This window comes from Kitasatospora sp. NPDC006697, from assembly GCF_042869935.1.
GTDB lineage: Bacteria > Actinomycetota > Actinomycetes > Streptomycetales > Streptomycetaceae > Kitasatospora.
On record NZ_JBIAGU010000001.1, the window covers coordinates 507,869 to 563,354 of the forward strand.

Here is a 55,486-nt window from a genome sequence, read left to right on the forward strand (position 1 = left end):
GCTCGTAAGAAGCTCCCGGGTCTGATCGGCCGTCAGTCCCTCCTCGCGCAGCCGGTCCAGGGTGTCCCGGTACTCGGCCACCTCGCGCGGGCGGTCCAGGTAGAGCGCGGTGGTGAACTGCTCCAGGTAGACCACCTCGGCCAGGTCCGGCTCCCGGAAGGAGAGCAGCGAGAAGGTCCCGCTCTCACCGCCCAGGCCCTGGTGGCCCAGCGGCACCACCTGGATCTCGACGCCGGGCCGGTCGGCCAGCTCCAGCAGGTGCCCCAGCTGCCCGCGCATCACCTCGGGCCCGCCGCACGGCCGGCGCAGCGCCCCCTCGTCGATCACCATCACCAGCCGCGGCGCCCGGTCGCCGCCCAGCATCAGCCGCTGCCGGCGCATCCGCACCTCGACCCGCCGCTCGACCTCGCTCTCCGGCGCGGCCTGGGCCCCGAGCCGGATCACCGCCCGGGCGTACTCCTCGGTCTGCAGCAGCCCGGGGACGAACTGCACCTCGTAGGAGGAGATGCTGCCGGCCGCCTCCTCGAACCCCAGGTAGGTCTGGAACCAGGCAGGCACCACATCGGCGTAGTCGTGCCACCAGGGCACCGCGTTGGCGGTGTGCACCATGCCGATCAGCTCGGTGCGCTGCTCCTGGTCGGTCACCCCGTAGAGGGTCAGCAGGTCGGCGACGTCGCGCTCCTTGAAGCTGACCCGGCCCAGCTCCATCCGCCCGATCTTGGACTCGGAGGCGCGGATCTCGTACCCGGCGTCCTCCCGGCTCACCCCGCGCGCCTCCCGCAGCCGGCGCAGCTGGGATCCGAGCAGCAGCCGGCGGACCGTCACTCCGCTACCGCTCTGCCCTGTGCTGTTCATCCGTGCTGTCCTCCCCTGACGCCCGCCACGCGCCGCAGTCTGCCATGAAGGACCGTCACAAGCACGGTGTGGAAGCTGTGAGTTCGCTTTGTGAGAAGTGGGCATGACGACGGCGCCTGCCCCCGGTCTTGGTCGGGGTGGGGGCAGGCGCCGTCCTGGAGCTCCGCTGAGCGACCGACTGCGCTGGCGGGGTCAGCGGTTGGGCCCGCGGGGCGGGCGTGTGCGGGAGGGTAGTGGCCGCGGGGGCCGGGGGTGCGGCCCGGCCGGAGCCGGGCCGCGGGGTGCGTGCGTCAGACCACCAGCGGGCGGTCCGTCGGGCGGATCGGGGCGGGCAGCGGGGTCTTGCCGCCCAGGTGGGCGTCGACCGCGGCGGCCGCGGAGCGGCCCTCGGCGATCGCCCAGACGATCAGCGACTGGCCGCGGCCGGCGTCGCCGCAGACGAAGACGCCGTCCACGTTGGTGGCGAACCTGCCGTCCCGGGCGACGTTGCCGCGGGCGTCCAGCTCGACGCCCAGCTGCTCGACCAGTCCGTTCTTCTGGTCGGTGCCGGTGAAGCCCATCGCCAGGGTGACCAGCTGGGCCGGGATGGCCCGCTCGGTGCCGGGCACCGGCTCGAACCGGCCGTCCTTGAACTCCACCTCGACCAGGTGGAGTTCCTGGACGTTGCCGTCCTCGTCGCCGGTGAAGCGGGTGGTGTTCACGGAGTAGATCCGCTCACCGCCCTCCTCGTGCGCGGAGGTGACCTTGTAGACCATCGGCATGGTCGGCCAGGGCTGGCCGGCCGGGCGGTCGTCGCCGGGGCGCGGCATGATCTCCAGCTGGGTGACCGAGGCGGCGCCCTGGCGCAGCGCGGTGCCCAGGCAGTCGGCGCCGGTGTCGCCGCCGCCGATCACGATGACGTGCTTGTCCTTGGCACTGATCGGGGAGTCGACGTAGTCGCCCTCCTGGACCTTGTTGGCCAGCGGCAGGTACTCCATCGCCTGGTGGATGCCCTTGAGCTCGCGCCCGGGCACCGGCAGGTCGCGGGCGGTGGTGGCGCCGGCGGCGATCACCACGGCGTCGAACCGGCTGCGCAGGTCCTGCCCGGTGATGTCCTCGCCCACCGAGACACCGGTGCGGAACCGGGTGCCCTCCGCGCGCATCTGCTCGATGCGGCGGTTGATGTGGCGCTTCTCCATCTTGAACTCGGGGATGCCGTAGCGCAGCAGGCCGCCGATCCGGTCGGCGCGCTCGTACACCACCACGGTGTGGCCGGCCCGGGTGAGCTGCTGGGCGGCGGCCAGGCCGGCCGGGCCGGAGCCGACCACGGCGACGGTCTTGCCGGACAGCCGCTCCGGGACCTGCGGGCGGACCCCGCCGTTGTCCCAGGCCTTGTCGATGATGGTGACCTCGACGTTCTTGATGGTCACCGCGTCCTGGTTGATCCCCAGCACGCAGGCCGACTCGCACGGCGCGGGGCACAGCCGCCCGGTGAACTCCGGGAAGTTGTTGGTCGCGTGCAGCCGCTCGATGGCGCCGGACCAGTCGTCCCGGAAGGCCAGGTCGTTCCACTCGGGGATCAGGTTCCCGAGCGGACAGCCGTTGTGGCAGAACGGGATGCCGCAGTCCATGCAGCGGCCGGCCTGCTTGGTGATGATCGGCAGGAGGCTCCGCTCGACGTAGACCTCGTTCCAGTCACGGAGCCGAACGTCCACCGGGCGGCGCTCCGCCAGCTGCTTGGGCGTGGTCAGGAAGCCCTTGGGGTCAGCCATGTGCCGCCTCCATCATCTTGCGAGTGGTCTCGGACTCGGAGAGCCCGTCGCGCTCAGCGGCATCCTTGGCGGCGAGCACTGCCTTGTAGTCGGTCGGCATGATCTTGGAGAACCGGGAGACCCCGGTGCCCCAGTCGGCCAGCAGCTCGGCGGCAACCGTCGAGCCGGTCTCCTCGTAGTGCTGCTGCACGGTGTCGCGCAGCCAGTCGCGGTCCTTGGCGTCGGGGGCCTCGATGCCCACCATGCCGCCGTTGACCGAGGCCGGACGCAGGTCCAGCACGTAGGCGATGCCGCCGGACATGCCCGCCGCCAGGTTGCGGCCGGTCTCGCCGAGGATCACCACCCGGCCGCCGGTCATGTACTCCAGGCCGTGGTCGCCCACGCCCTCCACCACCAGGGTGGCACCGGAGTTGCGCACCGCGAACCGCTCGCCGGCCTTGCCGCGCAGGTGGATGCGGCCCGAGGTGGCGCCGTAGCCGATGGTGTTGCCGGCGATCACGTGCGCCTGGGCGTCGGCGCCGATCGCGGCCGCGTCCCGGGCCGGGCGGACCACGATCACGCCGCCGGACAGACCCTTGCCGACGTAGTCGTTGGCGTCGCCCTCCAGCCGCAGGGTGATGCCCTTGGGCACGAAGGCGCCGAAGGACTGGCCGGCCGAGCCGGTCAGGGTGATGTCGATGGTGCCCTCGGGCAGGCCCTCGCCGCGGTACCGCTTGGTCACCTGGTTGCCGAGCATGGTGCCGACGGTGCGGTTGACGTTGCGGACCGGCAGCTGGATGCGGACGGCCTCGCCGCGCTCCAGGGCGTCCTCGGCCAGCTCGATCAGCTGGTTGTCGAGCGCCTTGTCCAGCGCGTGGTCCTGCACAGTGGTGCAGTGCAGGGCGGCGCCGGCCGGCAGCTCGGGCACGTGGAAGAGCGGGGTCAGGTCGAGCCCGGCCGCCTTCCAGTGGTCGATCGCCTCGGTGGCGTCGATGTGCTCGGCGTGGCCCACCGCCTCCTCGATCGAGCGGAAGCCCAGCTCGGCGAGGATCTCGCGGACCTCCTCGGCGATGAACTCGAAGAAGTTGACCACGAACTCCGGCTTGCCGGAGAACCGCTCGCGCAGCACCGGGTTCTGGGTGGCCACGCCGACCGGGCAGGTGTCCAGGTGGCAGACCCGCATCATGATGCAGCCGGAGACCACCAGCGGGGCGGTGGCGAAGCCGAACTCCTCGGCGCCGAGCAGCGCGGCGATCACCACGTCGCGGCCGGTCTTCAGCTGGCCGTCGGTCTGCACCACGATCCGGTCGCGCAGGCCGTTCAGCAGCAGGGTCTGCTGGGTCTCGGCCAGGCCGAGCTCCCAGGGACCGCCCGCGTGCTTCAGCGAGGTGAGCGGGGAGGCTCCGGTGCCGCCGTCGTGGCCGGAGACCAGCACCACGTCCGCGTGCGCCTTGGAGACGCCGGCCGCGACCGTGCCCACGCCGACCTCGGAGACCAGCTTCACGTGGATGCGGGCCAGCGGGTTGGCGTTCTTCAGGTCGTGGATCAGCTGCGCCAGGTCCTCGATCGAGTAGATGTCGTGGTGCGGCGGCGGCGAGATCAGGCCGACACCCGGGGTGGAGTGCCGGGTCCGGGCGACCCACGGGTAGACCTTGTGGCCGGGCAGCTGGCCGCCCTCGCCGGGCTTGGCGCCCTGGGCCATCTTGATCTGGATGTCGTCCGCGTTGACCAGGTACTCGGAGGTGACGCCGAACCGGCCGGAGGCGACCTGCTTGATCGCCGAGCGGCGGGCCGGGTCGTACAGGCGCTCGGGGTCCTCACCGCCCTCGCCGGTGTTGGACTTGCCGCCGAGCCGGTTCATCGCGATGGCCAGCGTCTCGTGCGCCTCCATCGAGATGGAGCCGTAGGACATCGCGCCGGTGGAGAACCGCTTGACGATCTCGGAGACCGGCTCGACCTCGTCGATGGAGATCGGGGTGCGGCCCTTGCCGTCCAGCTTGAACAGGCCGCGCAGCGTCATCAGGCGCTCGGACTGCTCGTTCACCCGGCCGGTGTACTGCTTGAAGATGTCGTAGCGGCGCGCGCGGGTGGAGTGCTGCAGCCGGAAGACGGTGTCCGGGTCGAACAGGTGCGGCTCGCCCTCGCGGCGCCACTGGTACTCGCCGCCGATCTCCAGCGCGCGGTGCGCGGCCGGGATGCCGGAGGCCGGGTAGGCCTTGGCGTGCCGGGCCGCGGTCTCCCGGGCGATCTCCTCCAGGCCGATGCCGCCCAGCTTGCTGGTGGTGCCGGCGAAGTAGGCGTCCACGGTCTCCTGGGAGAGGCCGATGACCTCGAAGACCTGGGCGCCGCGGTAGGAGGCGACGGTGGAGATGCCCATCTTGGACATCACCTTGAGGACGCCCTTGCCGAGCGCCTTGATCAGGTTCCTGATCGCCTTGTCGGCCTCGATGCCGGTGAGGAAGGTGCCCTGGGCGACCAGGTCCTCGACCGACTCCATGGCCAGGTAGGGGTTGACCGCGCTGGCGCCGTAGCCGATCAGCAGCGCGACGTGGTGCACCTCGCGGACGTCGCCGGCCTCGACCAGCAGCGAGACCTTGGTGCGCTGCTTGGTGCGGATCAGGTGGTGGTGCACCGCGGAGGTGAGCAGCAGCGAGGGGATCGGGGCGTTCTCGGCGTCCGAGTGGCGGTCCGAGAGCACGATGATCCGGGCACCGTCGGCGATCGCCGCGTCGGCCTCGGCCGCGATCTCCTTCAGCCGCTCGGCCAGCGCCGTGCCGCCGCCGGAGACCCGGTACAGGCCGGAGAGGGTGACCGCCTTCAGGCCGGGCTGGTCGCCGTCCGCGTTGATGTGGATCAGCTTGGCCAGCTCGTCGTTGTCGATCACCGGGAAGGTGATGCCGACCGAGCGGCAGTGCGCGGCGTCCGCGGCCAGCAGGTTGCCCTCCGGGCCGAGGTTGCTGAGCAGCGAGGTGACGAGCTCCTCGCGGATCGCGTCCAGCGGCGGGTTGGTGACCTGGGCGAACAGCTGCACGAAGTAGTCGAAGAGCAGCCGGGGCTTCTCGGAGAGCGCGGCGATCGGCGAGTCGGTGCCCATCGAGCCCAGCGCCTCGGCGCCGGTCTTGGCCATCGGCGCCAGGATGACCCGCAGCTCCTCCTCGGTGTACCCGAAGGTCTGCTGACGGCGGGTCACCGAGGCGTGGGTGTGGGCGATGTGCTCGCGCTCGGGCAGCTCGGCGAGCTCGATCTGGCCGGCGTCCACCCACTCCTGGTAGGGGTGCTCGGCGGCCAGGCCGGCCTTGATCTCCTCGTCCGGGACGATCCGGTTCTCGTCCAGGCAGACCAGGAACATCTTGCCGGGCTGCAGGCGGCCCTTCTGGACCACCTTCTCCTGCGGCAGGTCGAGCACGCCGACCTCGGAGGAGAGCACCACCAGGCCGTCCTCGGTGACCCAGTAGCGGGCCGGGCGCAGGCCGTTGCGGTCCAGCACGGCGCCGATCCGGGTGCCGTCGGTGAAGGTGACGCAGGCCGGGCCGTCCCAGGGCTCCATCAGGTTGGAGTGGTACTGGTAGAAGGCGCGCCGGGCCGGGTCCATGGTGGCGTGGTTCTCCCAGGCCTCCGGGATCATCATCAGCACCGAGTGCGGCAGCGAGCGGCCGCCCAGGTGGAGCAGCTCCAGCACCTCGTCGAAGGAGGCGGAGTCGGAGTGGTCCGGGGTGCAGACCGGGAAGATCCGGGACAGGTCGCCGGGGATCAGGTCGGTGGCGAGCTGCGACTCCCGCGCCGTCATCCAGTTCCGGTTGCCGCGGACGGTGTTGATCTCACCGTTGTGCGCGACGAAGCGGTACGGGTGGGCCAGCGGCCAGCTCGGGAAGGTGTTGGTGGAGAACCGGGAGTGCACCAGGCCGATCGCGGAGGCGAAGAGCCGGTCCGACAGGTCCGGGAAGAACGGCTCCAGCTGGCCGGTGGTGAGCATGCCCTTGTAGACGACGGTCCGGGCGGAGAGCGAGGGGAAGTACACCCCGGCCTCGCGCTCGGCGCGCTTGCGGACCACGAAGGCGACCCGGTCCAGCTCGATCCCGCTCTTGCCCGCGCCCGCCACGAAGAGCTGGCGGAACCGCGGCATCACCGAGCGGGCGGTGGCACCCAGCAGGTCGGGGGCGGTCGGCACCTCGCGCCAGCCGAGGACGGTCAGCTCCTCCTCGGCGGCGATCGCCTCGATGGCCGCGACGGCGGCGGCGTCGGCGGCGTCCTCGTCCGGCAGGAAGGCGATGCCGACCGCGTAGGAGCCGGCCTCGGGCAGCTCGAACGAGGTGTTGGCCCGCAGGAAGGCGTCCGGGACCTGGGTCAGGATGCCCGCACCGTCACCGGAGTCCGGCTCGGCGCCGGTGGCGCCCCGGTGCTCCAGGTTCCGCAGCACGGTGAGCGCCTGCTCGACGATGGTGTGGTCGGCCTTGCCGGTGAGCGTGGCGACGAAGCCGACGCCACAGGCGTCGTGCTCGTTCCGCGGGTCGTACAGGCCCTGGGCAGCAGGTCGCGCATCCGGAACGAGCGCGTACGGGGAGCGGCTGCTGCCCTGGGGCTCGTTTGCGGAGTGCATGGATGCAGACAGCATCGGCTCTCCCGTCGTCGTCATGAGCAAGTTGGAGGCTCCTCCCGGCCGGTGGCCCGGGGAGCGGTGCAACAGGGACGACGTTGGCCCTCTGCGAGTTCGTGCAGGTTACATGATGCCGCACATCCCGGGTAGTGGGATCTTTCGTCCACATGGCGGACTGCGGTGCAGGTCAGCGGCCGTTACCGATCAGTACGCGCGGGGATGGGGCTGCCCCCATCCTGCCCTGCCGTTCCCGCGCCGAAACAGTGCCGAAACCGGAGGTCGCCACTGACCCGCCATCCGTGCCTGCGATTTCACCCGTACGACACGGCCCGGAGCAGCGGACTTGTGGTCCAAAGCGCTCCGGGCCGTAAAATTGCATTGCTATACGCGGTCTGTAGTGATGTTCCACACATCCGCGGATCGGGCCTCAGCCGACGTGTCCGCCGATCAGCCAGCCCAGCAGATAGGTCACCCCAGCCGCGCCGGCGCCCAGCAGCAGCTGGCGCAGCCCGCTGTACCACCAGCTGCGGGCCGTCACCCGGGCCACCACCGCACCGCAGAGGAAGAGCCCGAGCACCGCCAGCACCAGCGCCGGCAGCAGCGAGGTGGCGCCCAGCAGGTAGGGCAGCAGCGGCAGCAGGGCGCCACTGGCGAAGCAGACGAACGAGGAGACGGCGGCCACCAGCGGGCTCGGCAGGTCGTTGGGGTCCACCCCCAGCTCCTCCCGGACGTGCACCTCCAGCGCCTGATCCGGGTCCCGGGTCAGCTGCCGGGCCACCTCGGCGGCCAGCTCCGGCTCCACCCCGCGGGCCACGTAGAGCTCGGCCAGCTCGGCCAGCTCGCCCTGCGGGTTGCGGCTGAGCTCGATCCGCTCGGCGGCTATCTCGGCCTGCACCAGCTCGCGCTGGGAGGCGACCGAGGTGTACTCCCCCGCCGCCATCGAGCAGGCGCCGGCGGCCAGGCCCGCCAGGCCGGTGAGGATCACCGTGCTGTTGGCGGCCGCGCCGCCGACCACGCCGGTCATCAGCGCGAAGTTGGAGACCAGGCCGTCCATCGCGCCGAAGACCGCGGGCCGCAGCCAGCCGCCGTTGACGTCGCGGTGGTGCCCGGCGGCGGGTACTCGGGGGGCGGCGGGCTCGCTCGCGGGCATGCTGACGACGGCGCTCATGGGGGACCTCCTGCTGCGGTGGGACGGTACGACCGTAGTTCGACGGTCCGACAGATTCCAGCAAGGAAGCCCTGGCTTACCTCGCTGACCTGCGGTTTCGTCCGGGGCCGTCTCACAGGTCAGACAACAGCGGCCCCGGAGCGGGTGCTCCGGGGCCGCTGCGGCCGACTCGGGGTCAGGGGGTGCCGTGGTGCTCGCGGTCCTCGGAGGGCTGCTCCCTGTCGACCGGGGCCGCCTCGGCGGGCTGCTCCACGGCGCCCGGCTCCGTGTGCGCCGCCGGGTCGATCGAGTCCGGCGCCTCCCGGCCCGGCCGGCGCCGGCCGACCACCACGAAGTAGGCCAGCGCACCGGCGAAGACCACCAGCGAGGTCCAGTCGTTCAGCCGCAGTCCGAGGAAGTGGTGCGCCTCGTCCACCCGCAGGTACTCGATCCAGGCCCGGCCCACCGTGTAGGCCATCGCGTAGAGCGCGAACGCCCGGCCGTGCCCCAGCCGCCACTTGCGGTCCGCCCAGATCACCAGCACCGCGACGCCCACGCACCAGAGCGACTCGTAGAGGAAGGTGGGCTGGAAGACCCCGGTGATCCGGGTGCCGTCCGGCTCCACCTTGTCGATCTTCAGGCCCCAGGGCATCGTGGTCGACCGCCCGTAGAGCTCCTGGTTGAACCAGTTGCCCCAGCGCCCGCAGGCCTGGGCCAGCGCGATCCCGGGCGCGATGGCGTCCGCGTAGGCCGGCAGCGGCACGCCCCGGCGGCGGCAGCCGATCCAGGCGCCGACCGCGCCCAGCGCGATCGCGCCCCAGATGCCGAGGCCGCCCTCCCAGATCTTGAAGGCGTTCCACGGGTTCTGCCCCGGGTCGAAGTAGAGCTGGTGGTCGGTGATGACGTGGTACAGCCGGCCGCCGACCAGGCCGAACGGCACCGCCCAGACGGCGATGTCGCCGACCGTGTGCTTGGCACCGCCCCGGGCGACCCACCGCTTGCTGCCGAGCCAGACGGCGACGGCGACACCGATGATGATGCAGAAGGCGTACGCGCGCAGCGGGATCGGTCCGAGGTGGATGACGCCCCGCGACGGGCTCGGGATGTAAGCGAGTTCCATGGCACCACCGACGCTACCGTGTCGTGACCTTGAAGCCCGAACCGCCGGGCATACCGGTTCGGACACGGCCCCCGCAGGAGTACGCGTCCGAACCGGCGGCCGTTCAGCCGGTCGGGCTCTGGTTGGGATCCTTCTCTGCGGCGGTGCTGGTCGGCGCCGGGCTGGCGGAGGCGCTGCCGGTGGTGCCAAGCGGCTTGTTCTGGATCGCCTCGTCCACCCACTTCACCAGGTTGTCCGGGGTGATCTCGTCGTTGCCGTTCTTCGGGTAGATCGGCTTGCCGTTGAGCAGCACGGTCGGGGTGGAGGTGTAGCCGGACTTGTCGAAGTCCTGCTCCACCGCCGAGACCCAGCTGCCGAAGTGGTTGGTGTTGACGCAGTTCTCGAAGGCCGGCGTGTCCAGCCCCGGCACCTGCTTGGCCAGCTCGACCAGCTTGGACTTGTCCTTCCAGGCGTCCACCGTCTCGTCCGGCTGGTTCTTGTAGAGCACGTCGTGGTAGGCGCGGAAGTAGCCCGCGTCCTGGGCGCAGGCCAGCGCGTTGGCGCCGTTCTTGGAGCCCTTGCCACTGTCGTGCCGGTCGATGAACGAGACGATGTGGTAGTTGCCGTACAGCTTGCCCTGGTCCTGCAGCTGGTCCACGGTCGGGGCGAACTCGCGCTCGAACTGGCCGCAGGCGGGGCAGCGCGGGTCCTCGTAGACGGTGAGGGTGGCCGGGGCGTTGGCCGGGCCGTCCGGGATCACCAGGTTCTTCGGACCGATCGCACCGGCCGGCGCGGCCGCGGGGGTGTCCGAGGCGGAGCGGCTGTTCTGCACCGCGATGCCGATGCCGACGCCGGCCAGGATCACCACCAGCACCGCGCCGATCGCCAGCAGCTTCTTGCGGCGGGCGTCCTTGGCCTCCTGCTCCACCCGCTCCTGCTGCATCCGCTCGCGGGCGGTGCGCTTGCCATCTCGGTTCTTCTCACTCACCTGAACATCAGCTTCCGGGTCTTTGGATGGGGCACGGCGGGCGGCCGGCTCACAGGTCCAGCCAGGCGTCCAGCGAGGCCTTGGAGCGCGGCCGGTAGACCAGCCAGCCGGCGAGCAGCAGGAACCCGCAGTCGCGGGCGATCTCCTGGCCGTACTGGGTCTGCGAGCTGTCCACCGCGCCGCCGCCGCCGAAGCAGCCGCAGTCGATCGAGATGCCCCGGGCCCAGGCCGAGCTGATCCCGGCGATGAAGGTGAGCAGCAGCACGATGGAGATCACCGCGGCGATCCGCGTCCCGAGGCCGACCAGCAGCAGCAGCGCGAGCGCCAGCTCCAGGAACGGCAGCCCGTAGCCGACCGGCTTGACCAGCCCCTCGGGCAGGATCCGGTAGGCCCGCACCGCCTGCGCGGCGACGGCCGGATCGGAGATCTTGGCCAGTCCGGCCCAGGCCCAGACCACGGCCAGCCCCAGCCGGACCACGGTGCTGATCCACTCCGCCGCGGGCCCGTCCACCAGCCGACGCATGCTGCCTACCCCCTCCACCACGACCTCCGCTGCCGGGCCGGAGGGCCCGCCGGAGCTACCTGATGAACCGTAGGGGATTGGTGCTGAATGCACCAAAGTGTCCCATTAGCCCGTTTGGGTGAACGGCGGGACTGACGGTGCGTCAGCGGTGGTGCGGCTGGCCGGAGTGCTGCTGCCGGTCCGCGCCCTGGTGGGCCGCCAGTTCGGCTCCGCGGCGAGCCAGTGCGTGCCCCACCGCGTGCTCGCTGCCGTAGGCCGCGGCCAGCGCGAGGGCGGCCGCGACGGCCCGGAGCAGTACCGCGCGGTGGACCCGAGCCACGGCCTCGCCTCCAGGGGTTGGGATGCACGAACGGGGGACGGTGACCATTCCCCGGTCCGCCCCCGGTCCAACGCCTCACCCGGGTTGATGACACGTCAGGGGCGTCGAAATCACCCGCACGGGCGAGCGCACGACGACGGCCCGCCGCCCCCTCGGATACGGGGGCGACGGGCCGTCAGGTCGGTCGGTGTGTCAGGCGCGGGTGCGCACGCCCCGGGCCAGCTCCCCGGCCAGCGCGCGGACGGCGGCCAGTCCGGCCTCCTCGTCCTGCCCGGCGTCCAGCAGCCGCTGGACGAAGGCCGAGCCGACGATCACACCGTCGGCGAAGCCGGCCACCTGGGCCGCCTGCTCGCCGGTGGAGACCCCCAGGCCGACGCAGACCGGCAGGTCCGTGGTGGCCCGGGTGCGGGCCACCAGGTCCTCGGCCAGCTCGCCGACCTGGGCCCGGGAGCCGGTCACGCCCATCACCGCGGCCGCGTAGACAAAGCCGCTGCCGGCCGCGGTCACCTGGGCCAGCCGGGCGTCCTTGCTGGACGGGGCGACCACGAAGACGGTGTCCAGGCCGTGCTCGGCGGCGGCCGCCCGCCACTCGGCGGACTCCTCCACCGGCAGGTCGGGCAGGATCACCCCGACGCCGCCGGCGGCGGCCAGGTCGGCCGCGAACCGGGCGGTGCCGTACTGGTCCACCGGGTTCCAGTAGGTCATCACCAGCACCGCGGCGGCCGGGTGGGCGGCGGCCACCTCCTGCACGGTGCGCAGCACGTCCTTGATCCGGACGCCGCCGCGCAGCGCGATGTCGTCGGCGGTCTGGATGGTCGGGCCGTCCAGCACCGGGTCGGAGTGCGGCAGGCCGATCTCGACCACGTCGCAGCCGCCCTCGATCAGCGCGTTGATCGCCCGGATGCCGCCGTCCACGGTCGGGAAGCCGGCCGGCAGGTAGCCGATCAGCGCGCCCCGGCCCTCCGCCTTCGCGTCGGCCAGACGGCCCGTCAGCTTGCTGGTGCCGAGCTTCGAGGTCATCGGGTCTCCCCCTGGGCGGCGTCGTCGTAGAGGCCGAAGTACTTGGCGGCGGTGTGCATGTCCTTGTCGCCGCGGCCGGAGAGGCTGACCAGGATGGTCGCGTCCGGGCCGAGCTCGCGGCCCAGCTCCAGCGCGCCGGCCAGCGCGTGGGCGCTCTCGATCGCCGGGATGATGCCCTCGGTGCGCGACAGCAGGCGCAGCGCCTGCATCGCCGCGTCGTCGGTGACCGCCCGGTACTCGGCCCGGCCGGTGTCCTTCAGCCAGGCGTGCTCGGGGCCGATGCCGGGGTAGTCCAGGCCGGCCGAGATCGAGTGGCTCTCGACGGTCTGGCCGTCCTCGTCCTGCAGCACGTAGGTGCGCATGCCGTGCAGCACGCCGGGGGTGCCCTTGGTCAGGGTGGCGCCGTGCCGCTCGGTCTCCAGGCCCTCGCCGGCCGGCTCGAAGCCGATCAGCCGCACGCCCGCGTCCGGGATGAACTCGTGGAAGATGCCCATCGCGTTGGAGCCGCCCCCGACGCAGGCGGCCACGGCGTCGGGCAGCCGGCCGGTGCGCTCCAGCACCTGGGCCCGGGCCTCCACGCCGATCACCCGGTGGAAGTCGCGGACCATGGCCGGGAACGGGTGCGGGCCGGCCACCGTGCCGAACAGGTAGTGGGTGGAGTCGACGTTGGCCACCCAGTCGCGGAAGGCCTCGTTGATCGCGTCCTTGAGGGTGCGGCTGCCGGACTTGACGGCCACCACCTCGGCGCCGAGCATCCGCATCCGGGCGACGTTGAGCGCCTGGCGCTCGGTGTCCACCTCACCCATGTAGATGGTGCAGTCGAAGCCGAAGAGCGCGCAGGCGGTGGCGGTGGCCACACCGTGCTGGCCGGCGCCGGTCTCGGCGATGATCCGGGTCTTGCCCATCCGGCGGGTGAGCAGCGCCTGGCCCAGCACGTTGTTGATCTTGTGCGAGCCGGTGTGGTTGAGGTCCTCGCGCTTGAGCAGCACCCGGGCGCCGCCGGCCTCGGCGGAGAACCGGTGCACGTCGGTGAGCGGGCTGGGGCGGCCGGTGTAGTCCTTGAGAAGCAGGTCGAGCTCGGCGATGAAGGCCGGGTCCTCCTTGGCCTTCTCGTACTCCTCGGCGACCTGCTCGACCGCGGCGATCAGCGCCTCGGGGATGAAGCGGCCGCCGTAGGCACCGAAGTAGCCCCGGGCATCGGGCACCTGAAGGCCCGTCAGATCCTCTGACATGATGAAGTGATCCTTGGATGGTGGTCGGACGAACGAGTCAGCTGTGGTGACGGTCCGTCCGGCGCCATCGGCGCCCGGGCACCTGGCCCGGCTCGCACCCGATCACGTAGCGCACCCGCCGCCCCAGCACCCGGCGGGCGGGCGCGCGGCAGCCGCGCGGGCGGCAGCCGGGGGCGAGGCGGGCGGCGAGGGACACGGGCGGATCAGCCCTTGTTCCGCAGGGCCGGGTGGGCGCCGGCGGCGACCAGGTCGGCGACGGCGGTGCGCGGGTCCTTGCCGGTCACCAGCGACTCGCCGACCAGCACCGCGTCGGCGCCCTCGTTGGCGTAGGCGATCAGGTCGTGCGGGCCGCGCACGCCCGACTCGGCGACCTTCACCACGTGGTCCGGGATCGCGTGCACCACGTTGGCGAAGGTGTCCCGGTGGACCTCGAGGGTCTTCAGGTTGCGGGCGTTGACGCCGATCACCCGGGCACCGGCGTCCAGCGCGCGGGCGATCTCCTCCTCGTCGTGCACCTCGACCAGCGGGGTCAGGCCGATCGACCCGGCCCGCTCGATCAGCGAGACCAGGGCCGGCTGGTCCAGCGCGGCGACGATCAGCAGCGCCAGGTCGGCGCCGTGCGCCCGGGCCTCCCAGAGCTGGTAGGCGGTGACGATGAAGTCCTTGCGGAGCAGCGGGGTGTCCACCGCGGCCCGGACCGCGTCCAGGTCGGCCAGCGAGCCGCCGAACCGGCGCTGCTCGGTGAGCACGCTGATCGCGGCGGCACCGCCGGCGGCGTAGTCCGCGGCCAGCGCGGCCGGATCGGCGATGGCGGCCAGCGCGCCCTTGGACGGGCTGGAGCGCTTGACCTCGCAGATCACCCGCACGCCCTCGCCGCGCAGCGCGGCCACGCCGTCCTTTGCGTCCGGGGCCTGCGCGGCCAGCTCCTTGAGCCGGTCCAGCGGGACCCGGGCCTGCCGCTCGGCGAGATCCTCCCGGACACCGGCGACGATGTCGTCGAGCACGCTCATGCGACTGCCTCTCCCTTCGCTGGCTCGCCTGGTCAGTCCACGCGAATCCACTGGCCGACCGGGTACGGCACATCGGTGCCACCCCCCGTCGGCAGTGTCGATGGTATCGGCACCGGGCGGCTCGGATCGCATCCGCCCGTCGCGCGTCTCGCCCTGCGGACCGGCTCAGCCGCAGGTCGCGGCGGTGCGACCGCCCGTTGGGCTAGGCGGCAGGGGGTGCGAAGTGCGCACCGGCGGGCAGGTTGCGCAGGACGGTGAAGGCCAGCAGCACCAGCAGCAGGGCGGCCAGCCGGGCACGGCCGAAGGCGACGGTGGGCTTGGGGCCCCCGGTCAGTTCGGCGAAGGCCCAGCGGATCCAGAGCACGCCGAGGATGCCGAAGAGCACCACGGCGAGCAGGTTGTCGTGCACGGCGGTGGTCAGCTCGCCGCGGGTCAGCGCGTGCACGCAGCGCAGGCCGCCGCAGCCCGGGCACCACCAGCCGGTGGCCTGGAGGAACGGGCAGGTCGGGTAGTGGCCCGCCGCGTTGGGGTCCACGGAGGCGATGTACGCGGTGGGCAGCGCGACGGCGGCCGCCGCGGCGAACGGGCGGGCGAGGCGGCGCAGGACCGGACGGGCGGCCGGGGTGCTGGGGGCGGTCACGGTGCTGATTCTGCCCCTGCCGCCGCCGGGCACGCGCACGGCACGCGGACCGCGGGGGTGCGCGGCGGCGCCGCGCGCCCGACCCGGAAACGCGCGCGGACCGGGGCGCGCGGCCGTTCGTCGGCGGGCGCCCCGGTCCGGGGAGGTGCTGCGGGCGGCGTCAGTGGGCGCCGGCGGTGACCGCCTCGGTGCTGCCGGCGGCGGCGGCGGTGACGCCGGAGGCGCGCAGCTCGCGGAACTCGGCGAGGACCTTCTCGACCTGCGGGTCCGGCTGCTTGCCCATGCCCGCCGCCTTCATCGCCAGGCCGACCGCACCGGCGGCGGCGGCGACCACGAGGCCGCCGACCACGATGATCGCGTTGGCCATGATCATGCCGACGCCGGCGATGCAGAAGCCGACGAAGGAGATGGTCACGCCGGTCCAGGCAGCGGTGGTGTGTCCGTGGGCTTGCCGAGACATCTGGGGTACTCCTTGGTTCCGCGGGTCTGTCACCCACCATTGTTGCGGACCCGGTTCCGGGCTCCAAAGCCGGGTCCGGGTGAGGACGGTCACGGTTGACCCCACGACCTCCGGGGAAGCGTCACCCCGCCGTCGGATCCTCGCCCCGGTCGAGCGCCTTCCAGAGGTCGGCCGGGGTGTTGCCGGTCGCCGCCGCGGGCCGGCGCTTGGTGGTCGGGGCGTCGTAGCGGGCGCCCATGCTCGGCCAGCCGGCGCCGCGCAGCAGGGTGAGCAGGCCGGCCGCGGCCAGCAGCAGGCCGCCCAGCAGGGCCACCCAGGGCCAGGCGGTGTGGCCGACCTGCTCGGCCGCCACCCCGGTCAGCCCGAGCTTCTTGGCCGCGCCCGCGTCCACCGTGGCGCTGTCCCCCGCGCCCAGGCCCGCCGCGGCCGCCGTGCCCAGGCCGGCCAGCAGCACCAGCACGCCGAGCACCCGCCGGCCCGCCCCGCGCACCGCGAAGACCGCGACCGCCGAGGCCAGCCCGACCAGCGCCAGCGCGCCGGGCGCGCCGGTGATGTCGCTGCCGCTGGCGGTCACGTCCAGCCCGGACACCGTGCCGGAGGCCCAGGTGCGGCCGACCGCCCAGAGCACCAGGACGGCGCCCAGCACGGTCAGCAGCAGCATCACCGCCAGGCTGCGCCGGTCGGCGGTGGTGCGGGAGGGCGGGGCGGGCTCGGTGCGGGGAGCAGGTACGGCTGTCACCGTCCCAGTGTCCCCCGCCGTCCCGCTCAGACCCGCGCGGGGGTGCCCAGGGTGTTGGCGGCGGCCACCGCACGGAGCACCGCGGCGGCCTTGTTGCGGCACTCGGTGTCCTCGCCGACCGGGTCGGAGTCGGCCACCACGCCCGCGCCCGCCTGCACGTACGCCGTCGAGTCGCGCAGCACCGCGGTGCGGATCGCGATCGCCGTGTCGGCGTCCCCGGCGAAGTCCAGGTAGCCGACGCAGCCGCCGTACAGGCCGCGCCGGGTGGGCTCCAGCTCCTCGATGATCCGCATCGCCCGCGGCTTGGGCGCCCCGGAGAGGGTGCCGGCCGGGAAGCAGGCGGTCAGCACGTCGAAGGCGGTCCGCCCCTCGGCCACCTCGCCGGTGACGGTGGAGACGATGTGCATCACGTGGCTGTAGCGCTCGACCTCCATGAACTCGACCACCTCGACGCTGCCCGGGGTGCAGACCCGGCCCAGGTCGTTGCGGCCCAGGTCGACCAGCATCAGGTGCTCGGCCCGCTCCTTGGGGTCGGCCAGCAGCTCGGCCGCCAGCTCGGCGTCCTCCTGCGGGGTGGCGCCGCGGTGCCGGGTGCCGGCGATCGGGTGCAGCATCGCCTGGCGGCCCGTCACCTTGACCAGCGCCTCGGGGCTGGAGCCGACCACGTCGAAGCCGCCCTCGGCGCCGCCGTCCGGGCCGGGGAACCGGAAGAGGTACATGTACGGGCTGGGGTTGGTGGTGCGCAGCACCCGGTAGACGTCCAGCGCGGAGGCCGGGCAGGGCGCCTCGAACCGCTGCGAGGGCACCACCTGGAAGGCCTCGCCGGCCCGGATCCGCTCCTTCACCACCTCCACGGCGGCCTGGTAGGGCGCGCCGCCGAACGGCGAGCGGGCCTCCACCGCCGGTGCGGCGGGCACCAGGGCCAGGCCCGGGTCGACCGGGCGGGCCAGCGCCGCCTCCATCGCGTCCAGCCGGGCCAGCGCGTCGGCGTAGGCCTCGTCCACGCCGCTGGCCAGGTCGTTGTGGTTGACCGCGTTGGCGATCAGCAGCACGGTGCCGTCCACGTGGTCCAGCACCGCGAGGTCGGTGGCGAGCAGCATGGTCAGCTCGGGCAGGCCGAGGTCGTCCGGGTTGAGGTCGGGCAGCTTCTCCAGCCGGCGGACGATGTCGTAGCCGAGGTAGCCGACCAGGCCGCCGGTGAGCGGCGGCAGGCCGTCGTCGGCCGGCCGCGGGGTGTGCAGCGCGGCGAGCGCGGCGCGCAGCACCTCCAGCGGGTCGCCGGTCTGCGGGATGCCGACCGGCGGACTGCCCAGCCAGCGGGCGCCGCCCTGCGGGTCCACGGTGAGGGCGGCCGCGCTGCGCACGCCGACGAAGGAGTAGCGCGACCAGCTGCGGCCCTGCTCGGCCGACTCCAGCAGGAAGGTGCCGGGGCGCTCGCCGGCCAGGCTGCGGTAGAGGCCGACCGGCGTGAGCCCGTCCGCCAGGAGTCGGCGGGTGACCGGGATGACCCGGGTGTCGGCCGCGAGCGTGCGGAAGGCGTCGAGATCCATGGGGGGCACCGATCCTCGTGGCGTGCGTTGTGCTGACGGTGGTTCAGGGGGCGAGCAGGACGTCCTCGTCGAAGCAGGTCCGGGCGCCGGTGTGGCAGGCCGCGCCGACCTGGTCGACCTTGACCAGCAGGGTGTCGCCGTCGCAGTCCAGTGCGACCGACTTGACGTGCTGGAAGTGGCCGGAGGTGTCGCCCTTGACCCAGTACTCCCGGCGGCTGCGGCTCCAGTAGGTGCAGCGGCCGGTGGTGAGGGTGCGGTGCAGCGCCTCGTCGTCCATCCAGCCGAGCATCAGCACCTCGCCGGTGTCGTACTGCTGCGCGATGGCCGGCAGCAGACCGTCCGGGGTGCGCTTGAGGCGGGCGGCGACGGCCTGGTCGAGGGGGGTGCTGCCGGGTGCGGCGGGCGATGCGGAGGACATGCGAACCATTCTGGCAGCACCGGCGGGGCCGCTGCGGCGGGTGGCCATCTGCCGGAAACGGCTCCGGTGCGCCGCCGGCTGCGGGATTCTGGTGCGCATGACCCAGTCCGCGCGTCCCACCGGCCGGTTGCTGCTGCTGGCCGTCCTGCTGATCGCCCTCGCCGGGGTGGCGGTGGCGCTGTTCTGGCCGCACGCCAAGGCGAAGCCTGCCGCCGCGCCGCCGCCCCCGTCCTCCTCGCCGCCGGCCTCCCCCACGCCCTCGCCCAGCCCCTCCCCGAGCAAGCAGGTGCCGTACCCGTGGTTCCCGGTGGGCACCTGCGTGGACCACCCGCAGCTGAGCCCGGTGATCACCACCGCGCAGGCCCGGCCCTGCGACGGGCCGCACGACGGCGAGGTGATCGGCAACCCGCTGCTGCCGGACGGGCTGACCAAGGACAGCGAGATCGCCGCCGCGCTGCGCAAGGCCTGCCAGCCGTTCGCGGACACCGCGCAGACCGCGCAGGGCGGCGGCACCTGGTACAGCTTCCCGATGGGCCCGGCACTGAAGTACTACGCGCAGGGCTCCCGGGACGTCAGCTGCCTGCTCACCGGCTCGGTGCGCGAGGGCGGCACCAAGCTGTCGGCGCCGCTGAAGAAGTGACGGGCCGCCGATCGTCAGCGGACCGGGTGGCCGGCCTCCCGCAGCGCGTCCTTGACCTGGCCGATCCGCAGGTCGCCGAAGTGGAAGACCGAGGCGGCCAGCACCGCGTCCGCCCCGGCCGCCACCGCCGGGGCGAAGTCGGCGAGCTTGCCGGCGCCGCCGGAGGCGATCACCGGCACCGCGACCTCGGCCCGCACGGCCCGGATCATCGCCAGGTCGTAGCCGTCCTTGGTGCCGTCCGCGTCCATCGAGTTGAGCAGGATCTCGCCCGCGCCCAGCTCGGCGGCCCGGACCGCCCACTCGACCGCGTCCAGGCCGGTGCCGCGCCGGCCGCCGTGGGTGGTGACCTCCCAGCCGGAGGCGGTCACCGTGCCGGGCTCGGTCCGCCGGGCGTCCACCGAGAGCACCAGCACCTGGCGGCCGAACCGCTCGGCGATCTCCCGCAGCAGCTCCGGGCGGGCGATCGCCGCGGTGTTGACGCCCACCTTGTCGGCGCCGGCCCGCAGCAGCTTGTCCACGTCCTCGGCGGTGCGCACGCCGCCGCCCACGGTGAGCGGGATGAAGACCTGCTCGGCGGTGCGGCGGACCACGTCGTAGGTGGTGGCGCGGTCGCCGGAGGAGGCGGTGATGTCCAGGAAGGTCAGCTCGTCGGCGCCCTCGGCGTCGTACCGCTTGGCCAGCTCGACCGGGTCCCCGGCGTCGCGCAGGTTCTGGAAGTTGACGCCCTTGACGACCCGTCCGGCGTCCACGTCCAGGCAGGGGATGACTCGGACCGCGAGGGTCATGGTGCGTTGCCTTCCAGGGAGGTGGCGAGTCCGGCGCGATAGGCGTCGAGCTCGATTTCGACCAGCGAGCGGGGGTCGGCGAGACCGGCCACCACCAGCACGGTGACGGCCGGGCGGACCTCGCCGAACAGCTCGCGGTGGGCCAGGGCCACCGCGTCGGCGTCCCGGGCGTGGGTCAGGTACATCCGGGTGCGGACCACCTGGTCCGCTGTCAGACCGTACGCGGCGAGGGCGTCCAGGCCGGCCGCGAAGGCGGCCCTGGCCTGCTCGTACGGATCGCCCCAGGCGTCGTCGCCGCCGGCCGAGCCGGCCGAGCAGCCCGCCACGTACAGGTGGTCGCCGGCGGCCACCGCCCGGGCGGAGCCGAACTGCTCGTCCTGCGGGGAGTTTCCGATCAGCCTGCCGCGCACGATCCGACGGTCCGTCACGATGACACAGCCTCCAAGGCCTCGGCGAGGGTGAACTTGCTCTCGTAGAGGGCCTTCCCGACGATCGAGCCCTCCACGCCCTCGGGTACCAGGGTGGCGATCGCCCGCAGGTCGTCGAGTGAGGACACGCCGCCGGAGGCCACCACGGGCTTGTCGGTGGCGGCGCAGACCCGGCGCAGCAGCTCCAGGTTGGGACCGGTCAGGGTGCCGTCCCGGTTGACGTCGGTGACCACGTAGCGGGCGCAGCCCTCGGCGTCGAGCCGGGCCAGCACCTCGAACAGGTCCGGGCCCTCGGTGGTCCAGCCGCGGCCGCGCAGCTGGGTGCCGATCACGTCCAGGCCGACGGCGATCCTGTCGCCGTGCTCGGCGATCGCCTTGGCCACCCACTCGGGGGACTCCAGCGCGGCGGTGCCCAGGTTGACCCGGGTGCAGCCGGTGGCCAGCGCGCGGGCCAGCGACTCGTCGTCGCGGATGCCGCCGGAGAGCTCGACCTTGATGTCCAGGGTGCCGGCGATCTCGCGGGTCAGCCCGCGGTTGTCGCCGGTGCCGAAGGCCGCGTCCAGGTCGACCAGGTGCAGCCACTCGGCACCGGCCTCCTGCCAGGCCAGGGCGGCGGCCAGCGGCTCGCCGAAGGAGGTCTCGGTGCCGGAGGCGCCCTTGACCAGGCGGACCGCCTGGCCGTTGCGGATGTCGACGGCGGGCAGCAGTTCGAGGCGGCTCATGGGTGTCTGTTCTTCCAGCGTCAGAGGGTGTCGACCCAGTTGGTCAGCAGGGCGGCGCCGGCGTCGCCGGACTTCTCGGGGTGGAACTGGGTGGCCCAGAGCGGGCCGTTCTCCACCGCCGCGACGAACGGCTCGCCGTGGGTGGCCCAGGTCACCAGTGGCGGATTGATCTTCGCGTTGGTGACCTGCAGCTCCCAGTGGCGGACCGCGTAGGAGTGCACGAAGTAGAACCGGGTCTGCGGGTCCAGGCCGGCGAAGAGCCGGCTGCCCTGCGGGGCGTCGACCGTGTTCCAGCCCATGTGCGGCACGATCGGGGCGCGCAGCCGGTCGACCGTGCCCGGCCACTCGTCGCAGCCGGTGGTCTCCACGCCGTGCTCGACGCCGCGGGCGAAGAGGATCTGCATGCCGACGCAGATGCCCAGCACCGGGCGGCCGCCGGCCAGCCGCCGGCCGATGATCTGCTCGCCGCGGACCGCCTTCAGCCCGCGCATGCAGGCCTCGTAGGCGCCGACGCCGGGGACCAGCAGCCCGTCGGCGTCCATCGCGGTCTGGAAGTCGGAGGTCACGGTGACGGTGGCGCCGGTGCGCTCCATCGCGCGCTGCGCCGAGCGCAGGTTGCCGGAGCCGTAGTCGAGCACCACAACGTTCTTGCCCATCAGGGGGATCCCGTCTCTGTTCTAGAGCCGCAGCAGGCCGGCCGAGAGGGCCATGACCGACCCGATGGCGAGCACGGCGATGACGCCCTTGGCGACCTTCTGCTTCCAGAGGGAGTACACCCCGCCGGCCAGGAAGAGGCCGACGGCGATCAGCGCGATGGCGGCGTTGCTCACAGTGCCCCCTTGGTGGAGGGCAGGATGCCGGCCGCGCGCGGGTCGCGCTCCGAGGCGTAGCGCAGCGCCCGGGCCAGCGCCTTGAACTGGCACTCCACGATGTGATGGGCGTTGCGGCCGTAGGGCACGTGTACGTGCAGGGCGACCTGCGCCTGGGCCACGAAGGACTCCAGGATGTGCCGGGTCATGGTGGTGTCGTAGGCGCCGATCATCGGCGCCATGCCCTCCGGCTCGGTGTGCACCAGGTAGGGGCGGCCGGACAGGTCGACGGTCACCTGGGCCAGCGACTCGTCCAGCGGGACGGTGCAGTTGCCAAACCGGTAGATGCCCACCTTGTCGCCGAGCGCCTGCTTGAAGGCGGCGCCCAGCGCGAGGGCGGTGTCCTCGATGGTGTGGTGGGTGTCGATGTGCAGGTCGCCCTCGGTCTTCACGGTGAGGTCGAACAGACCGTGCCGGCCGAGCTGGTCCAGCATGTGGTCGTAGAACCCGACCCCGGTGGAGATCTCGGTCCGACCGGTGCCGTCGAGGTCGATCTCGACCAGGACCGTGGTCTCCTTGGTTGCGCGTTCGACGCGCCCGATACGGGTCATGCGGGGGACAGCTCCTTGATCACGGTGGCGACGGCCTGCAGGAAGGCCTCGTTCTCCTCGGGGGTGCCGGCGGTGACCCGCAGGTGCCCGGGGACCCCGTTGTTGCGGACCAGCACCCCGAGGTCGAGGAGCGCCTGCCAGACGGCCTGCGGGTCCTCGAAGACACCGAACTGGACGAAGTTGGCGTCGGAGGCGGTGACCTCGAGGCCGAGCGCGGTGAGCCGCTCGACCACCTCGTCGCGCCCGGCCTTGAGCCGCTGCACGTACCCGAGCAGGGTGTCGGTGTGCTCCAGGCAGGCCAGCGCGGTGGCCTGGGTGACGGCCGACAGGTGGTAGGGCAGCCGGACCAGCTGCACCGCGTCGACCACGGCCGGGTCGGCGGCCAGGTAGCCCAGGCGCAGGCCGGCCGCGCCGAAGGCCTTGGACATGGTGCGGGTGACCACCAGCAGCGGGCGGCCCTCGATCAGCGGCAGCAGCGAGTCCTGGTGGGAGAACTCCACGTAGGCCTCGTCCACGATGACCATGGTGGGCTTGACGGCCTGGGCGGCGTCGTAGAGCCGCAGGACGGTCTCGCGGGCCACGGCGGTGCCGGTCGGGTTGTTCGGCGAGCAGATGAAGAGCACGTCCGGGCGGTGCTCGGCGAGCGCGGCCCCGGCGGCTGCCTCGTCGATGGTGAAGTCCGCCGTGCGCGGGCCGGCCACCCAGCCGGTGCCGGTGCCGCGGGCGATCAGCTCGTGCATCTGGTAGCTGGGCTCGAAGCCCAGCGCGCGCCGGCCCGGGCCGCCGAAGGTCTGCAGCAGCTGCTGGATGATCTCGTTGGAGCCGTTGGCCGCCCAGACCTGGCGGACCGTCAGCTCGGCCCCGGTGGTCTCGGTGAGGTAGCGGGCCAGCCCGGTGCGCAGTTCGACCGCGTCCCGGTCCGGGTAGCGGTTGAGGCCGCGGGCGGCCTCGGCGACCCGCTCGGCGATCCGGGCGACCAGCTCCTCGGGCAGCTGGTAGGGGTTCTCGTTGGTGTTGAGCTGGACCGGGACGTCCAGCTGCGGGGCGCCGTAGGGCGACTGTCCGCGCAGCTCCTCGCGGATCGGCAGGTCGTCGATGTTCATCAGCTGCTGGGCACCGTCCAGTCGAAGCGGGCGCGGATCGCGTCACCGTGACCGGGCAGGTCCTCGGCGTTCGCCAGGTTGACCACGTGCTCGGCGACCTCGGCGAGCGCGTCCTTGCTGTAGTCGACCACGTGGATCCCGCGCAGGAAGGACTGCACGGACAGGCCGGAGGAGTGGCAGGCGCAGCCGGCGGTGGGCAGCACGTGGTTGGAGCCGGCCGCGTAGTCGCCCAGCGAGACCGGGGCGAACCGGCCGACGAAGATCGCGCCGGCGTTGCGCACCTTGGCGGCGACGGCGGCCGCGTCCCGGGTCTGCACCTCCAGGTGCTCGGCGGCGTAGGCGTTCGCCACCTCGAGGCCCTGCTCGACGCCGTCGACCAGCACGATCGCGGACTGCCTGCCGCCCAGCGCGGTGGTGACGCGCTCGCGGTGCCTGGTTTCGGCCACCTGCTTCACCAGCTCGGCCTCGACCGCGTCGGCCAGCGCGAGCGAGTCGGTGACCAGCACGGAGGCGGCCATCGGGTCGTGCTCGGCCTGGCTGATCAGGTCGGCGGCGACCTCGGCGGGCTCGGCGCTGTCGTCGGCCAGCACCATGATCTCGGTCGGGCCGGCCTCGGCGTCGATGCCGATCCGGCCCTTGAGCAGGCGCTTGGCGGCGGCCACGAAGATGTTGCCGGGGCCGGTCACCAGGTTGACCGGGGCGCACTCCTCGGTGCCGTAGGCGAACATCGCGACCGCCTGGGCGCCGCCCACCGAGTAGACCTCGGTGACGTCCAGCAGGGCGCAGGCCGCCAGCACCACCGGGTGCACCTTGCCGCCGAACGCCTTCTGCGGCGGGGAGGTCACCGCGATGCCCTCGACGCCGGCCTCCTGGGCCGGGATGACGTTCATCACCACGGAGGACGGGTAGACCGCCAGGCCGCCCGGCACGTAGAGGCCGACCCGGTCCATCGGGACCCAGCGCTCCGTGACCGAACCGCCCGGCACGACCTGCACGGTGTGGTCCGTGCGGCGCTGCGCGCGGTGCACGATCCGGACCCGGCGGATGGTCTCCTCCAGCGCGGCCCGGACCTTCGGGTCCAGGGTCTCCAGCGCGGCGGTGATCTCCTGCTGCGGGACCCGGGTGGACTCCAGCTTCACCCCGTCGAACCGCTCGGTGATCTCGATCAGCGCCGCGACCCCGCGATGGCGTACGTCCTCGCAGATCGGACGCACCTTCTCCAGGGCGTCCTCCACGTCGAACTCGGCACGGGGCAGCAGGTCCCGCGGGTCGCCGGTGGCGTCGCGCAGGTCGATTCGAGAGATCACAGGCCCAAGTGTAAGGAGTGGCCGGAACTGCTGGTCCCGCATTTCAGTCCGTGATACGAACGCTGAGACATTCGAACAGGCGGGGGTGGGGTTGGTGACGGGCCCGGCGACAGCGCAGGTGGCGGCGGCTCCGGAGGGCTGGAGCGAGGTGGAGGTCCGGCTCTGGGAGGCCTACCGCGCCGGGAACGTGTGCGACCTCACCTTCGGCGAGTTGCTGATCGACAACCCGGCGCTGGGCGCCCTCTGGGGGCCGGAGCGGACGGTCCGCGCGGAGGTCCTGGCGCACCTGCTGCTCTCCGGACCACAGGCGCTGCCCGGGCGGGTGCGGGCGGTCAAGCTGGTCGGCGCGAAGATCACCGGGCGGCTCTGGCTGGCCGGCGGGCGCTGGGACGCCTTCGTGGAGCTGCACGACTGCTGGTTCGACACCGGCGCGGTGCTCTCCGAGGCGCACGCCGGCACCGTCCGGCTGGACGGCTGCCGGCTGCCCCGCCTGGACGCCTCCCGGCTGGACACCACCGGCGACCTGGTGCTGGCCCGCTGCACCGTGCCGTACGGCGTGCGGCTGACCGACGCCCAGATCGGCACCGACCTGATCGCCAACTACCTGGTGGTGGGCGGCGACAAGTTCGGCCGGGCGCTCTCGGCGGACGGCCTGACGGTGCACCAGGACTTCGAGGCGGACCGGCTGACCTCCGACGGCGAGGTCAGCCTGCGCACCGCCAGGGTCGGCGGGCGGCTCTCGCTGCGCGGGGCGCAACTGCACGGGCGGCCGGGCAAGGCCAACTGCCTCAACGCGGCCCGGCTCACCGTCGGGTCCACCTGCTACCTGACCGGGTGGCGGGACCCGCTGAGCTCGGCGGACGGCAAGGTGGGGCAGGGCGGCGAGGGGCTGCTGTCGCCGGAGCTCGGTCCGCTGGGCGAGGCGGCGGCGCTGGCGCAGGAGAACAACGTGCCGGACATGCGCTACCTGCGGGGGAACGCCGTGCCGGGGCCGTACCACAGCGGGGTGATCCCGGCGCAGCGCGCGGCCGGGGCCGCCATGGCCGCCGACGACCCGGACATGTACGGGGAGGGCTGGGGCGAGGACCCGGTCGCGGGGGCACCGCACGTGATCCCGTTCCGGGCCTTCGGCGGGGTGCGGCTGGACGACGCCCGGTTCGAGAGCGCCTGCCTGGTCAACGCGGCCGAGTTCCACCTCGGCGACACCCAGGAGCTGTCGCTGCGCCGGATCCAGACCCCCGAGCTCCGGTTCACCAGCGCCTTCCGCCCGACCGGGACGGTGGCGCTCTCCCGGGCCCGGATCGGCAACCTGGTCGACGCCCCGGGCGCCTGGCCCCGCAACCACCGGATCCGCCTGACCGGCTTCGCCTACGAGGCGCTGCGCCCGCCGGAGGGGACCCCGTACACGGTGGAGAAGCGGATCGAGTGGCTGGACAACGGGCTGGACTCCTTCCACCCGGAGCCCTACGAGCAGTTGGCCGCCGCGCTGCGCCGCGACGGGCTGGACGACGACGCGCGGCACGTGCTGTACGTCAAGCAGCAGCGCCGGGCGCGCACCCTGCCGCTGCCGGGGCGGCTGTGGTCCCGGCTGCAGGACGTGACGGTGGGCTACGGCTACCGGCCGGGGCGGGCGGCGCTCTGGCTGCTGGCGGCCTGGGCGGTGGGCGCGCTGTGGTTCTGGGGGCACCAGCCGGCGCCGGTGAAGGCGGACGAGCACCCGCACTGGAACGCGGCGCTGTACTCGGCGAGCCTGGTGCTGCCGATCGTCAACCTGGGCCAGGACGGCTGGGCGCCGAGCGGGTTCAGCCAGTGGCTGAGCGCGGCGCTGGTGCTGAGCGGGTGGGTGCTGGCGTCGACGGTGGTGACGGGGGCGACCCGGGTGCTGCAGCGCGGGTGAGGCTGGGGCTAGGGTGTCAGGTCATGATCAACGACGACCGCATCGGCCCGCCCCTGTTCGCCCCGGAACGCGAGATGCTGCGCGCGTACCTGGACTTCCACCGTGCGACGCTGGCGATGAAATGCCGGGGTCTGACGGACGATCAGCTGCGCGAGCGGTCGATGCCGCCGTCGACGCTGACGCTGCTGAGCCTGGTGCGGCATATGGCGGAGGTCGAACGGACCTGGTTCCGCCGGGTGTTCGAGGACCAGCAGGCTCCGATGGTGTGGTCGGAGACGATGTTCGACTTCCAGGCCGCGTACGACGCGAGCGGGTCCAGCCGGGCGGAGGCGTTCGCCGCGTGGGAGGCGGAGGTCGCGCACTCGCGGCAGGTGGAGGCGGCGCTGGAGTCGCTGGACGCGCGAGGGGTGCAGCCGCGGTGGGAGGAGGAGGTGTCGCTGCGGATGGTGATGCTGCACGTGCTGCTGGAGTACGGGCGGCACAACGGGCATGCGGACTTCCTGCGGGAGGGCGTGGACGGGGTGGTCGGGGCGTGATCCCGCGCCCCCGGCCTGTTGGCACTGGGGCTGACCCTGCAGGACGTCCGCGGGATCACGCGGCAGCCGCGGGCGCGCCCTGACCTAGCGTCCACCCGCCGTCGGGCCGCCCCAGCCGCGCATACCGCCCCGCGGCCTCCGGCACCCGCTCGCCGAGGCGCCACGGCCGCTTCGACGGCACCAGGTCGACCCGCACCGCTTCCGCCGTCACCTCCCCCACGGCGCCCACCCAGTGCGGGTTCTCCGCGAGCAGCGCCGCCGCCAAGGACGGCTCCGGCTCCGGCACCCGCACCGGCTCCGCACCCGTCTCCGCGAGCAGCGCCGCGCCCGCCGCCAATGCCAGCAACCGCGCGAGCAGCAGCGACGGGAGCGCCGCGTTGCGGGTCTCCAGCCAGAGGTAGCAGTCATCGTGCCCGGAGAAGTACCACTGTGACAGCGGGAGTTGCGGCAGTAGGGGCTCGTCGGAGCTCGCCGTTCCCACCGCCAGGGCGAGCTGGTCGAGCTCCTCGGCCCCGGGCGGCGCCGGCAGGTCGACGAGTCCCAGCTCGTACGGCGCCCAGTCGTCACCGAGGAAGCCGCCCAACTCCCGTTTCCGCAGCACCAGGAACTCCTCCCCCAGCCCGCTCGCACCCGCCGCCCACTCCCCCCGCGGGTGCACCACGGGCTCGACTCCCTGGGCGGCCGCGATCCGGGCGAGCGGCAGCTGCCGGTACTTCTCGTCGAGAAAGCTGTTGGTCGCCAAGTCGACCACCACGACCGTGTCGTTGGCGGTCGCGCCGGTGAGCAGGTCGGCCACCTCCACCGCCCGTACCGCCGCAGCCCTCAGCTGCCAACACCCCGCTGCCTCCTGGGCGCTGAAGCTCAGCGGGAACGGATCCCGCGCCATGCCGACGCAGTTGACCCCGAACGCCCCGTACTGCCCGACCTCGATCACCGTTCCCCCTCGCCGCGTCGGACCGAGCGTATTCCGCCGGCCGCCGCCGCTTCGCCCTGCCCCGCGACGCCGCGATCAGTCGGCCTTCACCCTCAGCTACCAATGGCCACCCCAGCGTGCCCCTTTGACAATAGGCAGGTAAATGCCTGCATAATTGATCCGTGAGCCTGGACGACACTTCGGCGATGCCGGCGATGGACGCGGTCTTCAAAGCACTGGCCGACCCCACCCGTCGCCTCCTCCTGGACCGGCTGCGCGAGCAGAACGGCCAGACCCTGCGCGAGTTGTGCGAGCGGCTGGCGATGGCGCGGCAGTCCGCCACGCAGCACCTCGACGTGCTGCAGCGGGCCAACCTGGTGACCGTGGTGCGCAGTGGGCGCGAGCGCCTGCACTACCTCAACCCGGTGCCGATCCAGGAGATCGAGGAGCGCTGGCTCTCGGAGTTCGACCGGCCGCGGCTGCACATGCTCAGCGCCATCAAGCACCAGGCAGAGGAGTACGCCATGACCAGCACCGCATCGGCCCCCGTGCCGACTTACGTCTATGTCACCTACATCCGCGCCACCGCCGAGCAGGTCTGGCGGGCGCTGACCGACGCCGATCTGACGGCGCGCTACTGGGGGCACGCCAACATCTCGGACTGGCAGCCCGGTTCGGGCTGGGAGCACCGCCGGGCGGACGGCTCCGGCGCGGTCGACGTGGTGGGCACGGTGCTGGAGGCCGAGCCGCCGGCCCGGCTGGTGATCACCTTCGAGGACCGGCCCGACGCCCAGCCGCCGCGCGAGCCCTCGGTGGTGACCTTCCTGGTCGAGCCGCACGAGGAGATCGTCCGGCTCACCGTGACCCATGAGAACCTGCCCGACATGGAGATGCACGGCGGCATCTCGCAGGGCTGGCCGGCCGTGCTGGCCAACCTCAAGTCGCTGCTGGAGACCGGCGACGTGCTCCCCCAGGCGCCCTGGGAGATGTCGGCCGGCACGCACTCCTGACCGGTCCGACCGGGTTCAGGCCTTGTCGAGGTAGGCCAGCACCGCCAGCACCCGGCGGTTGCCGTGGTCGTCCTCGCCCAGGCCCAGCTTGGCGAAGAGCGAGGTGGTGTACTTGCTGATCGCGCTGTCGCTGAGGAAGAGCCGCTCGCCGATCGCGTGGTTGGAGAGGCCCTGGGCCATCAGCTCCAGCACCGAGTGCTCGCGCTCGGTCAGCTTCTCCAGGCGGCGCGGGGCGGACCCGGTGCCGAACAGCTTGGCGATCACGGCCGGGTCGAGGGCGGTGCCGCCGGCCGCGACCCGCTCCAGCGAGTCGAGGAACTGGTCGCCGTCGAAGACGCTCTCCTTGAGGAAGTAGCCGATCCCGCCGGCGCCGTCCGCCAACAGCTCGCGGGCGTACAGCTGTTCCACGTGCTGGGAGAGGATCAGCACCGGCAGGCCCGGGACTCGGCGACGGGCTTCGAGCGCGGCGCGCAGGCCCTCGTCGGACTGGGTGGGCGGCATCCGGACATCCACGATGGCGACGTCGGGGCGGTGCCGCAGCAGCCCGTCCAGGGTCTGCGCGCCGGTGGCGGCGGTGGCCACCACCTCGTGCCCGTAGGCCTCGACCAGGCGGGACAGGCCCTCGCGCAGCAGGTAGAGGTCCTCGGCGATCAGGATTCGCATGGCACCACCATGGTCGTGACGGTCGGGCCGCCGGTCGGGCTGTCGATCTCCAAGCTGCCGTCGAAGGCGGCGAGTCGGCGGCGCAGGCCGGCCAGCCCGCCGCCCTCCCGCGGTGCGGCGCCGCCGCGGCCGTCGTCCGTGACGCGGACGGTGACGGCGGCGGAGCCCCGCTCGATCTCGATGGTCACGCGCTGCGCGCGGGCGTGCTTGGCCGTGTTGGCGAGCAGTTCGGCGGTGCCGAAGTAGAGCGCGGCCTCGATCGGCGGGTCGAGCCGGGGCTGCGGATCGGCGGTGACGGTTGCCTGGAGCGGGCTGTCCAGCGCCAACGCCCTTACAGCGTCCACCAGTCCGCGCTCGCTGAGGACCGGCGGGTGGATGCCGCGGACCAGCTCGCGCAGGTCGCTCAGCGAGCCGGCCGCGCTCGCGCGGGCCTCGCGCAGCAGGGCCTTGGCGCGCTCCGGGTCGGTCTCCAACAGCTTCTCCGCCGTCATCAGGGACAGGCCCAGGCCGACCAGGCGGGCCTGGGCGCCGTCGTGCAGGTCGCGCTCGATCCGGCGCAGTTCGGCAGCCTGAACAACCGTCAGATCGGCTCGCTGGTCCAGCAGTTCGGAGACCAGGGCGGCGGCCGGCGCGGCGAGCAGGCGGGTGGCGACGGGTGCGGCGGTCCGCCAGGCGAACGGCGCCGCGGCGAGCCCGGCGACCAGGCCGAACCCGCCGACGAGCGGCGGCAGCAGCCCGGCGACCGCGCAGCCGGCCGCCGCCAGGCCGGCGTAGGGGACGGCGGCCGGCAGCGCGATCGCGAAGGCGGCGAGGGCGGTGAAGCGCAGGTCGCGCCAGTTGGCCGGGTCGGTCCAGCGCAGCCGGAACTCCTGCTCCTCGCGGGCCTCCTTGGCGGTGCGGGCGTAGGAGTGGCCGTTCCACCAGTAGCCGGTGTCCATCCGCACCACGGGCGCGGGCTCGCGGTAGCCGGCGGGCAGTTCGGTGCCGGTCCAGCGGGCGACCAGGGCGCGGACGGCGCCGCAGACCGGGCGGGCCAGGCCGAGGGTGGCGACGAAGGCCAGCGGCAGCAGCGGGACCGCCGCCCAGGGGCTGCCCCACAGGTACCCGAGCAGCGCCGCGACCGCCCAGACCGCCGGCACCGCGCCGGCGACGGCCAGCAGCGCGCCGGCCCGGGCCAGCCCGGTGGCCGTGCCGCTCATCGTCCTTCGCATGGTCATCGCTCCGATCATCCCCCACCACCTCGTCCGTCCTGCTCCGTGCGGCCACTCTGCGGGCTCGGCGGTGCGCCTCCCAAGGGCTTCGCGGCAGGGGTGGGTCTGGACCCACCGAGGTGTAGGTCCAGACGCATAGGGCGGCGCGCGGCCGCTCCGTAGCGTGGAGCCCGGGATGACAGCCCGTCACCACGCCTGCGAAGGAGCACGACCATGAGTACGACCATGACCACCACGCCGTCGCCGGAGCCCGCCTTCGGCACCGTCAAGCGCCTGCTCATCGCCTACGGCGCGCTCAGCGCCGCCGTCCTGCTGGCGGTCGCCGTCCGGGCCGCCGCGGGGCTGTCGGCGACCTCGTTCATGTGGAGCCGGTCCGGCGCGATCCTCGGCAGCGCCGTCCTGCTCTACGTACTGGCGGTCCGGGCGGAGCGCGGCTCCCGCTCGGCCTACCAGCGGGTGCGCGCCATCGCGGTGATCGCGCCGATCGCGATCGTCGGGGTCGACCTGCTCCCGGGCCTCTGCCCGGCCTGGTTCGCGATAGCGCAGGCCATCGGCGCGCTGCCCCTGGTCGCGGTGGCCCGTGCCGTCAACCGGGCGCGGCCGACGGCCTTGTCTGAATAGGATCGTCAGCCTGCCCACAGACTCAGGGGGAGCACGTGGCCATCGAGATCGACCTTCCGCTCACGCCTGCCCCGGCGGCGGACGCCGCAGCCGCCGACTTCGCCGCGGAGCTGACCGACGTCGGCAACGAGCGGTTCCTGAGGGCAGTCCTGCAGCAGCCCGCCCGCTACCACCACCTCAGCTCCGGCTGTCTGATCGACTGGCCGGACGACGCGGACGTGGTGGAGCCCGACATCACCGCCGACAGCCTGCTGCTGCGCGCCGTCCACCTGGCCTTCATGGCGCACCTGCCGCTGAGTCTCGCCCCCGACCTGCTCTGGTACGCCGTGGTGCACGAGGTGGCCGTGCACATCCGCCTCAACTCCGGGACGTACGCCGCGATGTTCACCGACACCCCCGGCTACCGGCAGACCGTCGTGATCCGCGACGACGCCGCCGGGCTGGACTGGGAGCGCTCGATCGGCCTGGTGCAGGCACCCCTGCGGGAGCGGATCGGCGCCGAGACGGCCGAGCTGTTCCTGCCCGCCTTCTCCACCACCGGCCCCACCGATGCGGCCGCCGTCCTGGTGGCCCTGATGGACGTGGTCAGCCCCTACTACGCCTTCCGCTGGCGGTCCATGTGCGGCATCCCCCGGATCCGGCTGGAGGGCACGGCCGAGGACTGGCAGCTGCTGGCCGACCGGGTGCGCGGGCTGGCCGGCCGGTTCGCGGGGCTGCGGGCCTGGTTCGACGGGCTGCTCCCGGTGGTCGACACCATCGCCGCCACCGCGGCGGGTCGGGAAGTCGACGAGGAGTTCTGGCGCTCCCTCTACAAGTACGAGTCGCGCTCCGGGGGCGCCTCGATCACCGGCTGGATCAGCGCCTTCTTCGCCCACCGCTACACCGGCGACGGCCCGGTGCCCAAGGAGGCCTCCGGCCCGGGGCGGACGGCGAACGACGAGGTCCCGAGCCATGTCTCCCAAGTCCCGTTCCACTGGGAGACGCCGGCCGGCACCCTGGGGATGGCCTTCCTGGCCGGCGTCCTGTCGATCGAGCGCGAGGAGGAGGGCGGCTGGATCCGTCCCCGGCTCGGCACCGCCGTGGCCGAGCCGGCGCCCCCGCCCGCCCTGCCCGGCCGGCTGCCCGACCCGTGGACGCCGGCCGTCCTGCACCAGCTCTTCCCGGGTGCCGAGATCGAACCGCTCGACAGCGTCGGCGCCGTGCTCTACCGCCGGGAGCTGCTGGAGGTCGACAATGCGTTCCTCTTCAACGACGTCGCCGTGGTCCGCGCCCTCGACGGCGACTGGTACGTCGGCGACCTCGTCTCCGACCGCGACAACATCGTCTGCTGGGGCAACTTCGGCCCCGACCTGCCCACGGCCCTGGCGGCGATCTGACCATGGGCGCCTGGGCCGACGACTGGACCGAACCCGAGTACCTGTCCCTCCTCCACCGCGAACGCCGCGCCTACGCCTGGGTGTTGCGCCACTACGGCGCGCTCCCGCCCGAAGCCGCCGAGGCCGCGGCCCTCGTCTGCTACCCCTACGAGCCCCCGGACACCGACTACCGCGGCCTGGTCTTCCACGACGAGGCCTGGCACTGGGCCATGCTCCGCATCCACGGCGACCGCTACATGCTCGACCACCCCGACCTGCTGACCCCACCGGAGGAGTACCTGGCACTCGAGTGACGCTCCCGGCCCGACGCCCCGTCACCCGTGCCAGAGCACGTGCACCGCGAACACCCCAGCCGGCTCCGGCTCGGCGACCGGGGCGTCCTGGCGCGTCGGGTCCAGCACCTGCGGCCCGTCCGGTCCGGGGACCGAGCGCAGCAGCCGGCCGACCGTCTCCCGGCCCCGGGCGTCGGCGCGGCGGAGCCAGACCGTTGCCGGGGTGTCGGGCATGGTGGCCAGCGCGGCGCGCGCCTGGGGCCAGTCGGCGAAGGCCGCCGTGTGCACCAGCGGGCCGAGGGCGGCGAGCCAGGCGACCGGGCCGGGGAAGGGGAGGTCGTCCGGGTCGCCCGAGGTGCCCGCGAGCCAGGAGTCCAGGTAGCTCCAGGGCCTGCCGGTCGGCAGGGCGAACGGCGCCGTCGTGTCCTTGGGCACCACCACCGCGGCCTCCAGCATGCCCTCGCGCCAGTCGCCGCCGGCCAGGTACCGCACGGAGTTGCAGGCGAAGAGCCAGCCGCGGCCGAGGTCGTCCGCCTCGGAGGGTCCGATCAGCGCCGCCTGGTCGCCGTGGTGGTGGGCCAGCCAGGCCTCCGCCTTCGCCACCGCCGCGGGGAGCGCGGGCGCGTGCCGGGTCCAGGGCGCGCGGGCGGAGCGGAACCGGGCGACGGTGAGCGAGTGCACCCCGTCGTGCTCCAGCCGGGCCATACCGCCCGCCTGCGGATCCAGCACCACCGGCCGGTCCTCCTCCAGCAGTGCGAGAAGCAGGTGCCCGGTGATCTCCTGGCCGCCCGCCCGGCGCCGCACCCAGACCACCGCCCGGCTGTCCGGCCCGCCCTGCCGCAGGTGCTCCAGTGCCGACGCCCAGTCCCCGAACCGGCTCACCTCCGCGCCCGGCAGGTACCGCCGGACCAGCCGCCCCCACCAGCCGGGCGCCTCGTGCGGCGGCCGCCACGGGAAGGCGCTGGCGAGCGCGCCGTCCAGCCGGGCGTTGGCGGCCACCACCCAGCCGTGCGCATTGGTCCGGTGCACCCACTGCGGAGGCGTCGGCGCGGGCCGCTCGGCCAGCGCGGCCAGATCGCCCCACGGGTCGGCGGTCGCCGGGTGGAACGGCTCCGCCCCGCTCTTCGGCACCACCACCGAGGCGTTGAGCATCGGCGTCCGCGGGTAGCCGGGCTGCGGCACCGCGCGGCAGGCGAAGAGCCAGCCGTGCCCGGTCTCGGCGGCCGGGACCGCCGAGACCAGCTCCACCACGCTGCCGTACAGCTCGCGGATCCAGGCGGCGGCCCGCGCCGTCCCGTACTCGGCGGCACCGCCCGCCCGCTCCCGCTCCTCGGACAGCATCGCGTCCACTCCCCTTGTGCTGCTGACGGCCGGTCAGCTCACAGTATCGGGAGCCGCCCGGGCGCAGGGTCACCAGGGCGCTACCGATCAGGTTCCCCCGCAGCCCGCCCGCACCGGACGAGCGCGCTCGACGGCCGGCGAAGGCGGCTACGCTTTGGGCCGTGACAGAACGGCTGCCGATCTTCCCGCTCAACGCGGTGCTCTACCCCGGGCTGGTGCTGCCGCTCCATGTGTTCGAGGAGCGCTACCAACGGCTCGTCGCCGACCTGCTGGCCCAACCCGAGGACCAGCCGCGACGGTTCGGAGTACTGGCGATCAAGGACGGGCGCGAGGTGGCACCGGTCACCGAGAGCGACGGGCCGGCCGGCCCGCTGGATGGCCTCGGCACGGCCACCGGGGATCCGCTGGAGGCACTCTTCCACGTCGGCTGCGTGGCCGACGTGGCCTCGGTGACCCCGCAGGCGGACGGCCGCTACGAGCTGCTGGTCACCGGCACCACCCGGTTCCGGCTGCGCTCGGTGGAGACCGGCGGACCGTACCTGGTCGGCGAAGTGGAGACCCTGGAGGAGCTGGAGGGCAGCGGCCCCGGTGCCCTCGCGGGCGGGGTCGAGCGGGCCTTCCGCACCTACCAGAAGCGGCTGGCCGGCGCCCGGCAGGCCAGCCTGGCCGGCGAGCAGGAGCTGCCGGACGACCCCCAGGTGCTCTCCTACCTGGTGGCCGCCGCGGCGGTGCTCGAGGTGCCGGTCAAGCAGCGGCTGCTCGCCTGTCCCGACACCGCCTCCCGGCTGAGCGCCGAACTGGAGCTGCTGCGCCGGGAGACCGCACTGCTGAACTGGCTGCCCTCGGTGCCCGCCGTGGAGCTGACCCGGCAGCAGTTCAGCCCCAACTGAGGCCCGCGCGGACGCCGCCGGCCGGAGGGAGCCCCGATGGCGAAGAAGAACGGCGCGGCGGGCGGCAAGGGCACGCCCGCCACGGTCGCGCTGGAGAAGGCGGGCGTGGCCTTCACCGTGCACGCCTACCAGCACGATCCGGCCGCGCCCTCCTACGGCGGGGAGGCCGCCGAGGCGCTGGGGGTGGCGCCCGAGCGGGTGTTCAAGACCCTGGTCGCGGAGGTCGACGGGGTGCTGACGGTCGGCGTGGTGCCGGTCGCCGGGCAGCTAGACCTGAAGGCGCTGGCCTGCGCGGTCGGCGGCAAGCGGGCGGCGATGGCCGACCCGGCGGCGGCCGAGCGCAGCAGCGGCTACGTGCGCGGCGGGATCTCCCCGCTGGGCCAGCGCAAGGCGCTGCGCACGGTGGTGGACGAGGGCGCGCTGGCCTTCGACACCGTCTACGTCTCGGCCGGGCGGCGCGGCCTGGAGGTGGAGCTGGCCCCGGCGGACCTGGTCCGGCTCACCGGGGCGGTCAGCGCGCCGATCGGCCGCTGACCGCGCAGGCCGCGCGCACGGGCCCGGCAACCCGCGCTCACGGAGTCGGCCGCTGCGAGCCCTTCGACGCCTCGTCCCCGGACGGGGCACCGGACGAGGCACCGGGCGGCGCATCCGACGGGGCGTCATCCGACGGCGCGGGAGCGGCAGCAGGCCCGGCAGCCGATGCGGGCGCGGCCGGGCCCGGCTCGACGGGCGGCGCCCACGGGTCCACCGGCACACCGGGCGCTCCGGGCTCCCCCGGAGCCACCGGCGGGGCCCACGGGTTCCCGTCCGCCCCCGCCGGCACCCACTTCGTGCCGTCCCAGACCGCCGCCGACGGCTGCTCCCGCTTGCCGAAGGTCGCGGTCAGCGCCAGCAGCACCACCATCGCGGTGATCGGCCAGGCCAGCAGCGCCCCGTGCGCGGGCAGCGTCAGGTTCTCGTAGAAGGTGTGCCCGTCGCCGATCTGCTTGGCGTGCTTGACGATGTCCGAGCTCGGCCCGACCGCCTCGCCCAGCAGGCTGCCCACCAGCGAGCCGAGCACCCCGCCCAGCCCGAGCGCCACCGCCACCCCGATGCCGCCGCCGCGCCGCCGGGTGGCGAGGAAGGCGCCGACCGACGTGACGATCCCGAACGCGATCCCGACCAGCACGAAGGTGCCGACCGCCCCGGCCGACTGCTCGCCCTCCGGGTCCACGTAGAGCACCTGGTTGCCGTGCACCACCAGCGGCACCTCGGGCGCCAGCCAGTACCAGATCGCGCCCATCAGCAGGCCGAGCAGCACGCAGGCCAGCCCGATCGGGCCGGCCACCATCAGCTCGCGGAGCAGCCGGGAGCGCCAGCCGGGCTTCGTGGGGGCCGAGGGCAGCGGCTCGGAGTCCGCGAAGGTGTTCGGTACGGTCACCGGGCCATCGTTTCACGGCTTCCTGTGGAACCCGGCGAGCGGGTGGTGACGCGCCGGACCGCGGCCCCGGCCACCGCCGCCCCGGCCCCGCCTACCGGGTGGCGGCCCGCCGGTAGGCCAGCGTCGCCAGGGTCAGCGAGAGCAGCCCGACCCCGGCGCAGATCCCCAGGTCGCCGATGACGGCCGCCCAGTCGGGCCGGGCCGCGAAGGTGTCCGCGAAGGCGTCCACCCCGTAGGTGGAGGGCAGCAGCGCCCGCAGCAGCCGCACAGCCTGCGGCAGGTGCGAGGCGGGCAGCACCCCGAGCAGCAGCGCCGCCGACATGCCGAGCTGCCCGAGCATGGTGGCGATCTCCTGTTTGGGCGCCAGCAGCCCGAGCGCCGCCCCGAGCCCGGAGAGCGCCGCCCCGGCCAGCGGCACCACCGCGAGCAGCACCCACAGGTGGGCCACCGGCAGCCCGAACAGCGCGGCGCCGAAGCCGGCCGTGACCAGCGCCCCGGGCAGCGTGAAGGAGGCGTAGGCGCCGGCCGCGCCGAGCACCACCGAGGCGGCCGGCACCGGCAGGGTGGCGTAGTGGTCCAGCCCGCCGGTGGCGCGCAGCCGCCCGAAGTACTGGGCCAGCAGGTTGAGCGCGACGAACGCGACCACCAGCACGCTGGAGCCGGCCACCACGGCCCGCGAGGAGGGGTTGTCGCCGCCGTCCACCACGCCGCGCATCATCACCAGGATGCCGATGGACTGGAAGCTGGCGACGAACATCAGCGGGATCCGCGCCACCCTGGCCCGGGCCAGCTGGGCCCGGTAGACGGCGGCCAGGCCGGAGAGCAGCCCGGCCGCGGGGGCCAGCGGCGCGGCGGTGGCGGGAGCGGTGGTCGCGGGCGGAGGGGTCAGCAGAGTCACTTCGCCAGTCCTTGGTGGCGGCCGCCGAGCCGGAGGTAGACGTCCTCCAGGCTCGGGGTGGCCAGGGTGAAGTCGTCCAGGGCCGCGAAGGCCGGCCCGGTGGTGACGGCGGCGACCAGTTCCCTGGCCTCCTCGGGGCTGGTCCGCACGGTCCAGCGGCGCCCGCCGCGCTCGGCCCGGTCGGCCAGCCGGGCCACGGCGGGCACGGTGAGCGGCGGCTCGTCGCGCCAGACCAGGTCGAGCCGGACGTCGCCGTCGACCAGCGCCTTCAGGCCGCCGGGCGTGTCGCAGGCGATCACCCGGCCCTCGTCCAGCACCGCGACCCGGTCCAGCACGGTCTCGGCCTCGATCACGTTGTGGGTGACCAGCAGCACGGTGGTGCCGCGCTCGGCCCGGCGGCGGTCCACGGCGGCCCAGACGGCCCGCCGGGCGACCGGGTCCATGCCGGTGGTGGGCTCGTCCAGCACCAGCAGCGGCCGCTCCCCGACCAGGGCGGCGGCGAAGCAGGCGAGCCGGCGCTGGCCGCCGGAGAGCTTGGTCAGCGGACGCCTGGCCAGCGGCTCCAGGCCCAGCTCGGCCAGCACCGCGGCGCTCTCGGCCCGGGCGGCGGACCGGCTCAGGCCGCGCAGCCGCCCGGTGGTCTCGGCGGCCAGCGCCACGGTCAGCTCGTCCAGCGCGCTGGACTCCTGCCCGAGGTAGCCGAGCAGCCGGGCGGCCCGCTCGGGGTGGCGCACGATGTCGTGGCCGAGGATGTGCACGCTTCCGGCGTCCGGTCGCAGCAGGCCGGTGAGCTGGCGGACCAGGGTGGACTTGCCGGCCCCGTTCGGCCCGAGCAGGCCGAAGATCTCGCCCTGGCGGATCTCCAGGTCGACCCCGTCGGTGGCGCGGACCTCGCCGTGGTTCTTGGTGAGGCCGCGGACGGAGCAGCAGGGCAGGGGGGCGTCGCTCACGTCCGAAGACTCTACGCGCCGATTCCACCCGGAGCGGACCAGGGTCACCCGGCCGCACTCATCGGGGACGCACGGTCAGTCGTCCACCACGATCCGGTCCCCGCCCGGCACCCGGACCGCCAGTTCCTTCCAGAACCCGGCCCGGATCGCGTACCGGTCGTGCTCGTCGATCTGGTCGTCCTTGTGCGCGAGCAGGCCGAACCGGGCGGCGTAGCGCAGCAGCTCGCCATCGATCCGGTGCGGCACCCGCGGGTAGTCGGACCAGAGCACGGTGAGCCGCGGCGGGTCGCCGAGCCGGTCGGTCCAGCGGCGGGCGAAGACCTGGCCGACCTCGTGCGGGTCGCCGCCGATCGCGGTGATGTCCTCCTCGCGGTCGGCCCAGCGCTGCTCGGCGGTGGTCAGCTGGGCCAGGGTGGGCAGCGAGTCGCCGGCGGTGGGCTGCTCGCCCGGCGGGCGGTCCACGTAGCCGCGGTCGGAGGACCAGCGCAGCACCGGCCCGTTGGCCGCCGCGGCGGCGGCCGGCTGGGCGGGCGGGGTGCTGGCGGCCCGGCCGGCCAGGTCCTTCGGGGTGGGCACGATCTTGGCCGGGGCGGCGGGCAGCGCGGGCTCGGCCGGCGGTTCGGGGGCCTCAGCGGCGGCCGGGCGCGGGGCGGCGGGCGGCGCGGCGAGGATCTTGGCGATCTCCGGCGGCGGACCGGCCGGCGGGAAGACCTGGACGGGTTCGCGCAGGCTGACCGACTTGTTGATCCACTCGCGGTCCAGCACCCGGCGCTCGTCGGCCTCGCCGACCAGGTCCTCGGACTGGTTGAAGTCGCCGTCGGCGGCCTGCAGCGCCCAGAGGTGGACGGCCACGCCGTGCTCCTTGGCGCTCATCATGCCGGGCAGCAGGTCGCCGTCGCCGGTGACCAGCACCACGTCGGCGCAGGCCCGGTTGCGGGCGAGTTCGGAGAGCTCGGCGTGCATCGCGGCGTCGACGCCCTTCTGCACCCAGCGGCCCTCGGCCCGGGTGAGCGCGCCGAGCCGGACGGTGACCCGGGGCAGCACCCGCAGCCGGCGGTGCTCGGGCAGCGGGCGGCGTTCGGGGGCCGCGTCGAACCAGTAGATCCGCAGCAGCGGCAGGCCGGTCTCCTCCTCGGCGCGGTCGCGCAGCGAGGCGATCAGCGCGGTGTGGTCCACCGTCACCCGGGACCTGGAGGGCTCCCCGGCCAGCAGGCTCGCGGCCGCGCCCAGCAGGTACCCGGCGTCCACGAGGACTACGCAGCGGTCCACATCCGCACCTTTCTCCCGGTCGGCCCCCTCGGAAGTGCTGCTGACGCCGCCTGGACGCAGTCTGCCCGAGCGAGGCCGCCACAGGTACCGGGTCGGACCATTGCGGTCTCCTTTACCCCCCGAAGGGGGTGTGAATCACCCGGCTGCCCGGGCTGCGTCGTAGGCGGTGCGGGCGTCGTGGATGGTGGTGCGGTGCCGTTCGGCCCAGGCGGTGAGCTGCGCCAGGTACGCGTTCAGCTCGGTGCCGACCTCGGTCAGCGCGTACTCGACCTTGGGCGGGGCGGTCGGGTAGACGGTGCGGGAGACCAGGCCGTCGCGCTCCAGGTTGCGCAGCGTCAGGGTGAGCATCCGCCGGCTGATGCCGGTGATCCTGCGCTCCAGTTCGGTGAAGCGGATCGGTCCCGCCGCGGCGGAGACGATCACCATGATGCTCCACTTGCTGCCCACCCGGTCCAGCACCTCGGTGACGGCGCAGGCGCCGCGCTGCACCGTGTCCCCCGTCCGGAGCGGTCCCGGTACACAGGTGTTCCCCTGTGACAGAAAAGTGCCTTCTTCCATGGGATCTGATGGTCACACAGGATGGTCCACGTAACAAGTGATGCACCTTCGGAGGTCAGACCATGTTTTTCAGGACCATCGCAGCCTCTGGGACCACGCAGGCCGATCGGCGCCGCTGGTACGCGTTACTGGTGCTCTGCGCCGGCACTCTGATGATCATTCTGGACGGCACGATCGTGACGGTGGCCCAGCCCGCCATCCAGCACGACCTGGGCTTCAGCGACACCGGGCTGTCCTGGGTGATGAACGGCTATCAGATCCCGTTCGCCGGACTGCTGCTGCTCGCCGGACGGCTCGGCGACCTGCTCGGCCGCAAGCGGGTCTACCTGGCCGGGCTGGTGCTCTTCACCGCCGCCTCCGCGCTCTGCGGGCTGGCCGACTCGGCGGGGACCCTGGTCGCGGCCCGTTTCCTGCAGGGAGCGGGCGGGGCGATGGTCTCCGCGGTGGCGCTCGGCATGATCGTCACGCTCTTCCCCGACCCGGCCGAACGGGGCCGCGCGATCGGCGCGTTCAGCTTCGTCGGGGCGGCCGGCGCCTCGCTGGGCATGGTGCTCGGCGGGGTGCTCACCCAACTGCTGGACTGGCACTGGATCTTCCTGGTCAACCTGCCGATCGCGGCGGCGGCCGGCCTGCCCGCCGTGCGGCTGCTGGACCACGAGCCGGGCCAGGGCCTGCGGCAGGGCGCCGACGCGCTGGGCGCGGTGCTGGTGACGGCCGGCCTGATGATCGGCGTCTACGCCATCGTCTCCACCGGCGACCACGGCTGGACCTCGGCGCACACCCTGGGCTTCGGCGCGGCCGCGCTGGTGCTGCTGGCCGGCTTCCTGCTCCGGCAGTCCCGGGCCGCCCGGCCGCTGCTGCCGCTGCGGCTGTTCCGCTCCCGGGCGGTCTCGGGGGCCAACCTGGTGCAGCTGCTGATGATCGCGGCGATGTTCGGCTTCCAGGTGCTGATCGCGCTGCACCTGCAGCAGGTGCTCGGCTGGTCGCCGGCCCGCACCGGGTTCGGGATGCTGCCGACCGGCCTGCTGATCGCCGTGGTGGCGCTCGGCCTGTCGGCCCGGCTGACCCGGGCCTTCGGGGCGCGCCGGGTGCTGCTGACCGGGATCGCGCTGCTGGTGCTCTCGCTCGGCTACCTGGCCCGGATGCCGCTGCACGCCGGCTACGCGGTGGACGTGCTGCCCGCGCTGGTGCTGATCGCGGGCGGCGGGCTGGCGATGCCGGCGCTGGCCTCGCTGGCGATGCGGGACGCCACACCGGCCGACTCGGGGGTGGCCTCCGGGCTCTTCAACACCTCGCAGACGGTGGCCTCGGCGCTGGGCGTCGCGGTGCTCGGCACCCTGGCGGCCGGCCGGGCCGCGCAGCAGCGGGCGGCCGGGCACCCGGCCGCGGCGGCGCTGGCCGCCGGTCACCGGCTGGCCTTCGCGGTGGCCGCCGGCCTGCTGCTGCTCGCCTTCGCCGCGGCGGCGGTGCTGCTGCGGGAGCGGCGGGCGGGGCTGCCGGACACGGCGCTGGCGGCCTGAGAGCCGGCGGCCCGGAACGGGTGGGGACCGGCTGCGGAGCCGGTCCCCACCCGGTCCTACTTCCCGTTCAGCTCGGCGGCGACCAGTTCGGCCAGTTGCACCGTGTTCAGCGCGGCGCCCTTGCGCAGGTTGTCGTTGGAGATGAAGAGCGAGAGGCCGTGCTCCACGGTCTCGTCCCGGCGGATCCGGCCCACGTAGCTCGGGTCCTGGCCGGCCGCCTGCAGCGGGGTCGGGATGTCGCTGAGCTCGACGCCGGCCGCGCCGTCCAGCAGCTCCACCGCGCGCTCCGGGCTGAGCGGGGCGGCGAACCGGGCGTGCACCTGCAGCGAGTGGCCGGTGAAGACCGGCACCCGGACGCAGGTGCCGGCCACCTTCAGCTCCGGGATCTCCAGGATCTTGCGGCTCTCGAACCGGAGCTTCTGCTCCTCGTCGGTCTCGTTCAGCCCGTCGTCCACCAGCGAGCCGGCCAGCGGGACCACGTTGAAGGCGATCGGGCGCTGGTAGACCTTGGGCTCGGGGAACTCCACGGCCGCGCCGTCCAGCGCGAGCCCGGCGGCGCCGTCCACCACCTTGGCGGTCTGCTCCTGCAGCTCGGCCACGCCGGCCACGCCGCTGCCGGAGACGGCCTGGTAGGTGGCGACCACCAGGGCGGTCAGGCCAGCCTCGGCGTGCAGCGGGCGCAGCACCGGCATGGCGGCCATGGTGGTGCAGTTGGGGTTGGCGATGATGCCCTTGGGGCGGTCCGCGACGGCGTGCGGGTTGACCTCGGCGACCACCAGCGGCACCTCGGGGTCGCGGCGCCAGGCCGAGGAGTTGTCGATCACCACGGCGCCCGCGGCGGCGACCTTGGGGGCCAGCGCCTTGGAGGTGGCACCGCCCGCCGAGAAGATCACGATGTCCAGACCGGCGTAGTCCGCGGTGGCCGCGTCCTCGACCACCACCTCGCCGCCCTGCCACGGCAGCGTCTTGCCGGCCGACCGCGCCGAGGCGAACAGCCGCAGCTGCGTTACCGGGAACGACCGCTGGGCCAGGATCTCCCGGACCACGTTGCCCACCTGGCCGGTGGCGCCGACGATACCGATCTTCATGCTTCCTCCTCGTCCTACCTGCTCTGACCCATCTTGCCTGGTCACCACCTCCCACCCCCGTGGCTTTTCACCTGCTGGACAGTCTCAGTCCAGTTCCGCGGCCAGCGCGGCCGCCCGGGCCACCGCCTCCGGGGCCGCCGGGAGCAGCGGCAGCCGCACCGCCGGGCTCGGGATCAGGCCCTGCGCGTGCAGCACGCCCTTGATCACGGTCGGGTTGGGCTCGGCGAACGCGGCGGCGGCCAGCCCGGCCAGCCGGTGGCCCAGCGCCCGGGCCCGCTCGACCTCGCCGGCCCGCCAGGCCGCCACCAGCTCCACCCAGCGCGCGGTGACCAGGTGCGCCGAGGCCAGGATGCCGCCGGCCGCGCCGAGCGCCAGCAGCGGCGGCAGCACCGCGTCGTCGCCGCCGAGCACGGCGAAGCCGGGCAGTCCGGCGCCGACCAGCTCCACGGCCTGCGGGTCCACCGCGCCGGTGGCCAGCTTGATGCCCGCCACGCCGGGTAGCGTGGCCAGCTCGCGCAGGGTGGCGGTGGTCAGCAGCTGACCGGTGCGGTAGGGGATGTGGTAGATCACCAGCGGCACGGGGCTGTGCGCGGCCAGCTCGCGGAAGTGCGCCAGCACGCCCGCGTCGGAGGGGCGGAGGAACGGCGGCACCAGGGTGAGCGCGGCGGTCACGCCGGGCTGCCCCTTGAGCGCCCGCAGCGCCTCGACGGTCTGCCGGGTGGCGCTGCCGCCGGCGCCGACGATCAGCTCGGCGCCGCGCTCGCGGCAGACCCGGGAGCAGATCTCCAGCACGGCGGCCCGCTCCGCCTCGTCCAGCGCGCCGGGCTCGCCGGTGGTGCCGAGCGCGGCCAGTCCGGCCGCCCCGCCGTCGAGGATCCGGTGGGCCAGCGACTCCAGGGCGTCGGCGGCCAGCTCGCCGCTCTCGGTGAACGGCGTGATCAGCGGGACGTAGATGCCGCGCAGGGCAAGTGTGGTCTCCATGGTCCGACCATCGCCCAGACCGATCGTGCAGGTCCAGTTCGCTTTTCCGATGCAAACCGTAAGCTGGCCTGATGCTCGACGTCCGACGCCTGCGCCTGCTGCGCGAACTCGCCCACCGCGGCACCATCGCCGCCGTCGCCGAGGCGCTGGCCTTCAGCCCCTCGGCGGTCTCCCAGCAGCTCACCGCGCTGGAGAAGGAGGCCGGGGTGGTGCTGCTGGAGCGCACCGGCCGCCGGGTGCAGCTCACCCCGGCCGCCTGGCGGCTGGTCGGGCACGCGGAGGCCGTGCTGGCCCGGCTGGAGGCGGCCGAGGCGGAGCTGGCCGGCGCGCGGCGCGGCCCGGCCGGTCCGCTGCGGATCGGCACCTTCCCGTCCGCGGCCCGGGTGGTGATCCCGCCCGCGCTGGCCGCACTGGCCACCGCCCACCCGGAGCTGGAACCGATGGTCGCCGAGGTGGACCCGGCCGGGGTGGCCGACCTGCTGCGCTCGGGCGAGCTGGACATCGCCCTGGTGCACGACTACGACTTCGTCCCGCCCGCCGCCGAGCCCGGCATCGACCGCGAACCGCTCTTCGCCGAGGCCATGCACCTGGCCGCGCCCGCCCCGGGCAGCGGCGCCCTGGCCGACTACCGCGAGCAGCCGTGGATCCTGGCCACCCATGGCACCCTCTGCCACACGATGACGGTCCGGGCCTGCCAGGCCGCCGGCTTCACCCCCCGGATCCGCCACCGGGCCGACGACTTCGACACCGTGCTGGCCCTCGTCGCCGCCGACCAAGGGGTCGCGCTGGTCCCGGACTTGGCGCTGCTGGCGCCGCCGTCCGGCGTCCACCTGCACCGGCTGCCGATGCAGCGGCGCACGGCGATCGCCGTCCGCCAGGGCGCCGGGGACCATCCGGCCACCATCGCATTCACTCTGGCTGTTCGTCACACCTTGCCGGTAAATCTTCGCTATTCACGTAACGGTTGATGTCAAAGCCTTCCTAAAGGATCGTCAGTCCCGGTAGAACCCGTGAGGGTAAGTCACCACGAGACGAGCGGTCACATGACGAATCCTCCCCCTGGCTACGGCTACCCGTCCGACCCCCAGAACCCCTACGGGCAGCAGCAGCCCCCGGCCCAGCCCGGCTACGGCTCGCCGCAGGGCCCGTACGACCCGCTGCCCCCGCAGCAGCAGGGCCCGTACGGCGCCCCGCCGCCCGGCGACCCGTACGCCCAGCAGCAGCCGCCCGGCTACGGCTACCCGCCCCCGCCGCCCGGCTACGCCCAGCCCGGCCAGGTCCCGCCGTGGCTCGGCGCCCCCAACCCGTACGGCCCCCCGGCCCCCGGCACCCGCACCCTGGCCGGCCCCGGCGACCGCTTCCTGGCCCGCCTGATCGACGGGCTCATCCTGATGATCCCGTTCTTCATCATGGAGTCCATCCTCGGCTACCTGGTCGGCGCCATCGTCGGCGGCCTCATCTGGTTCGGCTACGAGGGCCTGATGATGCTGACCCAGAACCAGCAGACCCTCGGCAAGAAGGCCATGAAGCTCCGCGTGGTCTCCGCCGCCCACGGCGGCCGCCCGACCGACAACGAGCTCTGGATCCGCTCCGCCGTCTACGGCCTCCCGCAGGCCGTCTACTGCATCGGCTCCCTGTTCTACCTGGTCAACGTGCTCTCCCTGCTCTGGGACAAGCCGCTGCAGCAGTGCTTCCACGACAAGGCCGCGAAGACGGTCGTGGTCAAGGAAGGCTGAGCCCGCGACACCGCGAACCACGGGCCCGGACGGCAGACGGCTGCCGTCCGGGCCCGATCGTGTTCCCACCAACTCCGAGCGACCGTCAGGTGACGCTGATAGATTCGGCGCCGCCGTCGCCGACGGCGCACGGTCGTGACGGGGAGGCCCAGCCGCATGACAGACATCCAGATCCACCCGGACGGTGTGCGGACCACCGCCTCGGCGGTCAGCGTGATCGGACACCGGGCCGCCCCGGCGGCCGACCACCTGCTGGACGACAGCCTGGCGGTGGCCAAGGCCCAGCCCGCCTGGCAGTCCGCCGCCGCCCTGAGCACCTGTGCGGGGAACTGGCAGACCCACCTCAACGGCATCGTCAGCCAGCTCCACACCTACGCGGCGCAGCTCAACCAGTCGGCCGACTCGTACGACGCAGCCAATGCCGAGGCCGCCAGCCGCTTCCAGCGGGCCCTCAACGACCTCAACGCGAGCTGATCCGCCGTGGTGACCCTCTCCGACCTGCAGCAGGCCGATCCCGCCCAGTGGAAGTCGGCCGCCGACGGCTGGCAGCGCGCCGCCGAGGAGTCGGCCGGCGCCTCCAACGACCTCCACGCACAGGGCGTCGGTCCGCTGGACTCGCACTGGCAGGACAAGGTGGGCCAGGCAGCAGGCCAGAAGCTCGCCGAGCAGGCCGACGCACTGGAGGTCGCCTCCGACATCATGCGCGGGGTCGCGATGGTGCTCGACGGCCTGACCCACAGCATCGAGTACGCCAAGAGCACCCTCGCGCGGGCGCTCACCCTGGCCCAGCAGTACGACCTCCCCATCGACCTCGACCAGGGCCGGAGCGTGCCGGCCGGCAATCCCGACGCACCGCAGAACCCCGACCAGGTCAGCGAGGTGGACGCGCTGCTGGCGGAGGCCCTGCGCGAAGCGAACCAGGCGGACCAGCGGGTCGCCGCCGAGCTGGTGGAGCTGGGCAACGACACCTGCGTGACCGACCTCTCGCAGGCCCTCGACCGGATCCAGGGCGAGGCGTCCGACGTCGAACTGGCCTCCTACCAGGGCGACATACCCTCCGGCGACGACCCCCGCCTGGTTGCCGACTGGTGGAACGGCCTCACCCCGCTCCAGCAACACCAGTTCATGCTCTCCGAGCCCGTCACCATCGCCGGGCTCCCCGGCATCCCGGACGAGGTCAAGGCGGAACTGCACGGCACCGACGGCAAGTACGACCGGGTCGCGCTGGTGAAGTACGCCCAGGACCACTGGAACGACGGCAGCGGCGACGTGTCCGGAGAGGACAACTGCACCAACTTCACCTCGACCGCGCTGCACGAGGCCGGCATGCAGTACAAGGGCTGGAACACCCTGGACCAGAGCGGCTGGGGCGAGAGCGTGGCCGGCGAGACCGGCTGGAACGACCCCTTCGGGCTGCTCGGCGGCGCCTCCCGCACGCACAGCTGGAGCGGTGCCCAGAACCTGCACGACTTCCTGGTCGGCAATGGCGGCTCCGAGGTCCCGCAGGACCAGGTCAAGCCGGGCGACATCGTCTTCTTCCAGGAGGACAACGACCAGGATCCCCACCTCAAGCAGGGCAACATCCACCACACCGCGATCGTCACGGCGGTCACCCCCGACGGCGACGTCCGTTACACCCAGCACGACGCACCGCGCCGCGATGTCAGCCTGTCGGGCCGTTCCGAGATGGAACAGCGCGAGGAGGGTCAGCAGAAGATGGTGTTCGTGCGTCCCCAACCGAACTGGTACTGATGTGATCCCCGACCCCAGCGGCCCGCGCAGTCGGCCGCGGCTGCTGCTCTCCGCCACCGGCCTGCTGCTGCTCGCCGTGGTCTGGCAGGCCCTGCACGGGCACCTCTACCAGTCCGTGGTGCGCGCGCCGCTGGCCCACTGCCACCCGGCCGGCGCGGTGCCGGCGATGGGGTGGGCGGCGGGCTTCAGCGCGCTCGTCCTGACCCTGGCGGCGATCGCCGCGGCCGGGCTTGCCGCGGTCCGGGCGCCGCGGGCGGTCGCCGTGCTGGTGCTGGTGCTTTCGGCCGGTCTGCTGCTGTACGACGTGTTGGCCCTGCGCGCCGATTTCGCGTCCGGCTCGCTCGCCCCCTACGCCTGCGGGTGACGGCTCCGACTCCCTGCCCTCCCTAGCGGGCCCAGCCTCCCGCCCAGGAATTCGATCACCTCTTCTCCGAAATCCCCTCAGAAGCCACGCAGAACGGGATTGATCTGCGGCGCCCTCGGCCGAACGCTCGACGCCCAGGTCACCCAGGTCACCGGCATCAGCACCCCCGACCTGGTTCACACGGACATCCTCAACAACCTGTCCCCCTCGGCCACCTGAACACCAAGGAGAAAGGGACCGCCCATGCCGGAACACCACGCCACCCCCCAGGACTACTGGAGCACCTTCCGGCCGACCAGCGACCGCCCGTCCGCCCACCGGATGAACTGGACGCAGTACCCCGACCACGGACCCAGCGCCGAATTCCTCGGCCACCCCGCCACGGCGCTGGAGATCGGCTCGGCGACCTGCGTAGCCGGTGTCGCGCTCGCGCGGACCGGGGTGGCGGTGACCTGTGTCGACTTCTCGTCGCACCAGATGGCACGGGCGCGCGACTGGTGGGCGGAGGAGCCGCACCTCACCCTCCTCGAAGCGGACGTGATCGACTTCCTCTCCGCCGCCCACACCCGCTGGGACTGTGTCTTCTCCAACTGGGGCGCCGCCTTCTTCATCGACCCGGACATCCTCCTCCCCCTGGTCCGCACACACCTCACCCCCGGCGGACTCTTCGCCTTCTCCGCCGTCGAGCCCCTCGCGCCCTGCTACGGCCCGCAGATCCTCTACGGCAACGGCTACCGGGGCCCTCGCCTGGCCGTCGTACGGTGGATGCTCAGCGACGCACAGTGGTCGGAATCACTGCACCGCCACGGGTTCCACACCATCGAGGTGCAGACCCTCCCCGGCCCCGAGCCGGACCTCGTCGGCACCGTCCTCGGCCGCGCCCGAGCCTGAGCGGATCATGCTTCGCAGCGCGCTAGGGTGGGATGTCCCCCAGCCGCAGCTCGACTGTTAGGAGCCTGCCCCCGTGGCCGACAGCTTCGTTCACCTGCATGTCCACACCGAGTACTCGATGCTCGACGGGGCGGCCAAGAACGGCAAGCTGATCGCCGAGGCCGAGCGCCAGGGCATGCCGGCGATCGCGATGAGCGACCACGGCAACATGTTCGGCGCGTACGAGTTCTTCCAGAAGGCGAAGGACAGCGCGGTCAAGCCGATCATCGGGATCGAGGCCTACGTCGCGCCCGGCTCGCGGTTCGAGAAGAAGCCGGTCTTCTGGTCGCCGGGCGGGCAGCGGCCGGCCAACAGCGACGGCGAGGGCGGCAAGGACGTCTCCGGTGGCGGCCGGTACACCCACATGACGATGTGGGCCGAGAACGCCACCGGTCTGCGCAACCTCTTCAAGCTCTCCTCGCTCGCGTCGATGGAGGGCTACTACATGAAGCCCCGGATGGACCGCGAGCTGATCGCCGCCAACGCCACCGGGATCATCGCCACCACCGGCTGCCCCTCCGGCGAGGTGCAGACCCGGCTGCGCCTCGGCCAGTACGAGGAGGCGGTCAAGGCCGCGGCCGCCTACCAGGACATCTTCGGCAAGGAGAACTACTTCCTGGAGCTGATGGACCACGGCCTGTCCATCGAGAAGGACGTCCGCGACGACCTGCTGCGGCTCGCCAAGCAGCTGAACATCCCGCTGCTGGCCACCAACGACTCGCACTACGTCACCGCCGACCAGGCGGACGCGCACGACTCGCTGCTCTGCGTCGGCGTGGGCAAGAACAAGGACGACCCGAACCGGTTCAAGTTCCAGGGCACCGGCTACTACGTGAAGACCTCCGAGGAGATGCGCGCGCTCTTCTCCGAGCTGCCCTCCGCCTGCGACAACACCCTCGCGATCGGCGAGCGCATCGGGTCGTACAAGGAGGTCTTCGACTACGTCGACCGGATGCCGCAGTTCGACGTGCCGGAAGGCGAGACCCAGGCCTCCTACCTGCGCAAGAAGATCGAGATCGGCCTGCAGCGGCGCTACGGCGACAACCCCAGCCAGGAGGTGCTGGACCGGATCGAGCTGGAGATGGGCGTCATCACCCCGATGGGGTTCGACTCCTACTTCCTCGTGGTCGCCGACATCTGCGAGTACGGCCGCAACAACGGCATTCCGGTCGGCCCCGGCCGTGGTTCCGCGGCAGGCTCGATGGTCGCCTACCTGACCGGCATCACCCAGCTGGACCCGCTGGAGCACGACCTCCTCTTCGAGCGCTTCCTCAACCCCGAGCGCATCAACCCCCCGGACGTCGACATCGACTTCGACGACCGCCAGCGCGACCAGATGGTGCGCTACGTCACCGACAAGTACGGCGAGGCGTACACCGCGCAGGTCAACACCTTCGGCACCATCAAGGCCAAGGCGGCCGTGAAGGACGCCAACCGCATCCTCGGCTACCCCTTCTCGATGGGCGACCGGATCACCAAGGCGATGCCGCCGGACGTGATGGGCAAGGGCGTCCCGCTGACGGACCTCTTCAACGAGTCACACCCTCGCTACAACGAGGGCACCGAGATCCGCACGATGTACGCCAACGAGCCGGACGTCAAGAAGATCATCGACACCGGCATCGGCATCGAGGGCCTGATCCGCGGCACCGGCGTGCACGCCGCGGCGGTCATCCTCTCCTCCACCCCGCTCCTTGAGCTGATCCCGCTGCACAAGCGGGACAAGGACGGCGTGATCATCACCGGATTCGACTACCCGTCGTGCGAATCCATGGGCCTGATCAAGATGGACTTCCTGGGTCTGCGGAACCTGGGCATCATCGATCACTGCCTGCAGATCATCCGGGCCAACCGGGGCACCGAGGTCGACATCGAGAAGATCCCGATCGACGACCCCACCACCTACCAGATGCTCGCCCGCGGCGACACGCTCGGCGTGTTCCAGCTCGACGGCGGCCCCATGCGCGCCCTGCTGCGGCTGATGAAGCCCACCGAGTTCGCCGACATCTCCGCCGTCTCGGCGCTGTACCGGCCCGGCCCGATGGGCATGAACTCGCACACCAACTACGCGCTGCGCAAGAACGCCCAGCAGGAGATCCTGCCGATCCACCCGGAGCTGGAGGAGCCGCTCAAGGAGGTCCTCGGCCCCACCTACGGCCTGATCGTCTACCAGGAGCAGGTGCAGCGAGCCGCGCAGGTGCTGGCCGGCTACAGCCTCGGCCAAGCAGACCTGCTCCGCCGCGCGATGGGCAAGAAGAAGAAGGAGGTGCTGGAGAAGGAGTTCGTGCCGTTCCACGCGGGCTGCAAGGAGCGCGGCTACTCCGACGAGGCGATCCAGGCGGTCTGGGACGTCCTGGTCCCGTTCGCCGGCTACGCCTTCAACAAATCGCACTCCGCCGCCTACGGCCTGGTCTCCTACCAGACCGCCTACCTGAAGGCGAACTACCCGGCCGAGTACATGGCCGCCCTGCTCACCTCGGTGGCGGACGACAAGGACAAGATGGCCGTCTACCTGGCCGAGTGCCGGGCGATGGGCATCAAGATCCTCTCCCCCGACGTCAACGAGTCGGTGGTCGACTTCACCGCCGTCGGCACCGACGTCCGGTTCGGCCTGAAGGCCGTCCGCAACGTCGGCGTCCCGGTCATCGAGTCGATGATCAAGACCCGCAAGGACAAGGGCAAGTTCACCTCCTTCGCCGACTTCCTGGACAAGGTCGAGCTGGTCGCCTGCAACAAGCGCACCATCGACTCGCTGATCAAGGCCGGCGCCTTCGACTCGCTGGGCCACACCCGGCAGTCGCTGGTCGCGGTGCACGAGAACGCGATCGACGCCGTCACCGGCGTGAAGAAGCAGCAGGCGATCGGCCAGGACGACCTGTTCGGCGCGCTGGACACCGGCGCCGACACCCCGGCCATCGGCCTGGACTTCGAGCTGAGCGACCGGGAGTGGCCGCGCAAGCAGCTGCTCAGCCTGGAGCGCGAGATGCTCGGCCTCTACGTCTCCAGCCACCCGCTGGACGGCGCCGAGCACATCCTGGCCCGCAACCGCGACATCTCGATCGCCGAGCTGATGGGCTCCGGCCGGACCGAGGGCGAGGTGCGGCTCTCCGGCCTGATCACCAACGTGGACCGGCGGATCAACAAGGCGGGCAACGCCTGGGCGATCATCACCCTGGCCGACCGCGACGGCTCGGTCGAGGTGCTCTTCTTCCCGGCCACCTACAACCTGATGGCCGATCAGATGGTCGAGGACAACGTGGTCTCGGCCCGCGGCCGGCTCAACGAGCGGGACGGCGCGCTGAGCATCTTCGGCCAGGAGCTGACCACCCTGGACATCTCCTCGGCCGAGCACGGCGGCAAGCCGCCGGTGCAGATCACCGTGCCCTACCCCAAGGTCACCGAGCACGTGGTGCGCGAGCTCAAGGCCACCCTCCAGGCGCACCCGGGCGACGTGCCGGTGCGGCTGCTGACGACCAGTCGGCAGAAGGACGTGCTCTACGAGCTCGGCTTCCTGGTGAACCCCGACACGGCCTTCGCCAGCGAGGTGAAGACCCTGCTCGGGCCCTCCGCCTGGAGCGCGTAACGGTTGTGTCCGGAGTGGGCCGGAGGGACGTTCCCGGCGCACTCCGGGCACGCTAGTCTCACCGGGCGAGGAGCGTGGATCAGCCACGGGCCCGCCGCCCGAAGGGGGAGACGATGAGTTACGGCCAGCCCGGCCTCGGGGGGTTCGCACCGGTGCCGCCCACGCCGCGGCCCAGCGGTGCGGGCGGCGGCGGCCTGCCCGGGCTCGCGGTGCTGATGATCGTTCAGCTCGCGCTCCAGCTGGGCATCCTGATCTACGAGGTCGACCACCTCGGCGCCAAGTACCTGCAGTACGCCTTCGGCTTCGGCGGCGAGTACCACTTCGCGGCCTGCGGCCCGTTCGGCCCGAGCGACACCATGCAGTGCGTGGCCCTGATCGTGATGATCATCGCCGCCTTCAGCGGTCGGCGCTGGGTGCGCGGCGCGGTCACCGTGCTGCTGCTGATCAACTCGTACGCCCTGGGCTCCGAGCTGATCAACATCATCACCCAGGACAACGGCTGGGACTCGCTCACCAAGCCGACCACGCCCATGCTCTGGCTGACCCTCGACCTGATCGCGCAGGCGGTGGTGGGCCTGGTGGTGGCGCTGGTGGTGCTGGCAACCAAGTCCTCCGGCGACCGGCCCGCGCAGCCCGGCTACACCCCGCCGTTCGGCGGCCCGCAGCCCGCCGCAGCCGGGCACCCCGTCCTACCCGCCGCCCGGCACCCCCGGCGGCTACCCGCCCCCGCCGGCCCAGCCCCCGGGCGGCCAGCAGTCGCCCTACGGCTACCCGGGTCGCTGACCCGAGGTCAGACGTCGAGGTCGTCGAGGAAGGCCAGGGCACTCGCCCAGGTCCGCTCGGCGGCCTCTTCGTCGTAGTCGGGCAGCTCCGGGTCGGTGAACAGGTGCCCGGCCCCGCGGTAGCGGTGCACCTCGACGTCGCCGCCGGCCGCCCGCATCCGCAGGTACCAGGCGTTCAGCCAGTCCTCGCTCTCGAACGGGTCCGGCTCCGCCACGTGCAACTGCACCGGGATCTCGGTGCTCGCGTCCTCGCGCAGGTCCGAGGTGCCGTGCAGGAGCAGCAGCCCGAGCGCCTGCTCGTCGGCCAGCGCCAGGTTCTGGGCCAGCGCACCGCCGAGCGAGAAGCCCGCGTAGACCAGCCGGGTGCCGGGGGTGAGCAGCGGGGCGGCCGCGCCGACGGCCCGCCGCAGCAGCTCCTCGGGGCCGATCTCCTCCTGGTGCTCGGTCCCCTCCTCGATGCTGTCGAAGACCTTGCCGTCGTAGAGGTCGGGCACCTCCACCTGGTGGCCGGCCGCGCGCAGCCGCTCGGCGGCGGCTCGCACGGCCGGACGCAGGCCGTAGGCGGAGTGGAGCAGCAGGATCTGGGCCACGGTGGCGGGAACTCCCTCGTCAGGCGGTGTGTGTCCGCCCATCCTCCCTCAGGAGACGATGTCCTTGCGCGCGAACCCCCGGAAGGCGAGCGCCAGCAGGATCAGCGCGTAGCAGAGCGAGAGCACCGTGCCCTGGATCATGCCGCCCCACTCCAGCTGCGGCTGCAGCGCGTCGGCCCAGGAGTACTGCCAGTGCGCGGGCAGCCACTCGCGCAGCGAGCCGAGCGCGGTGATCGCGTCCAGCACCCCGGTGATGATGGCGAGGAAGACGGCGCCGCCGACCGCGCCCAGCGGCGCGTCGGTCACCGTGGAGAGGTAGAAGGCCAGCGCGCCCACCACCAACTCGCCGAGCACGATGAAGACCACCGCGATCAGCAGCCGGGGAAGCACCTGGCCGGCCGGCAGGGCGCCGCCGGTGGGCAGTCGCAGGTCGCCCCAGCCGTAGGCGGCGGTGCCGACGCCCAGCCCGACCAGCGGCAGCAACACGATCGCGGCGGCCGAGAAGAGCAGGCCGGCCGCCAGCTTGTTCAGCAGCAGCCTGGTCCGCGGCACCGGCGCGGCCAGCAGGTAGCGCAGCGAGGACCAGCCGGCCTCGGCCGCCACCGTGTCGCCGAGGAACAGCGCCATCGGGATGACCAGCAGGAATCCGGTGCCCATGAAGAGCATGGTGGCCGCGAAGTTCGCCCCGGAGGCGGTGGCCAGCGCGATGAAGGTGCTCCGGTCCCGGCCGCTCGGCGTGCCGCCCAGCTGGAAGGCGGCCAGCACGATGAACGGCAGCGCGAACAGCACCGCGAAGATCACCTGGGTGCGGCGGCGGCGCAGCTGGCGGGCCAGCTCGACCCGCAGCGGCAGGGTGTGCCCGGGGCGGTAGCCGGCCGCCCGGTCCGCGAGCCCGGTGCTCGTCCCGGTCGTCATGCTGCTCCTCCTCCGATCAGTGAGAGGAACGCGTCCTCCAGCCGGCGGTGCGGTCCGGCCCGCTCCACCGGCACGTCCAGCCGGACCAGTTCGGCGATCAGCCCGGCCGCGCTGACGCCGGCCAGCCGGACCAGCAGGCCGTGGCCGACCACCTCCACCTCGCCGATCCCGGGCAGCTCGGCGAGCTTGCCGGCGGCCGCGGCCAGCTGGTCGGGCCGGTAGTCGACGGGCGTGCCGACCAGCAGCAGCTCGCCGCTGCCGACGATCTCGGCGACCTCGCCGGCCGTGACCAGCCGGCCGCGGTCCATCACCACCAGGTGGGTGCAGCTCTGCTCCACCTCGGAGAGCAGGTGGCTGGAGACGATGACGGTGCGTCCGGTGCCCGCGTAACGGATCATCACCTCGCGCATCTCGCGGATCTGCGGCGGGTCGAGTCCGTTGGTCGGCTCGTCCAGGATCAGCAGGTCCGGCAGGCCGAGCATGGCCTGGGCGATGGCCAGGCGCTGCCGCATGCCCTGCGAGTAGGTGCGCACGGCGCGCTCCAGCGCCTCGCCGAGGTCGGCGATCTCCAGCGCCTCGGCCAGGTGGGCGTCCTCGGCGGGCCGGCCGGTGGAGCGCCAGTAGAGCTCCAGGTTGGCCCGGCCGCTGAGGTGCGGCAGGAAGCCGGCGCCCTCGACGAAGGCGCCGACCC

At 73.0% G+C, this 55,486-nt stretch carries 57 protein-coding genes (2 of these 57 cut by a window edge); 18 read left to right on the top strand and 39 right to left on the bottom strand.

Annotated features, from left to right (window positions below; translation table 11 throughout):
• From ACFYNO_RS02220 to hisI, 17 genes are all read right to left on the bottom strand, one after another.
• A protein-coding gene (locus ACFYNO_RS02220; RefSeq protein WP_388003758.1) for a helix-turn-helix domain-containing protein crosses the window boundary here: on the bottom strand, positions 1-855 show its 5' portion. The gene continues 18 nt to the left of window position 1, outside the view; the window shows 855 of its 873 coding nt (coding positions 1-855); the start codon lies at positions 853-855; its stop codon lies beyond the left edge, outside the window.
• Positions 856-1,145: 290 nt separating this feature from the next.
• Positions 1,146-2,606 carry a glutamate synthase subunit beta gene (locus tag ACFYNO_RS02225; protein ID WP_388003760.1) on the bottom strand — a complete coding sequence of 487 codons (1,461 nt, stop codon included), beginning with the start codon at positions 2,604-2,606 and terminating at the stop codon, positions 1,146-1,148.
• Entirely contained in the window at positions 2,599-7,182 is a 4,584-nt protein-coding gene (gene gltB, locus ACFYNO_RS02230; RefSeq protein ID WP_388003763.1) for a glutamate synthase large subunit, read from the bottom strand. Before gltB ends, ACFYNO_RS02225 begins: the two co-directional genes overlap by 8 nt.
• Before the next feature lie 424 nt (positions 7,183-7,606).
• Entirely contained in the window at positions 7,607-8,329 is a 723-nt protein-coding gene (locus ACFYNO_RS02235; protein WP_388004314.1) for a VIT1/CCC1 transporter family protein, read from the bottom strand.
• A gap of 193 nt (positions 8,330-8,522) precedes the next feature.
• Entirely contained in the window at positions 8,523-9,446 is a 924-nt protein-coding gene (gene lgt / locus ACFYNO_RS02240; protein WP_388003766.1) for a prolipoprotein diacylglyceryl transferase, read from the bottom strand.
• 103 nt (positions 9,447-9,549) lie between these two features.
• Positions 9,550-10,413: a DsbA family protein gene (locus tag ACFYNO_RS02245; RefSeq protein WP_388003769.1), complete on the bottom strand. Its 864-nt coding sequence runs from the start codon at positions 10,411-10,413 to the stop codon at positions 9,550-9,552.
• A gap of 49 nt (positions 10,414-10,462) precedes the next feature.
• The gene (locus ACFYNO_RS02250) at positions 10,463-10,936 is read right to left on the bottom strand and encodes a MauE/DoxX family redox-associated membrane protein (RefSeq protein ID WP_388003772.1); all 474 of its coding nucleotides are present in this window, start codon (positions 10,934-10,936) and stop codon (positions 10,463-10,465) included.
• Between the two features lie 142 nt (positions 10,937-11,078).
• Positions 11,079-11,255, bottom strand: coding sequence for a hypothetical protein (locus ACFYNO_RS02255; protein ID WP_388003775.1), 177 nt, complete (start codon positions 11,253-11,255; stop codon positions 11,079-11,081).
• A gap of 192 nt (positions 11,256-11,447) precedes the next feature.
• Entirely contained in the window at positions 11,448-12,275 is an 828-nt protein-coding gene (gene trpA / locus ACFYNO_RS02260; RefSeq protein WP_388003778.1) for a tryptophan synthase subunit alpha, read from the bottom strand.
• A complete protein-coding gene (trpB, locus tag ACFYNO_RS02265; RefSeq protein ID WP_388003781.1) occupies positions 12,272-13,507 on the bottom strand; it encodes a tryptophan synthase subunit beta in 1,236 nt (411 codons plus the stop codon). The genes trpA and trpB overlap by 4 nt, the downstream gene beginning before the upstream one ends.
• A gap of 37 nt (positions 13,508-13,544) precedes the next feature.
• Positions 13,545-13,703: a tryptophan biosynthesis modulator TrpM gene (gene trpM, locus ACFYNO_RS02270; protein ID WP_388003784.1), complete on the bottom strand. Its 159-nt coding sequence runs from the start codon at positions 13,701-13,703 to the stop codon at positions 13,545-13,547.
• Between the two features lie 7 nt (positions 13,704-13,710).
• A complete protein-coding gene (gene trpC, locus ACFYNO_RS02275; RefSeq protein ID WP_388003787.1) occupies positions 13,711-14,517 on the bottom strand; it encodes an indole-3-glycerol phosphate synthase TrpC in 807 nt (268 codons plus the stop codon).
• Positions 14,518-14,719: 202 nt separating this feature from the next.
• On the bottom strand, positions 14,720-15,157 hold the full coding sequence (locus tag ACFYNO_RS02280) for a DUF2752 domain-containing protein (RefSeq protein ID WP_388003789.1): 438 nt from the start codon (positions 15,155-15,157) through the stop codon (positions 14,720-14,722).
• Positions 15,158-15,317: 160 nt separating this feature from the next.
• Entirely contained in the window at positions 15,318-15,617 is a 300-nt protein-coding gene (locus tag ACFYNO_RS02285; protein ID WP_388003792.1) for an HGxxPAAW family protein, read from the bottom strand.
• 121 nt (positions 15,618-15,738) lie between these two features.
• The gene (locus ACFYNO_RS02290) at positions 15,739-16,356 is read right to left on the bottom strand and encodes a TIGR02234 family membrane protein (protein WP_388003795.1); all 618 of its coding nucleotides are present in this window, start codon (positions 16,354-16,356) and stop codon (positions 15,739-15,741) included.
• Between the two features lie 26 nt (positions 16,357-16,382).
• Positions 16,383-17,906 carry an anthranilate synthase component I gene (locus ACFYNO_RS02295; protein ID WP_388003798.1) on the bottom strand — a complete coding sequence of 508 codons (1,524 nt, stop codon included), beginning with the start codon at positions 17,904-17,906 and terminating at the stop codon, positions 16,383-16,385.
• Positions 17,907-17,949: 43 nt separating this feature from the next.
• Complete coding sequence (gene hisI, locus ACFYNO_RS02300) at positions 17,950-18,333, bottom strand: phosphoribosyl-AMP cyclohydrolase (RefSeq protein ID WP_388003801.1); 384 nt, start codon at positions 18,331-18,333, stop codon at positions 17,950-17,952.
• Positions 18,334-18,421: 88 nt separating this feature from the next.
• On the opposite strand from hisI, the gene ACFYNO_RS02305 reads away from it, so the two are divergent.
• The gene (locus ACFYNO_RS02305) at positions 18,422-18,964 is read left to right on the top strand and encodes a hypothetical protein (protein WP_388003804.1); all 543 of its coding nucleotides are present in this window, start codon (positions 18,422-18,424) and stop codon (positions 18,962-18,964) included.
• 14 nt (positions 18,965-18,978) lie between these two features.
• Here the strand turns inward: ACFYNO_RS02305 and hisF are convergent, their stop codons facing one another.
• From hisF to hisD, 8 genes are read right to left on the bottom strand one after another with little or no spacing between them, the layout of a single operon-like run.
• Positions 18,979-19,749 carry an imidazole glycerol phosphate synthase subunit HisF gene (hisF, locus tag ACFYNO_RS02310; RefSeq protein ID WP_388003807.1) on the bottom strand — a complete coding sequence of 257 codons (771 nt, stop codon included), beginning with the start codon at positions 19,747-19,749 and terminating at the stop codon, positions 18,979-18,981.
• Positions 19,746-20,177: a Rid family hydrolase gene (locus ACFYNO_RS02315; RefSeq protein WP_388003810.1), complete on the bottom strand. Its 432-nt coding sequence runs from the start codon at positions 20,175-20,177 to the stop codon at positions 19,746-19,748. Before ACFYNO_RS02315 ends, hisF begins: the two co-directional genes overlap by 4 nt.
• A complete protein-coding gene (gene priA / locus ACFYNO_RS02320) occupies positions 20,174-20,899 on the bottom strand; it encodes a bifunctional 1-(5-phosphoribosyl)-5-((5-phosphoribosylamino)methylideneamino)imidazole-4-carboxamide isomerase/phosphoribosylanthranilate isomerase PriA (protein ID WP_388003813.1) in 726 nt (241 codons plus the stop codon). Before priA ends, ACFYNO_RS02315 begins: the two co-directional genes overlap by 4 nt.
• Positions 20,900-20,919: 20 nt before the next feature.
• Entirely contained in the window at positions 20,920-21,555 is a 636-nt protein-coding gene (gene hisH / locus ACFYNO_RS02325) for an imidazole glycerol phosphate synthase subunit HisH (protein ID WP_388003816.1), read from the bottom strand.
• Between the two features lie 21 nt (positions 21,556-21,576).
• Positions 21,577-21,729: a hypothetical protein gene (locus ACFYNO_RS02330; RefSeq protein ID WP_388003819.1), complete on the bottom strand. Its 153-nt coding sequence runs from the start codon at positions 21,727-21,729 to the stop codon at positions 21,577-21,579.
• On the bottom strand, positions 21,726-22,319 hold the full coding sequence (gene hisB / locus ACFYNO_RS02335; protein ID WP_388003822.1) for an imidazoleglycerol-phosphate dehydratase HisB: 594 nt from the start codon (positions 22,317-22,319) through the stop codon (positions 21,726-21,728). The genes ACFYNO_RS02330 and hisB overlap by 4 nt, the downstream gene beginning before the upstream one ends.
• Positions 22,316-23,422, bottom strand: coding sequence for a histidinol-phosphate transaminase (locus ACFYNO_RS02340; protein ID WP_388003825.1), 1,107 nt, complete (start codon positions 23,420-23,422; stop codon positions 22,316-22,318). The genes hisB and ACFYNO_RS02340 overlap by 4 nt, the downstream gene beginning before the upstream one ends.
• Positions 23,422-24,729, bottom strand: a complete 1,308-nt coding sequence (gene hisD / locus ACFYNO_RS02345; protein WP_388003828.1) for a histidinol dehydrogenase — start codon at positions 24,727-24,729, stop codon at positions 23,422-23,424. The genes ACFYNO_RS02340 and hisD overlap by 1 nt, the downstream gene beginning before the upstream one ends.
• A gap of 94 nt (positions 24,730-24,823) precedes the next feature.
• Here hisD and ACFYNO_RS02350 point away from each other — a divergent pair, with 94 nt between their 5' ends.
• Both ACFYNO_RS02350 and ACFYNO_RS02355 read left to right on the top strand, forming a co-directional pair.
• Complete coding sequence (locus ACFYNO_RS02350) at positions 24,824-26,626, top strand: oxidoreductase (RefSeq protein WP_388003831.1); 1,803 nt, start codon at positions 24,824-24,826, stop codon at positions 26,624-26,626.
• A gap of 23 nt (positions 26,627-26,649) precedes the next feature.
• Positions 26,650-27,162, top strand: a complete 513-nt coding sequence (locus ACFYNO_RS02355; protein WP_388003834.1) for a DinB family protein — start codon at positions 26,650-26,652, stop codon at positions 27,160-27,162.
• Between the two features lie 55 nt (positions 27,163-27,217).
• Here the strand turns inward: ACFYNO_RS02355 and ACFYNO_RS02360 are convergent, their stop codons facing one another.
• Positions 27,218-28,096: a hypothetical protein gene (locus tag ACFYNO_RS02360; RefSeq protein WP_388003837.1), complete on the bottom strand. Its 879-nt coding sequence runs from the start codon at positions 28,094-28,096 to the stop codon at positions 27,218-27,220.
• 194 nt (positions 28,097-28,290) lie between these two features.
• Here ACFYNO_RS02360 and ACFYNO_RS02365 point away from each other — a divergent pair, with 194 nt between their 5' ends.
• Positions 28,291-29,085: an ArsR/SmtB family transcription factor gene (locus ACFYNO_RS02365; protein WP_388004317.1), complete on the top strand. Its 795-nt coding sequence runs from the start codon at positions 28,291-28,293 to the stop codon at positions 29,083-29,085.
• Between the two features lie 15 nt (positions 29,086-29,100).
• Here the strand turns inward: ACFYNO_RS02365 and ACFYNO_RS02370 are convergent, their stop codons facing one another.
• Positions 29,101-29,748: a response regulator gene (locus ACFYNO_RS02370; protein ID WP_388003840.1), complete on the bottom strand. Its 648-nt coding sequence runs from the start codon at positions 29,746-29,748 to the stop codon at positions 29,101-29,103.
• Positions 29,736-30,965, bottom strand: coding sequence for a sensor histidine kinase (locus ACFYNO_RS02375; protein WP_388003843.1), 1,230 nt, complete (start codon positions 30,963-30,965; stop codon positions 29,736-29,738). The genes ACFYNO_RS02370 and ACFYNO_RS02375 overlap by 13 nt, the downstream gene beginning before the upstream one ends.
• Before the next feature lie 207 nt (positions 30,966-31,172).
• Between ACFYNO_RS02375 and ACFYNO_RS02380 the strand changes: the two genes are divergently transcribed.
• From ACFYNO_RS02380 to ACFYNO_RS02390, 3 genes are read left to right on the top strand one after another with little or no spacing between them, the layout of a single operon-like run.
• Positions 31,173-31,580 carry a hypothetical protein gene (locus ACFYNO_RS02380; RefSeq protein ID WP_388003846.1) on the top strand — a complete coding sequence of 136 codons (408 nt, stop codon included), beginning with the start codon at positions 31,173-31,175 and terminating at the stop codon, positions 31,578-31,580.
• Positions 31,581-31,615: 35 nt separating this feature from the next.
• Positions 31,616-32,956: a DUF4419 domain-containing protein gene (locus tag ACFYNO_RS02385; RefSeq protein WP_388003849.1), complete on the top strand. Its 1,341-nt coding sequence runs from the start codon at positions 31,616-31,618 to the stop codon at positions 32,954-32,956.
• A gap of 2 nt (positions 32,957-32,958) precedes the next feature.
• A complete protein-coding gene (locus ACFYNO_RS02390) occupies positions 32,959-33,249 on the top strand; it encodes a hypothetical protein (protein WP_388003852.1) in 291 nt (96 codons plus the stop codon).
• Between the two features lie 21 nt (positions 33,250-33,270).
• On the opposite strand, the gene ACFYNO_RS02395 is transcribed toward ACFYNO_RS02390, so the two are convergent.
• Positions 33,271-34,569 (bottom strand): YrhB domain-containing protein, encoded by a 1,299-nt coding sequence (locus ACFYNO_RS02395; RefSeq protein WP_388004320.1) that lies wholly within the window; start codon positions 34,567-34,569, stop codon positions 33,271-33,273.
• 161 nt (positions 34,570-34,730) lie between these two features.
• On the opposite strand from ACFYNO_RS02395, the gene ACFYNO_RS02400 reads away from it, so the two are divergent.
• Positions 34,731-35,459, top strand: a complete 729-nt coding sequence (locus tag ACFYNO_RS02400) for an LON peptidase substrate-binding domain-containing protein (protein ID WP_388003855.1) — start codon at positions 34,731-34,733, stop codon at positions 35,457-35,459.
• Between the two features lie 36 nt (positions 35,460-35,495).
• Positions 35,496-35,993, top strand: coding sequence for a Cys-tRNA(Pro) deacylase (gene ybaK, locus ACFYNO_RS02405; protein WP_388003858.1), 498 nt, complete (start codon positions 35,496-35,498; stop codon positions 35,991-35,993).
• A 37-nt stretch (positions 35,994-36,030) separates the two neighbouring features.
• Here ybaK and ACFYNO_RS02410 read toward each other — a convergent pair whose 3' ends face one another.
• From ACFYNO_RS02410 to ACFYNO_RS02430, 5 genes are all read right to left on the bottom strand, one after another.
• Positions 36,031-36,879, bottom strand: coding sequence for an ABC transporter permease (locus tag ACFYNO_RS02410; RefSeq protein WP_388003861.1), 849 nt, complete (start codon positions 36,877-36,879; stop codon positions 36,031-36,033).
• 91 nt (positions 36,880-36,970) lie between these two features.
• Positions 36,971-37,777: an ABC transporter permease gene (locus ACFYNO_RS02415; protein WP_388003864.1), complete on the bottom strand. Its 807-nt coding sequence runs from the start codon at positions 37,775-37,777 to the stop codon at positions 36,971-36,973.
• Positions 37,774-38,727: an ABC transporter ATP-binding protein gene (locus ACFYNO_RS02420; RefSeq protein ID WP_388003867.1), complete on the bottom strand. Its 954-nt coding sequence runs from the start codon at positions 38,725-38,727 to the stop codon at positions 37,774-37,776. The genes ACFYNO_RS02415 and ACFYNO_RS02420 overlap by 4 nt, the downstream gene beginning before the upstream one ends.
• Before the next feature lie 75 nt (positions 38,728-38,802).
• Positions 38,803-39,996 (bottom strand): NYN domain-containing protein, encoded by a 1,194-nt coding sequence (locus tag ACFYNO_RS02425; protein ID WP_388003870.1) that lies wholly within the window; start codon positions 39,994-39,996, stop codon positions 38,803-38,805.
• Positions 39,997-40,131: 135 nt separating this feature from the next.
• Positions 40,132-40,536, bottom strand: a complete 405-nt coding sequence (locus tag ACFYNO_RS02430) for a winged helix-turn-helix transcriptional regulator (protein ID WP_388004323.1) — start codon at positions 40,534-40,536, stop codon at positions 40,132-40,134.
• A gap of 80 nt (positions 40,537-40,616) precedes the next feature.
• Between ACFYNO_RS02430 and ACFYNO_RS02435 the strand changes: the two genes are divergently transcribed.
• Positions 40,617-42,074, top strand: a complete 1,458-nt coding sequence (locus tag ACFYNO_RS02435; RefSeq protein ID WP_388003873.1) for a DHA2 family efflux MFS transporter permease subunit — start codon at positions 40,617-40,619, stop codon at positions 42,072-42,074.
• A gap of 56 nt (positions 42,075-42,130) precedes the next feature.
• Here ACFYNO_RS02435 and ACFYNO_RS02440 read toward each other — a convergent pair whose 3' ends face one another.
• Positions 42,131-43,162 (bottom strand): aspartate-semialdehyde dehydrogenase, encoded by a 1,032-nt coding sequence (locus tag ACFYNO_RS02440; RefSeq protein ID WP_388003876.1) that lies wholly within the window; start codon positions 43,160-43,162, stop codon positions 42,131-42,133.
• Between the two features lie 84 nt (positions 43,163-43,246).
• Positions 43,247-44,143, bottom strand: coding sequence for a dihydrodipicolinate synthase family protein (locus tag ACFYNO_RS02445; protein ID WP_388003879.1), 897 nt, complete (start codon positions 44,141-44,143; stop codon positions 43,247-43,249).
• A gap of 71 nt (positions 44,144-44,214) precedes the next feature.
• Between ACFYNO_RS02445 and ACFYNO_RS02450 the strand changes: the two genes are divergently transcribed.
• The 8 genes from ACFYNO_RS02450 to ACFYNO_RS02485 all read left to right on the top strand — a co-directional run bounded on the left by ACFYNO_RS02450 (position 44,215) and on the right by ACFYNO_RS02485 (position 53,368).
• A complete protein-coding gene (locus ACFYNO_RS02450) occupies positions 44,215-45,111 on the top strand; it encodes a LysR family transcriptional regulator (RefSeq protein WP_388003882.1) in 897 nt (298 codons plus the stop codon).
• A gap of 75 nt (positions 45,112-45,186) precedes the next feature.
• The gene (locus tag ACFYNO_RS02455) at positions 45,187-45,879 is read left to right on the top strand and encodes an RDD family protein (protein ID WP_388003885.1); all 693 of its coding nucleotides are present in this window, start codon (positions 45,187-45,189) and stop codon (positions 45,877-45,879) included.
• Between the two features lie 156 nt (positions 45,880-46,035).
• Positions 46,036-46,353 carry a hypothetical protein gene (locus ACFYNO_RS02460; protein WP_388003888.1) on the top strand — a complete coding sequence of 106 codons (318 nt, stop codon included), beginning with the start codon at positions 46,036-46,038 and terminating at the stop codon, positions 46,351-46,353.
• Between the two features lie 6 nt (positions 46,354-46,359).
• Positions 46,360-47,631 (top strand): amidase domain-containing protein, encoded by a 1,272-nt coding sequence (locus ACFYNO_RS02465; protein WP_388003891.1) that lies wholly within the window; start codon positions 46,360-46,362, stop codon positions 47,629-47,631.
• Between the two features lies 1 nt (position 47,632).
• A complete protein-coding gene (locus ACFYNO_RS02470; RefSeq protein ID WP_388003894.1) occupies positions 47,633-47,995 on the top strand; it encodes a hypothetical protein in 363 nt (120 codons plus the stop codon).
• A gap of 243 nt (positions 47,996-48,238) precedes the next feature.
• Positions 48,239-48,886, top strand: coding sequence for a methyltransferase domain-containing protein (locus ACFYNO_RS02475; RefSeq protein ID WP_388003897.1), 648 nt, complete (start codon positions 48,239-48,241; stop codon positions 48,884-48,886).
• Between the two features lie 73 nt (positions 48,887-48,959).
• Positions 48,960-52,508 (top strand): DNA polymerase III subunit alpha, encoded by a 3,549-nt coding sequence (gene dnaE / locus ACFYNO_RS02480; RefSeq protein ID WP_388003900.1) that lies wholly within the window; start codon positions 48,960-48,962, stop codon positions 52,506-52,508.
• A gap of 113 nt (positions 52,509-52,621) precedes the next feature.
• Entirely contained in the window at positions 52,622-53,368 is a 747-nt protein-coding gene (locus tag ACFYNO_RS02485; RefSeq protein ID WP_388003903.1) for a hypothetical protein, read from the top strand.
• Here the strand turns inward: ACFYNO_RS02485 and ACFYNO_RS02490 are convergent.
• The 3 genes in view from ACFYNO_RS02490 to ACFYNO_RS02500 are tightly spaced (at most 6 nt apart) and all read right to left on the bottom strand, a layout consistent with a single transcriptional unit that may run on beyond the window.
• A complete protein-coding gene (locus ACFYNO_RS02490) occupies positions 53,299-53,922 on the bottom strand; it encodes a dienelactone hydrolase family protein (protein ID WP_388003906.1) in 624 nt (207 codons plus the stop codon). The two genes, ACFYNO_RS02485 and ACFYNO_RS02490, sit on opposite strands and share 70 nt — an antisense overlap.
• A gap of 6 nt (positions 53,923-53,928) precedes the next feature.
• Positions 53,929-54,795 (bottom strand): ABC transporter permease, encoded by an 867-nt coding sequence (locus ACFYNO_RS02495; protein ID WP_388003909.1) that lies wholly within the window; start codon positions 54,793-54,795, stop codon positions 53,929-53,931.
• A protein-coding gene (locus ACFYNO_RS02500; protein WP_388003912.1) for an alpha/beta fold hydrolase crosses the window boundary here: on the bottom strand, positions 54,792-55,486 show its 3' end. 2,041 nt of this gene lie beyond the right edge of the window; only the last 695 of its 2,736 coding nucleotides appear in the window; the start codon falls outside the window, past its right edge; the stop codon is at positions 54,792-54,794. Before ACFYNO_RS02500 ends, ACFYNO_RS02495 begins: the two co-directional genes overlap by 4 nt.

Excerpts from the sequence above, each read along its gene's own strand:
- ACFYNO_RS02225 (WP_388003760.1), bottom strand. The coding sequence starts at position 2,606 with ATGGCTGACCCCAAGGGCTTCCTGACCACGCCCAAGCAGCTGGCGGAG.
- gltB (WP_388003763.1), bottom strand. The coding sequence starts at position 7,182 with ATGCACTCCGCAAACGAGCCCCAGGGCAGCAGCCGCTCCCCGTACGCG.
- ACFYNO_RS02235 (WP_388004314.1), bottom strand. The coding sequence starts at position 8,329 with ATGCCCGCGAGCGAGCCCGCCGCCCCCCGAGTACCCGCCGCCGGGCAC.
- lgt (WP_388003766.1), bottom strand. The coding sequence starts at position 9,446 with ATGGAACTCGCTTACATCCCGAGCCCGTCGCGGGGCGTCATCCACCTC.
- ACFYNO_RS02250 (WP_388003772.1), bottom strand. The coding sequence starts at position 10,936 with ATGCGTCGGCTGGTGGACGGGCCCGCGGCGGAGTGGATCAGCACCGTG.
- trpA (WP_388003778.1), bottom strand. The coding sequence starts at position 12,275 with ATGACCTCGAAGCTCGGCACCAGCAAGCTGACGGGCCGTCTGGCCGAC.
- trpB (WP_388003781.1), bottom strand. The coding sequence starts at position 13,507 with ATGTCAGAGGATCTGACGGGCCTTCAGGTGCCCGATGCCCGGGGCTAC.
- trpC (WP_388003787.1), bottom strand. The coding sequence starts at position 14,517 with ATGAGCGTGCTCGACGACATCGTCGCCGGTGTCCGGGAGGATCTCGCC.
- ACFYNO_RS02285 (WP_388003792.1), bottom strand. The coding sequence starts at position 15,617 with ATGTCTCGGCAAGCCCACGGACACACCACCGCTGCCTGGACCGGCGTG.
- ACFYNO_RS02295 (WP_388003798.1), bottom strand. The coding sequence starts at position 17,906 with ATGGATCTCGACGCCTTCCGCACGCTCGCGGCCGACACCCGGGTCATC.
- hisI (WP_388003801.1), bottom strand. The coding sequence starts at position 18,333 with ATGGTTCGCATGTCCTCCGCATCGCCCGCCGCACCCGGCAGCACCCCC.
- ACFYNO_RS02305 (WP_388003804.1), top strand. The coding sequence starts at position 18,422 with ATGACCCAGTCCGCGCGTCCCACCGGCCGGTTGCTGCTGCTGGCCGTC.
- hisF (WP_388003807.1), bottom strand. The coding sequence starts at position 19,749 with ATGACCCTCGCGGTCCGAGTCATCCCCTGCCTGGACGTGGACGCCGGA.
- priA (WP_388003813.1), bottom strand. The coding sequence starts at position 20,899 with ATGAGCCGCCTCGAACTGCTGCCCGCCGTCGACATCCGCAACGGCCAG.
- hisH (WP_388003816.1), bottom strand. The coding sequence starts at position 21,555 with ATGGGCAAGAACGTTGTGGTGCTCGACTACGGCTCCGGCAACCTGCGC.
- hisB (WP_388003822.1), bottom strand. The coding sequence starts at position 22,319 with ATGACCCGTATCGGGCGCGTCGAACGCGCAACCAAGGAGACCACGGTC.
- ACFYNO_RS02340 (WP_388003825.1), bottom strand. The coding sequence starts at position 23,422 with ATGAACATCGACGACCTGCCGATCCGCGAGGAGCTGCGCGGACAGTCG.
- ACFYNO_RS02355 (WP_388003834.1), top strand. The coding sequence starts at position 26,650 with ATGATCAACGACGACCGCATCGGCCCGCCCCTGTTCGCCCCGGAACGC.
- ACFYNO_RS02365 (WP_388004317.1), top strand. The coding sequence starts at position 28,291 with ATGGACGCGGTCTTCAAAGCACTGGCCGACCCCACCCGTCGCCTCCTC.
- ACFYNO_RS02370 (WP_388003840.1), bottom strand. The coding sequence starts at position 29,748 with ATGCGAATCCTGATCGCCGAGGACCTCTACCTGCTGCGCGAGGGCCTG.
- ACFYNO_RS02375 (WP_388003843.1), bottom strand. The coding sequence starts at position 30,965 with ATGACCATGCGAAGGACGATGAGCGGCACGGCCACCGGGCTGGCCCGG.
- ACFYNO_RS02380 (WP_388003846.1), top strand. The coding sequence starts at position 31,173 with ATGAGTACGACCATGACCACCACGCCGTCGCCGGAGCCCGCCTTCGGC.
- ACFYNO_RS02390 (WP_388003852.1), top strand. The coding sequence starts at position 32,959 with ATGGGCGCCTGGGCCGACGACTGGACCGAACCCGAGTACCTGTCCCTC.
- ACFYNO_RS02395 (WP_388004320.1), bottom strand. The coding sequence starts at position 34,569 with ATGCTGTCCGAGGAGCGGGAGCGGGCGGGCGGTGCCGCCGAGTACGGG.
- ybaK (WP_388003858.1), top strand. The coding sequence starts at position 35,496 with ATGGCGAAGAAGAACGGCGCGGCGGGCGGCAAGGGCACGCCCGCCACG.
- ACFYNO_RS02435 (WP_388003873.1), top strand. The coding sequence starts at position 40,617 with ATGTTTTTCAGGACCATCGCAGCCTCTGGGACCACGCAGGCCGATCGG.
- ACFYNO_RS02440 (WP_388003876.1), bottom strand. The coding sequence starts at position 43,162 with ATGAAGATCGGTATCGTCGGCGCCACCGGCCAGGTGGGCAACGTGGTC.
- ACFYNO_RS02445 (WP_388003879.1), bottom strand. The coding sequence starts at position 44,143 with ATGGAGACCACACTTGCCCTGCGCGGCATCTACGTCCCGCTGATCACG.
- ACFYNO_RS02450 (WP_388003882.1), top strand. The coding sequence starts at position 44,215 with ATGCTCGACGTCCGACGCCTGCGCCTGCTGCGCGAACTCGCCCACCGC.
- ACFYNO_RS02455 (WP_388003885.1), top strand. The coding sequence starts at position 45,187 with ATGACGAATCCTCCCCCTGGCTACGGCTACCCGTCCGACCCCCAGAAC.
- ACFYNO_RS02460 (WP_388003888.1), top strand. The coding sequence starts at position 46,036 with ATGACAGACATCCAGATCCACCCGGACGGTGTGCGGACCACCGCCTCG.
- ACFYNO_RS02475 (WP_388003897.1), top strand. The coding sequence starts at position 48,239 with ATGCCGGAACACCACGCCACCCCCCAGGACTACTGGAGCACCTTCCGG.
- ACFYNO_RS02485 (WP_388003903.1), top strand. The coding sequence starts at position 52,622 with ATGAGTTACGGCCAGCCCGGCCTCGGGGGGTTCGCACCGGTGCCGCCC.
- ACFYNO_RS02490 (WP_388003906.1), bottom strand. The coding sequence starts at position 53,922 with ATGGGCGGACACACACCGCCTGACGAGGGAGTTCCCGCCACCGTGGCC.
- ACFYNO_RS02495 (WP_388003909.1), bottom strand. The coding sequence starts at position 54,795 with ATGACGACCGGGACGAGCACCGGGCTCGCGGACCGGGCGGCCGGCTAC.